The sequence below is a fragment of the Aureimonas frigidaquae genome (assembly GCF_001463905.1).
Classification (GTDB): Bacteria; Pseudomonadota; Alphaproteobacteria; order Rhizobiales; family Rhizobiaceae; genus Aureimonas; species Aureimonas frigidaquae.
The window spans coordinates 56,625-111,130 of record NZ_BBWR01000012.1 but is presented as its reverse complement, the minus strand read 5'-3'; the positions used below and the strand labels follow the sequence as shown (position 1 = coordinate 111,130).

Here is a 54,506-nt window from a genome sequence, read left to right as displayed (position 1 = left end):
CTTCGCCGATTGGAACACGCGCGAGCTGTCCTCCTACCTGATCGAGATCACGGCGGTGAACCTGGCCGAAAAGGATGCCGGGTCCGGCCAGCCGCTGGTCGACGTCATCCTGGACGAGGCCGGGCAGAAGGGCACGGGCCGCTGGTCGGTAATCGAATCGCAGAAGCTGGGTGTCGGCGCCACCACGATCGAGGCTGCCGTTTCGGCGCGCAGCGTGTCGTCGCGCAGCGCCGAACGTGCCCTGACGGAGCGGCTCTATGACGGGATCGAGCATGCCCGCGCCGAGTTCCACGGCGAACGGGACGGCCTGGCCGAGCTGGAGGCCGCCCTCGTGACGGCCAAGATCATCGCCTATGCGCAGGGCTTCGCCGTCCTGACGGCCGCGTCCGCCGAGCATGGCTGGAACCTGCCGCTCGGCGAAATCGCCCGCATCTGGCGCGCCGGCTGCATCATCCGCTCGCAGTTCCTGGACGACATCACCAAGGCTTACGAAGGCAACGAGCCGCCGGCCAACCTTCTGCATGCGCCGGAATTCGTCACCCGCGTGACGGCCGGCGAGGCCGCGCTGCGCCGGGTCGTCGCCAAGGCGGCCATGGCGGGCATCCCGGTGCCGGCCCTGTCCGCGGCCCTGTCCTATTTCGACGATTACCGCCGCGCGCGGGGTACGACCAACCTGACCCAGGCCCAGCGCGACCTGTTCGGCGCCCACACCTTCCGCCGGCTGGATCAGGACGGCGTCTTCCACCACCAGTGGCCGGCCGTCTGACGCCGGCTGCTGCAAAAGGGACGAGGGCGGGGACAGGACGGGGCGAAGCCTCCGTCCCGTCCCCGCGCCGTCAGAGTTCCGGCCTGGCCAGGACGCTCGCTGCTTCCGCACTGCTCAGGCGGTAAAACGCACCGGGCGCCAGATCGGCGGGCAGTGTCAGTCCGCCGATGCGGTCCCGGTGCAGCGCCACGACATGGTTGCCGGCCGCAGCGAACATACGGCGGACCTGGTGATAGCGCCCCTCCGTCACCGTCAGAAAGGCTTCTTTCGGGGAGATGATCTCCAGCCTGGCCGGCAGGAGCGGCTTGTCCTCCCCCTCCAGCATCAGCGTCCCGCTGGCGAACAGCGCGGCCTCCGTGCCCTCCAACGGGCGGGCGAGCGTCGCGCGGTAGCGCTTCTCCACATGGTGGCGCGGTGCGATCACCTTGTGCAGGAAGGCGCCGTCATCGGTCATCAGGATCAGGCCCGAGGTTTCCTTGTCGAGCCGGCCGATGGTCGAGAGCGCCGGATCGCGGCGGCGCCAGCGTGCCGGCAGAAGATCGTAGATCAGCGGCCCGGCTTCCTTGTGAGAACAGGTCGTGCCGAGTGGCTTGTTGACCATCAGGACCACGCCCGGAAGCGGATCCAGCGCTTCGCCGTCCACCACGAGCCCCGCCTCCAGATGCGGGGTCAGCGCCAGGCGCGCGTCGGCGCCCGTGACCGGCACACCATCGAGGAGGATGCGCCCGTTGCGAGCCAGCATCTGGATTTCCCGGCGGGAGGCATAGCCCATATTGGCCAGGAGCTTGTCCAGCCGCGACGTAGGTGCACCCTTGGTCATGCGATGGCCTCCAGAACCTTGTAGCCGCCGCTGTCCGCCACCGTGTTCACGGAGCGGAAGGCATCACTCAAGGTCGCCTCGTAGGGCAGGTGCCGGTTCGCCACCAGCCAGAAGCGCCCGCCCTTGCGCAGGGCGCGCCGCGCAGCGCGGATGAAATCCTGCCCCAGCGAACGGGACTCGATGCCTTCCGCATGGAAGGGCGGATTGCTGACGACGAAGTCCAGCCCCGACAGTTCCAGGCGGCAGGCATCGGCCCAGTCGAAGCCGGCACGCGGATCGGTCACGTTGCGCCGGGCACAGGCGACGGCGCGGCGATCGAGCTCCACCCCCCGCACCGACGCCACTGCCGGCATGGCAATAAGCGCGCGCGTCAGCACGCCGAGGCCGCTGCCGAGATCGGCGCCATCCCCGGCAAGCGCCGGCAGATGCTGGAGAAGCAGCGCGCTGCCCGGATCGATTCTATCCCAGGAGAAGACCCCGGGCTGGCTGAACAGACCGAGTTCCGCAAGGAAGCGCGGTGCGCCTTCCGCAATCGCGGCCTCCAGCGGCAAAGCCCCCGGCGGGCGCTCGAGCACGCAGATCCGGTGCCGCCGCCGGTAGCTTTCGGCCGGCGGCGCGCCCAGCGCCGTTAATTCATCCGCCAGCCGCGCGCCCCCCTTGTCCTTGGGCGCCAGCGCAAGGAGCGTGCCGCCGGGCCGCAGCACGCGCAGGCCATGCGCCAGGACGGCCCGCCGCTCGATGGAGCCGGGCGGCGCCAGAAGGGTCAGCCGGTCGAGGCTGCCGGTGGCGAGTTCGTCCAGCGCATCCGCACCGGGCACGAAGGGCGAAACCTGCCGCGCATCGGCAAGATCGAGGTCCAGTTCGGCCGACGGGGCGCCGTAGACGGCATGCGCGGACGGCGGCGGGGGAGAAAGCTCTGTCATGGTCACGGCCTTCTCATACGCCATGCGCGGCGCGGGACAAACGCCATCTTGGTCGAAACCACGGGGCCGGCACTACCATTTGCGTGCGGAACATGGTTTCACCCGATGGAGAATGGGAGGATACCTGCCGTGAGTGCCAATGCCCCGATCCGGTCCCTGACGCCGCCGGATATCCGCGCGCGCAAGGGCGGCGACAAGCTGGCTTGCCTGACCGCCTACACCACGCCCATGGCGCGGCTTGCCGACAAGCATTGCGACATCGTCCTGGTCGGCGACAGTCTGGGCATGGTGGTGCACGGCCTGCCCAACACGCTGGGCGTCACGCTGGACATGATGCTCCTGCATGGGCGGGCCGTCATGCGCGGGGCCGAGCGGGCGCTGGTGGTGGTGGATCTGCCCTTCGGCGCCTACGAAGCTGGGCCGACGCAAGCCTTCGCCGCCGCGGCGCGCCTGATGGCGGAGACCGGCTGCGGCGCCGTGAAGCTGGAGGGTGGCGCCGAAATGGCGCCCACCGTCGCCTTTCTGACGCAGCGGGGCATCCCCGTCATGGCGCATGTGGGGCTGGTGCCGCAACGCGTGCAGAGCTTCGGCGGCTACAAGGTGCAGGGACGCGGGCCGGATGGCATGCGGGTTGCCGAAGATGCCCGCGCCATGGCGCAGGCCGGCGCCTTCGCCATCGTCCTGGAAAAGGTGGTCGAACCCCTCGCGCGGGAGATTACCGCCATGCTCGATGTGCCGACCATCGGTATCGGCGCCTCGCCCGCCTGTGACGGGCAGATCCTCGTGATGGACGATATTCTCGGCATCTTCACCGACTTCCAGCCAAAATTCGTCAAGCGCTATGCCGAACTCGGCACCGCCGCAGAGGCGGCCATCGCGGCCTATGCACAGGAGGTGCGGGACGGCCGCTTCCCGGCCGCCGAGCATTGCTTTGCCGAACGCCCCGGGGAGCCGCGTACGCGATGAGCGGGCTCCGTCTCATCCGCACGCGTAGAGACCTGCGCGCAGAAATCGGCGCCTGGAAAGCCGCGGGGCTTACGGTGGGTGTCGTCCCCACCATGGGCGCGCTCCATGAGGGCCATTTGAGCCTGGTGGAACGCGCACGTGCTGAGACCGACCGCGTGATCGTGACGCTCTTCGTCAATCCGCGCCAGTTCAACAGCGCCGCCGATCTGGCGGCCTATCCGCGCACGGAGGGCGAGGATTTCGAGCGTCTCGTCCCCGCCGGCGCGCATATCCTCTATGTGCCGGACCCGGAAGAAGTCTACCCGCCGGGCTTTGCCACCACGATCTCCGTCGGCGGCGTAACGCAAGGCCTGTGCGGCGCCTTCCGCCCCGGCCATTTCGACGGTGTGGCGACAGTCGTTGCCAAGCTCCTTCTGCAGAGCCAGGCCGACAGGGCCTATTTCGGGGAGAAGGATTACCAGCAGCTCCTGACCGTCCAGCGCCTGGTGGCGGATCTCGATCTGCCCACGCGGATCGTGCCCTGCCCGACCTTGCGGGACAGCGACGGGCTCGCCATGTCGAGCCGCAACCGCCGCCTGTCGCCGCAGGAGCGCGATCTGGCGGGCGCCCTGCCAAGGGCCCTGTTCGATGCCGCCGGGCGGATCGGGGCGGGGGAGGCGACAAGTCCGGTCCTGGCGTCAGCGCGGGAGGCGCTTCTGGCGGCGGGCTTTTCCCGTGTCGAATATCTGGAACTGCGCAACGCGGCAGATCTGGCCCCCGTCGAAACGCTCGAAGGCGGGCCTGCGCGCCTTTTGGTAGCGGCCTTTATGGGGGAGGTCCGGCTGATCGACAACGTCCCGGTCACGATGGCCTGATTTGACGCTTACGTAACTGCTCTGTTCGCATCCCGCGGAACGCGCTATTCAGGAACCATCGGAAACTGGGAGGTCCCGACGCTCATGAACAAGCCGTGGCTGCAGCACTATCCGGACGGTGTGCCGGCGGACCTGCCAGAGCTTCCCGTCCAATCGCTCGTCGAACTGATGGAAGATTCCTTCCGACGCTTCGCGGACCGCCCGGCCTACCGTTTCATGGGCGCGGTTATGACGTACCGCCAGCTGGATGCCGAGTCTCAGAAATTTGCGGCATACCTCCAGTCACGCGGGCTGAAAGCCGGCGACCGTGTCGCCATCATGATGCCCAATGTGCCGCAATATCCCATCGCGGTGGCCGGCGTCCTGCGGGCGGGCATGGTGGTGGTCAACACCAACCCGCTCTACACGCCGCGGGAGTTGCAGCACCAGCTCTCCGATTCGGGCGCGCGTGCGATCGTCATCCTGGAAAACATGGCGGCGACGCTGGAAAAGTGCCGCAAGGACGTCCCGGTGGAAGAGGTCATCCTGGCCTCGGTGGGCGATACGCTTCCCCTCCTGAAGGGCACCCTCGTCAATTTCGTGCTGCGGCGGGTCAAGAAGATGGTTCCGCCTTTTGCGCTCCCGGGCGCCACGGGCTGGAAGGCTGCCCTGAAGGCCGGCGCGGCCGCACGCTTCACGCGCGTAATTCCGGCGCCGCAGGATCTGGCGGCGCTGCAATATACCGGCGGCACGACGGGCCCGTCCAAGGGCTGCATTCTCAGCCACCACAACCTCGTCTCCAACGTCATCCAGTCGGAATATTGGCACGAGCCGGGCGTGCGCGACGTTGCGCGCGAAGAGCAGACCAACACGATCTGCGCGCTGCCGCTCTATCACATCTTCGGCTTCACGGTGAACATGATGCTGTCGCTGCGCCAGGGCGGCTGCAACACGCTGATCATCAATCCGCGCGATATCCCGGCTGTCATCAAGGCCTTGAAGGAGCAGCCCTTCCACCTGTTCCCGGCGGTCAACACGCTGTTCGGCGCCATCGCCCGCCATTCGGATGCGCGCAGCGTGGACTGGTCCTCGCTGCGCATCTCGGTCGGCGGCGGCATGGCTGTCCAGAAGGCGACGGCCGCGCTGTGGCTGGAGGTGACGGGCTGCCCGGTCTGCCAGGGCTACGGCCTGTCCGAAACCTCGCCGGTCGCCTGCTGCAATGTCGTCACGGAGCGCAGCTTCGACGGCACGATCGGCTTTCCGCTCCCCTCCACCGATTGCCGCATCGTCGACGATGACGGCAACGAACTGCCCTCCGGGGAGCGGGGCGAGGTGGCGATCAAGGGGCCGCAGGTGACGGCCGGCTACTGGAACCGTCCGGACGAGACGCGGGCCTGCTTCACGGCCGATGGCTACTTCCTGACCGGCGATATCGGCATCATGGACGACAGCGGCGCCACCCGGATCGTCGACCGCAAGAAGGACATGATCAACGTCTCGGGCTTCAACGTCTATCCGAACGAGGTGGAGGACGTCGTCACCCGCATGCCCGGCATACTGGAAGCCGCGGTCATCGGCATCGACGACGAAAATTCCGGCGAGGCCGTGAAGCTCTTCGTCGTCGTCAGCGATCCAGCCGTGACGGCCGATGCCATCAAGGCCTACTGCCGCGAGAACCTGACCGGCTACAAGCGGCCCAAGGAGATCGAGTTCCGGGACGAGCTGCCCAAGACCAATGTCGGCAAGGTCCTGCGGCGCGAATTGCGCAGCTGATTCGCCAACCCGCACACCGCATCACTTGCACGGGCCCGCTGCCCGTGCATTAATCTTGCCCAACGGTGACCAGCATTGCGGGGCCTTTCCCGCAATGTGAAAGATTTTTGTCGCCTGCCGGCCGAAAAGGCTTTTCATTCTCCCGCCCGTCGCCTATATCGACCTCACCGCAGCGCAAGACGCAGCGGCGTGTCGCGGGGTGGAGCAGCCCGGTAGCTCGTCAGGCTCATAACCTGAAGGTCGTAGGTTCAAATCCTACCCCCGCAACCACTTTACGGATAAAGCCAGAAAATCGATGTATTCCCGCCTAGGCTGCCAGATGGCGGCCTTTTCTGCTTCAGGCTATCTGAATATCGGCCGTTCCGGCCGGGCGCCGGCTGCGTGCAAGCAGGGATAAGGCGACGGACGTTCATCCATCAGTTTTCGCCAGCCCGTGCGAACGACGGTGCCTTCCTACGGCTTTCTCCGCCTATAGCTCGACCAGCACCACGCCCTTGAGCTGGCCCGCACAGGCTTGCCGCAAGGCAGAGGTCGCGCTTTCAATTCCCTTGGAGGTCGCGGCCGGGAGATGGATGCGTCCCTGACGCTTCCATGTCTTTAAGTCCCGGATCCAGAGTCCGAACGCATCGGGAGCATGATCCGCGCTGAAGCCTTGCAATGTCATGCCTTTGAATATGATCTGACAGCTGTCCAATGTCACCGGAGCCTGCAAGGATGCCTTGTCCGGGTTGAGTTCGGCAGTCAGCGCGCCAAGCAGGACGCAACGGGCCCCGTCCTTGGCCAGCCCGATGGCTGCCGCAAGCTGGTCCCCGCCCACCATGTCCACGATGACGTCAATGCCTTCTGGCGCGGCTTTCGCGAGTTGCTCGGCGATGGGCCCACCGTCACGGGTGACGACGGCGTCATACCCAAGCTCGTCCTGCATCCAGCCTGCCTTTTCGCGCGTGCTTGTACTGCCAACCACGCGCGCTGCGCCGAGGAGCCGGGCAATCTGTCCCGCCATCGAACCGATCGCCCCCGCTCCGCTGGAAACGAATACCGTATCCCCGTTCTTTACCTGAATGCCACGGGTCAGCGCGGCATAGGCCGTCCAGCCGTGGCCGAGATAGGCAGCCGGGTCTGGATCGTCGCTGTCGATCAGCCTGCAGTCGTGTTCAGGGACGCTGGCATATTCGCGCCATCCGAACGGGTGCATGACGAGGCTGCCGACAGCGAGGCTGCAGGCCGATCCAGCCTGGACCACCTCACCGATTGCGCCGTCCGCCAGCGTATCGCCGGGGTTGAGGGGCGGAAAGGGGATTCCCTCGGCGGCCTTCGCATCCTCCTGCGCCATCAACCGGGTCGAGATGGAAACGCGGAACCACCGGTTGCGAACCACGACATTATATGGCCCGGGCGGAGGGACGATCGTGTCCGCAATCGCAAAGTCTTCGGGATGAATTGCACCTTTGACGTGACGGACGAGTTTGACTTCGCGGTTGTTGTTTGGACTGGCAGACATAAGGCGCGCTCCGAAGCAATGATTGCGCTCTGTTCTGGTCTGATGACAGATGTGAGCGTATGCTCATTTTATGAAACGGAGGTGGCGCATGGCTACTCGCATTCCCGCGACCCACCGCGCGATGCGCAAGGAGCCAAGGCAAAAGCGCTCTCAGAGCACGGTGGAGAGTATCGTCGAGGCAGGCGCTCGCGTTCTGGCGCGAAGGGGCTGGGCCAACTTCACCACCAACGAGGTGGCGCGTACTGCCGGCGTCAGCATCGGCTCCCTGTATCAGTATTTCCCGAACAATCTGTCGATTGCCGAAGCCATTCGCAAACGACACCTCGATGAAATTCTTCGTGTGCTTCCCGCTCTCGAAACGGAGGGGGAATCCGTGACGCTCGAACAGCGTGTCGGTCGATGGATCGATGGCGTCGTGGCGCTCCATGCGACCGACCAGAATCTGCATCGGATCCTCATCGACGAAGTGCCGCTCGCTCCGAGGGAATTCTATGACGCCTTCGAGCGTGAGTATCATCGCCGCTACGAAGACTTCATCAGGGCCAGCGCTGCCCCAAGCGAGAAGGGGGCGGACCACGCTGCCGCAGCCCGCATTCTGGCGGACGCACTGGAAGGCATCGTCCACGCCGCCTCTCGCCGGAATGATCTTCTGTCACCTGTCGTTCGGAAAGAAGCAACGAGGATGGTGACTGCTTATCTTCTGGCGCAGGAAGGAAAATGAAGGGGCAATGCGCAGGCCGACGAGCGAGTGCTCTTAAGCGCCAAACCCTTCCAGAACGATCTTGCCCCGCGCACGGCCGCTTTCAATCAGCGCATGGGCGCGCTTGAGGTTGGCCGCGTTGATCGTGCCGAAGGTTTCGGTGCGCGTGGTGCGGATTCTGCCAGCATCGATGAGACGCGCGATTTCGGCCAGCAGCCTGCCCTGTTCGGCGATGTCGGCCGTCTCGAACATGGAACGCGTGAACATGAACTCCCAATGCGTGGACACGCTCTTGCGCTTGAGGGGGTTGACGTCGAGCACCGCCGGATCGTCGATCAGCGCGAACCGTCCCTGGGGCGCGATCAGCTCGGCGATGGCCGGCAGATGCGCGTCGGTGTTGGTCGTCGAAAAGACAAAAGCCGGGGGGGCGCCGAGGGCCAGACCCGCGATTTCCCCTGCCAGCGGCTTCGAATGGTCGATGACGTGGTGTGCGCCGAGCGCGCGGCACCAGTCGGCGGTTTCCGGCCGGGAAGCCGTGGCGATGACGGTCAGATCGGTTGCGGCCCGCGCGATCTGAATGGCGATCGAGCCGACACCACCCGCACCCCCGATGATGAGGAGGGCGGGTGCTGCGCCAGGCACCGGCGTGTTGACCATCAGGCGGTCGAACAGGGCTTCCCAGGCGGTGATGGCGGTCAGGGGAAGCGCGGCGGCATCCGCAAAGTCGAGCGAGGCGGGCTTTCTGCTGACGATCCGCGCATCGACCAGATGGTATTCAGCATTGGTGCCCGGCCGACCGAGCGCGCCGGCATAATAGACTGCATCGCCGACCGCGAAGCCCTCGACGGCGTCGCCGACGGCCGACACGACGCCCGCCGCGTCCCAGCCGAGCACCTTCCAGCCATCGCCCTCCGGCGTGGCGCGCTGACGGACCTTGGTGTCCACCGGGTTCACGGAGATGGCCTTGACCGCAACGAGCAGGTCGCGGCCGCTGGCCAAAGGCGTGTCCAGCTCGATATCGACGAGGGCGTCGTCGCGATCGATTGCACCCGGTGCGCGGTAGCCGACAGCTTTCATGTGGGTCCCCTGTATTTGGACTTGCTTGTTGGGGCCCAACTTATGTGTTGTGATCATCCTCGCAAGAACGCACAAAATCCGCACATAGTGTCGAAAAGGATACCGTCATGGCGCGTGTTCGTCATCCGGGCCAGGATTGCAGCCCCGGTTGCCCGGTCGAGGCAACGCTCCAGCTGATCGACGGCAAGTGGAAGGGCGTTGTCCTGTTCCACCTTTTGAGCGGGACGATGCGCTTCAACGAATTGCGGCGGCAATTGGCGAACTGCACGCAGCGCATGCTGACGAACCAGCTGCGCGAGCTGGAGGCCGATGGGCTGGTTCATCGGAAGATCTACCCGGAAGTGCCGCCCAAGGTGGAATACAGCCTGACTCCGCGCGGGCGGACGCTCGAACCCGTCATCCTGGCTTTGAAGGCATGGGGCGAGGAACATGCCGCGAGGCCAGAAGCAAAGGCGGCTTGACGGGTTACAGCGTGCATCCCTCCGGCATCGCTCAGGCCGCTATCAACCCCACACACGTTTGATCGCGTTGAATGCCGCCACGATCGTCGGATCGCTCATGCGCGATTCCAGGCAGATGAAGCGCAGCGTCGTTGTGATTTTGACCGCATCGGCAACGAAGAGCCCGTGCGCCTGCTGCTCGTGGAGGGCGATCGATTCCCGGCAGAGGCTGAGGCCGATGCCCGTACGCACCATCGCAACCATCGAGGATTCCTGGTCGACCTCCGACACGATGTTCTGGCGCAGGCCGAGATCGGCGAAGAGACGCCCCAGCAGCCGGTTGTGCACCGATGCAAGCGGGGTCCCGATCCACGGCAGGGATGCCAGCTGCGCCCAGTCCGCGCCGCGCACGAGGCTGGCCAGTGCTGGCGGTGCAACGACGCGATAGGTCAGTTGCGCCAGTTCCCGGGCATGGAACAACCCGGTATTCGGTTGCTGCGAAAACTCGGCCACGGGATCGTAGTCCCTCGGATCGCCGAGGTAGAAGCCGGCATCCAGTTCGTTCCGCCGCAGCCCCGCGGGCACATCCCCGCTCATGCCGTGGCGAAGTGTCGTCTCGATGCCCGGGCCGATGTCGATCAGCGCCTTCAGAAAGGCGCCGAGGCGCGTGAACTCCGGGTCGATGATCGTGCCGATCCGCAGCGTGCCGCGCATGCGCGTTGCCAATCGCCCCGCCGTCTGGCCGAAATCGGTGTAGGCCGCCAGAACCTGCTCTGCCTTCGCGGCAAGCAGAGCCCCCTCCTGCGTCAACTCAAGGCCCGAGGAGGTCCTGCGAAACAGCCTGAGCCCGGTTTGCGCCGCAAGGCGCTTCAACTGCAGCGTGACCGCAGGCTGCGTGACATGAAGCTTCTCGGCAGCGCGGGTGACGTTGCCTTCCCGCGCCACCATGGCGAAGGCCCGCAGGGTCTTGAGATCGATCAAGGGCAGCATATTAGCTTCGCTTATAACGCATCGTCGGATTCATCATTGGATTTGCAGGCCGATCCTTCGCTATTCCTTTCGGAAGAAGGCTGGGAGGCGCGCATGACACGGCAGGATCCGCACCGCTACGCACATGTGCTGTTCCATCCGAACCGGGCGGCGGAACGGTGACGGCCATGGCTTCCCTCCCATCGCATGAGGCATTTGATTATATCATAGTCGGCGGCGGTTCCGCAGGCTGCCTGCTTGCCAACCGTTTGAGCGGTGACCCACGGATGCGCGTCCTACTGCTGGAGGCCGGGCGGAAGGACGACTATCCCTGGATCCACATTCCGGTTGGCTATCTCTACTGTATCGGCAATCCACGCACCGACTGGCTCTTCAACACCGAGCCGGATGCCGGGCTGAACGGGCGGACGCTGCGCTATCCGCGCGGCAAGACGCTCGGTGGCTGCTCCTCGATCAACGGCATGATCTACATGCGGGGCCAGGCGCGTGACTTCGACGGCTGGGCAAGGGATACGGGCGACGAAGCCTGGACCTGGCAGAACTGCCTGCCCGAGTTCAAAGCTCATGAGGATCATTACAGGCTCGACAATGGCGCCGACCCCAAGACCGGTGGCAACAGCCGCTTCTCGGATATGCATGGCCATGGCGGCGAATGGCGGATCGAGAAGCAGCGCTTGAAATGGGACATCCTGGAATCCTTTGCGCAGGCCGCCGTCGAGGCAGGCATTCCCCGCTCGGACGATTTCAACACCGGTGACAATGAAGGCGTCGGCTATTTCGAGGTGAACCAGCGCGGTGGCTGGCGCTGGAACACCTCGAAGGCCTTTCTGCGCCCCGCGCGGAACCGCCCGAACCTCACGGTCTGGACCGAGGCGCATGTCGAACGGCTTGTCCTGGAGCAGGATGGCTCGGGCCGTCGGCGCTGCGCCGGCGTCGTCCTCCAGCGGCAGCGGCAGCGCCGGGAGGTGCGGGCCAGGCGGGAAGTGATCCTGTCAGCCGGTGCGATCGGCTCGCCCCAGCTCCTGCAACTGTCAGGGATTGGCCCGGCCGGACTTTTGAAGCGCCATGGCATCGAGGTCGCCCACGATCTGCCGGGCGTGGGTGAAAACCTGCAGGACCATTTGCAGATCCGCGCGGTCTTCAAGGTCGGCAGTGCGAAGACCTTGAACACGCTCGCCAACACGCTCTTCGGCAAGGCGAAGATCGGGCTCGAATATGTTCTGAAACGCAGCGGCCCGATGAGCATGTCGCCCTCGCAGCTCGGCGCCTTCACCCGCTCGAACGCGCGCCAGGCCTATGCCAACCTTGAATACCATGTTCAGCCGCTGAGCCTGGAGGCGTTCGGAGAACCGTTGCACAGCGTGCCCGCCTTCACCGCGAGCGTCTGCAACCTCAATCCGACGAGCGTCGGAAGCGTGCGCATCCGCTCCGCTAAGGCAGGTGATGCCCCTTCGATCGCGCCGAACTACCTCAGCACGGACGAGGATCGTCAGATCGCTGCCGAAAGCCTGCGGCAGGTGCGCCGGATCGTATCGCAACCGGCGCTCGCAAAGTACCAGCCGCAGGAATGGAAGCCCGGCCCGCAGTTCCAGAGCGACGAGGAACTGGCCCGGCTCGCGGGCGATATCGCCAGCACCATCTTCCACCCGGTCGGGACGACGAAGATGGGCCGCGACGACGACCCGATGGCCGTGGTGGACAGCCGTCTGAGAGTGCGTGGCATTGACGGCCTGCGCGTCGTGGATGCCGGCATCATGCCGAGGATCACGAGCGGCAATACCAATGCGCCGACGCTGATGATCGCGGAGAAGGCGGCCGGGTGGATCGTGGCGGATGCGCGGCCCTGAGAGGCTGCCTGAGCTCCGGTAAGGCCCCGTTTTGACCATAAGCCTGGTCGGGCCGACTGATGCAAGGGGACCGTTCACTCGACGAGCCCGATCATCGGCCCGTAGCCGCCGTGCCAGGACCAGTCGTTGCGGTCGAGCGACGGTGCGTAGAGGCCTGCACCGCGACCGCCATCCAGGAACAGCGCGTTCGGACAGGACAGGTGGTCCCGGAACAGGCGCGCGAAGCTGTGGAAGTTGACGCTGTCCTGGCTGATGGCAAAGCGGACACGGCCAGTCTCACAGACCCCGACGCCGCTCCTGCGCGTCCGATCGCTCGAGCCGGGGATCAGCGCCGGATGCAGGGCGCCGTCGATCACCAGCATGGGGCCGGATTGCGTCGCCATGCGGGTGGCCGGTCCTCGCGCCAGGAAGGCCGGCGTGGTCAGGATCGCAGCATCGCCTTCTACGCTCACATAGAAGATGCCGTTCGGCGTTTTGTAGAAATTGGGAACCTTTCTTTGCGGCTTGTCGATCCGTGTCTGATCGGCCGGCCGCAGCTCCCTGCCATCCTCCACATAGAGGCCGAGGGGCGTGTAGTCGGGCTCGTACATGCCACCATTGATCGCGAAGACCAGGCTGTCGCCTTGGTCGGCGAGCCCTCGGGCAAGGTTGGAAAAGCTTCGGTACGGACGCCCGTCCGCCCCGCGCCAGAAGATGCGCAGTTTGTCCTGTGCCGGGTCCACGGTGCAGACGATGTAATCGGCGCCCTCGAAACGCTCGGGCACGCATATGTCGGCGCGGGCCGGTTCCGGCGGCGCTGCGGCGCCCAGCAGGAGGAGCGTTGCGAGAAGGCGGGACAGAGGTGCGCGCAAAACTCCGGCTACTCCGCGGGCAGGTGGGCGTTCAGGCGGGTCTTGCCGCCCTTGCGCGGCGGCGCGCCCTCGTCCAGCTCCAGTCCGGACAGGATCGGGCAGTCCGGGCGCTCGTCGCCGGCGCAGCAATCGACCAGCGTCTGGAGCGTGTCGGCCATCTGGCTGAGGGTCTCTATACGGGCGCGCAGATCGGCGATATGGGCGTGTGCGAGCGTTTTGACGTCGGCACTCCTGCGGCCGCGATCGCGCCAGAGGCTGAGGAGATCGGCGATTTCCGCCACCGAGAAGCCAAGGTCACGTGCCCGGCGGATGAAGCGCAGCTCGTGGATCTGCGGGGCGGCGTAGTCGCGATAGCCAGCCGCCGTTCGACCCACCGGCGCGATGAGGCCCGTTTCCTCGTAATAGCGGATCATCTTGGCGGAAACGCCGGAGGCGCGGGCGGCCTGTCCGATGTTCATCGCTCTGCCCCCTGCAAGAGTGTCGACTGTCCCTGCGGCCCTGTGAACCGGCGCAGCCGCAGCGCATTTCCCACGACGAAGACGCTGGACAGAGCCATCGCGCCGGCCGCCAAAGCTGGCGACAGGGTCACGCCGAAGGCCGGGTAGAGAAGACCCGCCGCCACGGGGATCAGCGCCGTGTTGTAGGCGAAGGCCCAGAACAGGTTCTGGCGTATGTTGCCCATCGTCGCGCGTGAGAGTGCCACCGCATCCGCAATGCCGCCAAGCTCGCCCGACATCAGGACAACATCCGCCGCATCGATGGCGATATCGGTGCCCGTGCCGATGGCGATTCCGATATCGGCTTCGGCCAAAGCCGGAGCATCGTTGATCCCGTCACCCACGAAGGCAAGGCGCCCGTGGCGTTTGATAAGGTCCCGAACGGCCGCGACCTTCTCTTCCGGCATGACCTCGGCGACGACATCGTCGATGCCGAGGCGGCGGGCGATGGCCTCGGCCGTGCGGCGATTGTCGCCCGTGATCATCACCGTCTTCAGCCCCATGCCGCGCAGGGTGGCAAGGGCGGCAGGGGCATTCGGCTTGATCGGGTCCGCCACGGCGGCGATGGCCGCGAGCCGCCCGTCAATGGCGGCGTAGAGCGGCGTGCGACCGTCCTGCGCAAGGCGGTCGGCCGCCGGCGCGAAGGGCGTCAGATCGTAGCCGAGCTGCGCCATGTAACGATCTGCGCCGACTTCGACTCGCCGGCCATCCACCGATCCGCGAACGCCAAGCCCCGTCATCGAGGCAAAATCCGCAAGCGGGGGAAGCGGCAATCCATCGCGCGCGGCCGCGTCCACGAAGGCCCGGCCCACCGGATGCTCGCTGCGCTGCTCCACGGCGGCGATGTCGGCCAGGACGGAGGCCGTATCGAAGCCGTCCGCCACGTCGAGGTCGGTCAGGACGGGCCGGCCTTGCGTCAACGTCCCCGTCTTGTCGAAGGCGATGACGGCAGATGTGCTCAAGGCCTGGAGCGCGTCGCCGCGGCGGAACAGGATGCCGAGCTCGGCCGCGCGGCCGGTGCCCACCATCACGGATGTCGGCGTTGCAAGGCCCATGGCGCAGGGGCAGGCGACGATCAGAACGCTGACCGCAGCGGCGAGCGCCGGACTGAGCGCCGGCGCCGGTGCAAGAACCAGCCAGGCGATGAAGGTGACTGCCGCCGCCAGCATGACGGCCGGCACGAAGCGCAGCGTGACCGTGTCCACCAAGGCCTGAATGGGCAGTTTGGCGCCCTGCGCCTCGGCCACCATGCGCGTGATACGCGCAAGGACCGTATCCTTGCCGATCGCCGTCGTGCGCACATCCAGTGCGCCATCGCGCATGACGGTGCCGCCCACGACGGCGGCGCCGGTCGTCTTGGCCACCGGGACGGGCTCACCGGTGATCATGGATTCGTCGACATAGGACCGGCCGGCCACCACCGTCCCGTCCACCGGCACGCGCTCGCCCGGTCGGATTTCCACGACATCGCCCAGGCGGATTTGCGCCAGCGGGACATCCTGGACGGCATCGCCCTCGCGGCGATGCGCCGTGGCGGGTTGCAGCCGGACGAGGCGCCGGATGGCGTCCGAGGCCCTGCCGCGCGCGCGTGCCTCCATAAGCCGCCCAGCCAGGATCAGGGTCACGATGACGGCCGCCGCCTCGAACCAGACATGCACGGCCGCGTCGGGAAGCAGCGCCGGCGCGAAAGTGGCGATGAGCGAGTAGCTCCAGGCTGCCAGCGTGCCGACGGCGACCAGGGCGTTCATGTCCGGCGCGCCGCGCAGGAGCGCGGGTATGCCGTGGGCAAGGAAGCGCCGGCCGGGGACGAAGATGACGATGCTTGTGAGGACGGCCTGCAAGACCCAGCTCTGCCAGGTGCCGAGGCTCGTCGCCACGAGGTGATGCACCCCAGGCACCAGATGCGACCCCATCTCCAGAAGGAAGACGGGCAGGGTGAGCCCCGCGGCCAGGACCAGATCGCGGCGCAGCTGCGCAAGCTCCTGCGCCGCGTCTTCGTCGTTTGTGGTCGGAGCATCGTCTGGCGCGGGCAGCGACGCCGAGTAGCCTGCGGCCGTCACCGCTTCGACCAGCTGGAGGGGCTGTGCGCTTCCTTCCACCGTCGCCTGGCCGGTTGCGAGATTGACGCCGACGGCGGTAACGCCTGGCACGGCCTTCAAGGCGCGCTCCACCCGCCCGACGCAGGATGCGCAATTCAGCCCTCCGATGGGAAGGGTAACGGCATGCGCGTGGCGGCTATCGATGGCATGGGGGGCATTCATGGCTTCAGACCTTAAGATTTCCCACATAGGGTCCTGCCCTATGTGGGGCTTCCCATGATGGGAAGGTCAAGGGGAAAGAAGCCAGCCTGCACGCCTGTCAGGCGATGAAGTCCTGATCGTCCCCGAGCGCCCGGTCCTCCGCCTGGCTGCGAACCGCTTCCTCCGTCTCGTCCAGGCCTTCGGCATTCTCGTCGGATCCGGCGGGATCCTGCGCAGCCGTAGCGGCGCTGGCCGGCTCGGTGCCTATATCCACGTAGAGGGCGTCGTCATCGTCGAGCGAGCCGGCGGTGCTGTCGGCGCGATCCCGCGCCAGTTCGCCGGCCGCGCTTTCCAGAAGCGCCTGATCGGCGGGGCTGAGTTCGGCTTCGTTGGCATATCCATGATCCGAACCTTGCGGATCGCGCTGTTCCTGAAATTCCCGTGCCATTGTCTGTCCCTTCAACGCTTCGTTTCGCCGCGTGGCTTGCCGGTCTTGCCTGATGCGGCCGCGACTGGCGGCGTATTCCCCGGCGTCTCGGCGTCGGCGAGGGCCTCGGCATTCTCCCAGCTCGGACCGCGGGCGCCTTCGCCGAGATCAGTCATTTCCGGAAACTCACCCTGGTTTTCAAAGGCGATGCTCGGTTCCACCGGATCGTCCGTCGTTTCCTCCAGCGGCTGCAGCGTGGACGAGAAACTGTCCTTCAAGGCAACGATTTCACGCGCCTCCTCCCAATGCCGCTCCGCCCGCCCTTCGGGCCGGCCTTCGCTTTCCCACAACTCGTACGCCTTGGCGCGAATGCGCGGCTCGTCCTCGTCCTCGATCATGGTCCGCTCGTCCTTTATCTTTAGCACCCCATGCCGGGGCGACAGCCTGTAGGGACAGACACAACGATCGAAGGAGGAATAGGGATGCGTGCCCGGATGCAGGGCAGGCGCGAAAAAGGTTGCTCAGCTGCCCTAATCAGAACAGCTCCTACCCGCACCAACCGTGCCATTGGATATTGGCCGTTCGCTGTCAGCGAAGGTCAAGCCGCGCCGGTTTGAGCTTAAGATCCGGGCGCATGACGGACCGACTAGTTCCCAAATCTTCTCAGTGATCGATTCGAGCGATACGTTCTCAAGTTCGATCGATGCGGCGTAGGCGCGCCATTGGCGCTGTTTGACAACATCATTGGCCATCTTAGGCGAAAGCCCGGGCGGCCTTTCTATCGGGATCGCTGTTTGTCGACGCGCGAACGTTGCCGTGATGGCCGCGTCCAGATCGTCTGCGCCAATATGGAGTGCGCGCGGGATGGCCCAAAGATCGTAGTAGTCTTTCATTCGACCGTTCAGGACACCGAGCGCGACCATTGCCTGGAACTTCTCGGCGATCACCGTAGCGGGTGGATAGGCGCGCACGTTGGGCGCAGGAAGGTCGAGCAGGGTCGGATAGTCGAGATGGTGGGACGCGTCGGCCATGGCGTCGCCATAGCCAATGTCGATTGTCACAGGGATGCGCGTCTTTTCAAGATAGGCCGCGGTCTTGAGGCGGGTGCCGCCATATTCCATTTCTTCGCGGATAGGTGCCGCAGCCAGGGCTTCAACGTCGAAGACGAGGCCGTCGTCACACTTGATCGCCATGATCTCCTGGAAGTCTTCGACCAAGCGTTCGGCGTCAGGATCACCTTGACCCAAGAAGTCCGCATCGCGGGTCACGCGATGATCATTCCCGACCCAGATCGTGACCAGCATACCGCCCTTCAGGACGAAACGGTCGCGATGCGTGGAGATCGACAACCGGTAGAGCAGGCGTTCCAGCGCGAACCGCACCAGCACGACATCGAACACCCGGCCGTCCCGACGAGCGATGCTGAGGAGCCGGTCCTTGACGGACTTGGCTATATTGGCCGGGGCTTTATCCATTGGAGGTGAGCGCTTCGAGGTAGGGTTGCATGATCTTCCATGCGCCGTTGGCTTTGGCGCCCTGCGCAATGGCGCCAGGGGTGGCCTTGCGTTGTTCGAGGGCAGCGCGGAGACCCTCTACAGCGACCGATCGATCTACTAGCCTGGGGTTGCGAAATAGGTCAGCAAGAGTCTTGGGGACGGAATAGATTGGGACTTCACGGCCAGCGATTGCATGGCTTTCGACACCCTGACGCAGATAACGCTCGGTGAATCGTACAATGCGCAGTGGGGGGTAGGACTGCACCGGTGCCCAGTCGCTGGTGCCTATGGCCATCCAGATGCGGCGTGGCATCTGATCGGTGAGGCCATGAAAGGCGAGCGCCGACACCAGAGCGATCACACCTTTGGGGACGCGTATTGCAGCCTCGGCGAGGCTTTGATTTTCCGCAATCTCGGATCCGCGCTTCTGGTAGACCCCACGCGAAATTCGTTCGATGTCCCCGGCTTCGACGGCGCGGGCGATCGTCTGGGGGCTGATCCCAGCGTCACGCAGTTCCTGCGCGCGCACCAGGCTACGGCTATCTAGCAGGTTTCTAAGTTGAATCCCTTGCGAATTCGAAGCGCGGGGCATGTGACAAACCCTCAAAGACGTTGCGAGTTTATCAGAGGATTTGTCACATGTCATCAAACCCGGAAGCCAGTGCGCGCCTGCCTACCAACCATGGTACCAACGATTGAAGCGGTAATGCAGCGTCTTCCGGTGGTCACAGCGCTCTGGCACTGCGCACCAGCGCGCGCCCGACCGCACCAGAATACATCGATTTGGATCAGAGGAAGCTGCGAACCATCGACAACCCGCTCAGCACGCGTTTGTCACCCATGTCTCAGGTACGATCTGTTACCCATGTTTTCGGGCTGTACAAGGAAGAAACTGGAGCGGGCGAAGGGATTCGAACCCTCGACCCCAACCTTGGCAAGGTTGTGCTCTACCCCTGAGCTACACCCGCCCGCTCCTCCGTCAGCGCGGTGTCGCGCTTCGGATGGGCGCTATATGGCCGAAGCCTTTCCGGAATGCAACAGGGAAATTTTCCGGGCTCGAAAAACGGCTATCGGCGCTCTTCGGCGGGGCGCGGGGCCCTTTCGTCCCGGGCTGGCAGGGAGTAAACCGGCCGGCACGGGCGTGCGCAGGGCGCGGCGCGAGAAGGGGCGAATCGTGGGCCAGGGGAATTCTGAAGCGCAAAGTGACGAATCAAGCCTCGACCGGGCGCGCGCCGAGCCGCTCTTCGCCTACCTGGCCGAACGCGGCATCGCCGCAACGACGACCTGGCACGCGCCGGTCTTCACCGTGGATGCCAGCGCCGATCTGATTTCGCGGCTGGCGGGCGGCCATACCAAGAATCTCTTTCTGAAGGACAAGAAGGGCCGCATCTTCCTGGTCGTCGCCGAGCAGGATACGGATGTCGACCTGAAAGGCCTGCACCGCAGGATCGGTGCGCAGGGGCGGCTGTCCTTCGGCGATGCGGCGCGCATGCAGGCGCTTCTCGGCGTCTTTCCGGGGGCGGTCACCGCCTTCGGCCTGATGAACGATCATGAGGGTGCGGTGAGCCTGATCCTGGACGAACGGCTGCTGCGTCACGACATCATCAACGCCCATCCCTTGACGAATGCCGCAACGACCAGCATCTCCCGGGTCGACCTCATGCGGTTCTTCGAGGCGACGGGCCATGCCGTGACGGTGGTGGATCTGACCGCGACAGGCGAACAGCAAACGGAAGAAGGGGCAGTCCGATGAGCAACAATCCCTATGGTGGCACCTTCGGCTACGGCGCCCAAACGACGCAGCCCGCCGCCGTGCCGGCTCCGGCTGGCGGCGGGGGCGGCGCGCTGATCAAGGATACGACCACCGCGAACTTCTCGGCCGATGTGGTGCGGGAATCACGCAATCAGCCGGTCCTGGTCGATTTCTGGGCGCCCTGGTGCGGGCCCTGCAAGCAGCTGACGCCGATCCTGGAGCGGGTCGTGACGGCGGCCGGCGGCCGGGTCAAGCTCGTCAAGATGAACATCGACGAGCATCCGGCCATTGCCGGCCAGCTTGGCGTGCAGTCCATCCCGGCCGTCTTCGCCTTCGTCAACGGCCAGCCGGTCGACGGTTTCATGGGCGCGCTTCCCGAAAGCGAAATCAAGGCCTTCATCGATCGCCTGGGCGGCGCACCCGCCGATCCGGTGGCCGATGCCCTCGCGCAGGCCGGCGAGTTGCTCGCGGCGGGCGATGCCGCCAACGCGGCGCAGCTTTTCGGCGCCGTCCTGCAGCATGAGCCGGAGAATCTGAAGGCGGCGGCGGGCCTTGCCGAATGCTACCTGGCCGCCGACGATCTGGACCATGCGCGTGCGGTCCTGGCGGAGTTCACGCCCGAACAGCAGGAGGATGCGGCCTTCGCCACCGTCCGGACCCGGCTGAAGTTGGCTGAGGAGATCGCCGGCCTCGGCGACGAGGCGGCGCTCCAGGCCCGTATCGAAGGCAATGCGGACGACCATCAGGCGCGCTTCGATCTTGCGCTGATCGCCAATGCCAAGGGCGACCGCACCACCGCGGCCGGCCACCTTCTGGAGCTCATCCGCCGCGACCGCAGCTTCGACGATGACGGCGCACGGCGTAAACTCCTGGAATTCTTCGACGTGTGGGGCGCCAAGGACCCGGCCACGCGGGAAGCGCGGCGCAGGCTTTCCTCCCTTCTCTTCTCTTGAGCGGCAGGTGGCTTGCGCCATATGAAAGGCCGGGCCGCCAGGCGGCGTGACATGCAGCAGAGGGCGAGGTCTTGGGACAGGCGGGCAATGTGAACTATGCGACGGCGGACATGGTGCCGGAGACGGTTCCCGTGTTTCCGCTGGAAGGCGCATTGCTGCTGCCCGGCGGGCAGATGCCGCTGAACATCTTCGAGCCGCGCTATCTGGCCATGATCGACGATGTCATGGCCGGCACCCGTGTGATCGGCATGATCCAGCCCCGGCTGGATGGCGGCCGCGATCCCGATGGTAACAGTGAATTGTCGGCCATCGGCTGCCTCGGGCGCATCACCAGCCTGACCGAAACCGGCGACGGGCGCTACCTCGTCACCCTGCAGGGGATCTGCCGCTTCCGGGTCGTGGACGAACGGCGCACCAGCAAGCCCTATCGCATCTGCGATGTCGCGGCCTTCGCGGCCGATCTGGACCTGACGGCCGGCGCGGACGAGGTGAACCGCGAAGGGCTGCTCCGCTCCTTCCGCGACTATCTCGACGCCAACCAGCTCGAAGCGGACTGGGAAAGCGTCACCCGCGCCTCCAACGAGACGCTCGTCAACGCCCTCTCCATGATGTCGCCCTATGGCCCGGCGGAAAAGCAGGCGCTGCTCGAAGCGCCGGATCTGCGCACGCGCGCCGAAACACTCATCGCCATCACCGAGATCGCGCTGGCGCGCGGCTCCGGAGAGGATGGCGGCGGCATCTTGCAATAGGACCGTCCATGGACGAACACGACCCCCGCCTTCGGCCCGATCCGCGCCTCATCGAACTTCTGGTCTGCCCGCTGACCAAGGCCAGCCTGCACTTCGATGCCGAGCGCAACGAACTCGTCTCCAGCGCGGCCAGGCTCGCCTACCCGATCCGGGACGGAATCCCCATCATGCTGCCCTCGGAAGCCCGCGCTCTCTAAAGCCCGCGCCCTGTGGCGGAGGGGCCAACGCCGGATCCGTCGGCTTCAGTGTGGCGTTGTCATGCCGTCAGATGCCCGAGCCGTCGCCGACCTCGGTCGGATCGCTCGTGCCGACACGCGGCGCATGCGGAACGAGGATCCGGCGGAGCACGGGCCGCATGAGGGCGTCGGCCGCGCCGAGGATGATCGCCGCATAGAGCGGCAGGCCGAGGATCAGACCCAGTAGGCCGATCAAGATGGCTGCGACCCCGCGATAGGCCAGGAGCCGCATGTCCCGTTTGGCCGTGACGGATTGGGCGAGGGGGCCCTGCACGGGCTCCAGCTCCGTCACCACGCCGAGGGCGACCGTCTCGTTGCTGATCGGGTCGATCAGGATGAAGGAGCCGAGATCGCGGCTGTCCTTGTAGAGGGCCGCGACCAGCGGCTTCTCGAAGCTCAGGCTGACCCGGCCGATCTCGTTCATGGACAAGGCGGTGGCGGGGCGCGGCTGGAAGGAATGGATGTCCACCGCCGCATCCAGCGTGGCGATGGCGGCGGGTGACTGCCCGCTGCTCAGGCGCGCCACGAGGCGCGTGCCGGCCAGGAGCGGACGCCCTGACAGGGACAGGATCTGCGCCCGGACCCACCGTTGGCCGGTCAGCGCATCGCCCTTGCGCACGAAGACGTCCCCGCGCGAAACATCGACCTCTCGCGAGAGGGTGATGGTGACGGCCTGGCCAGCGGACGCCTCGGGAACAGGCCCGTCGACGCCGTAAATCTCCTTGACCGCGGCCGTCTCGCCGCCCGGCAGGATGGTGATCTCCATCCCTTTCGTCACCGTGCCCGCGCTGATCTGGCCGCAGAAGCCGCGGAAGTCGAGATTGGGCCGGTTCACATACTGGATCGGCAGGCGCATCCCGCCCTCGTCCTGCAAGGCCTCCGGCTCGGCGGCTTCCAGCCCCTCAATCAGGGTCGGCCCGTCATACCAGGTCATGTTGGCCGACCGCCGGGTGACATTGTCGCCATCGCGCGCGGAGAGGGGAATGAAGCGCACGTCGACGAAGCCGAGTGCGGGAAGCATCTCGCGATAGGCGGCTTCGATGGCGCGGAAGGTCGCCTCGTCATAGGCGACCAGATCCATCTTGTTCACCGCCACGATGACGGAGCGGATGCCCACCATGGAGGTGATGAAGGAGTGGCGCCGCGTCTGCGGCAGGATGCCCTTACGGGCATCCACCAGGATCACGGCGAGGTCGGCCTGGCTGGCGCCGGTGGCCATGTTGCGGGTGTACTGCTCGTGCCCCGGCGTGTCCGCGATGATGAAGGCGCGCCGTGCGGTGGAAAAGTAGCGATAGGCGACATCGATGGTGATGCCCTGCTCCCGCTCGGCGGTCAGCCCGTCGACCAGCAGCGCGAAGTCCATGGCCTCGCCGGTCGTGCCGAACTTGCGCGAGTCGCGTTCCAGCGCCTCGAGCTGGTCGTCGAACACCGAGCCCGTATCGTAGAGGAGGCGGCCGATCAGGGTGGACTTGCCATCATCCACCGAGCCGCAGGTGATGAAGCGCAGGAGCGATCCGGCAGGCTGTGCACCCTGCGCTTGCGGCGCGTGCGCAGGGGCCGCGGCGTCGTTCAGCGGCAGGTCGGGGCGTCGCAACGCGCTCATCAGAAATAGCCTTCCTGCTTCTTCTCTTCCATGGAGGCGCCGCCGTCGCGGTCGATGATGCGCCCTTGCCGCTCCGATGCGCGTGAGCCGCGCATCTCGGCGATGATGTCCGGCAGGGTCGTCGCCTGCGAGGGGACGGCGCCGGTCAGCGGGTAGCAGCCCAGCGTGCGGAAGCGGACCATCCGTTCTTCCACCACCTCGCCGGGCAGGAGGCGCATGCGCTCGTCGTCGCGCATGATCAGCGCGCCGTCGCGCTCGACGACGGGCCGGGGCGCGGCGAAGTAGAGCGGCACGACGGGGATGTTTTCGAGCGCGATGTAGTCCCAGACATCCGTCTCGGTCCAGTTGGACAGCGGGAAGACGCGGAAGCTCTCGCCCTGCCGTTTGCGGGTGTTGTAGAGGCGCCAGGGTTCCGGGCGCTGGTTCTTGGCATCCCAGCGATGCTCGGCCGAGCGGAGCGAAAAGACGCGTTCCTTGGCGCGGCTCTTTTCCTCGTCGCGGCGTGCGCCACCGAAGGCGGCATCGAAGCGATGCTTGGCGAGGGCCTGTTTCAACCCCTCGGTCTTCATCACGTCCGTATGCACGCGCGATCCGCTGTCGAAGGGGTTGATGCCCGCGCGCACCCCCTCCTCATTGATGTGGACGATCAGGTCCACGCCGAGCTCACGCGCGCGCTGATCGCGGAAGGCGATCATCTCCCGGAACTTCCAGGTCGTGTCGACATGCAGGAGCGGGAAGGGCAGCCGGCCGGGCGCAAAGGCCTTGAGGGCCAGATGCAGCATCACCGCCGAATCCTTGCCGATCGAATAGAGCATGACCGGGTTTTCGGTCGTGGCGACCGTTTCACGGATGATGAAGATCGACTCGGCTTCGAGCTTCTGCAGATGCGTCAGGGGAACGGTCATCGAACTCTTTCTTTCAGGCCCGGTGCAAAGCCGGGTCGGCGCCGACCGCCCGGCTGCGGACGGCGGTTCCGTCGGGTGCGACATGCAGGCCGCATTCCTTGCGCGCCTCGTCTTCCCACCACCAGCGGCCGGCACGCTCCGGCTCGCCCGGGGCGATGGCACGCGTGCAGGGCGCGCAGCCGATCGACAGGAAGCCCGCATCGTGCAGGCTGTTGACGGGGACATTCTCCGCGGCGTTGAACCGGCGGATATCCTCCCGCGTCCAGTCGAAGAGCGGGTTGGCCTTCACCAGGCCGCGTGCCGCATCGTAAGTGACGAAGTCGAGGCTTTCCCGATTGGCGGACTGGTCCCGGCGCAGGCCCGTCACCCAGCCCGAAGCGCCGGCGAGCGCCCGCGCCAGGGGTTCGACCTTGCGCACGCCGCAGCAGGCCTTGCGCATATCCATGCCGAAATAGAACCCGTCGATCCCCTGGTCCTCGATCAGCGCTTCGAGGGCCTGCGCATCGGGATAGCGGGCCCGGATGCGCCGGCCGTAGCGCTCTTCCGTCTCGCGCCAGAGCGTGTAGGTTTCCGGAAAGAGCCGGCCGGTGTCGAGCGTCACGACGTCGATCGGCAGGCCGGCGGTGAAGATCAGATGGGTGATCATCTGATCTTCGAGTCCCAGGCTGGTGGTGAAGACGATGCGTCCGGTCAGCGTGCCTGCCAGACGTTCCAGGCGCTGGAGCGGCGACAGTGCCGGAAAGGCTGCATCGAGCCCCTCCGCCAGGATCCGGTCATGCGACATGGCGATCAGCCTTTGCTTCGGGCGGCCAGGCGTTTTTGCAGGATGCTGGAGCCGTGGTCGTAGGATTGCTGGTAGTGCAGCGTCACCACCTCCTGCGCCGTGCGCCATTGCGCCTCGGGCTGGCGTTCGGCCACGCCGTCCGGCAGCTCGATTTCGTCGAAGCCGCAGGCCAGAAGGTCACGGAACTGATCGGCGATCACCGGTCCGCGCGCCCGCAACGTGCCGGTAAAGCCCGCACGGCGCAGCCGCATGGCGAGCGACAGCCCGCGCCCGTCCGAAAAGGCCGGGAAGGTGATCGCGATCAGGCTGACCCGGTTGAGATAGGGATGGATCGCCGTCTCCGGGATGGCATTGCCCACCACAAGCCCGATCGGTGTGTTGCGGCCATCGCTGAGCGCGGTATCGATCACCTCCAGAGGCACGAGGATCGCGCCGTCCACGAGCGAGAGGGCATCCACCGAATCGACCGGGGTGAAGCTGTTTTCACGCGTGCCGTCGCGCAGGATCAGGCGCGTCATGCCGCTTCTCCAAGGCTTGCGGTCACGAAATCCTGGAAGCTCCGCTTGAACGGATCGAGCCCCGTGCGGCGGACCGTCGCGATGAACTCTTCGCCCGCAGCGCGTTCCGCCAGATAGGTAGCGACGATCGCCTCGACCGCACCCGGAACGAGTTCGCCGTCGATGCCCGGGCCGAGGCGTTCGCCGAGGGCCGCCTGTTCGGTGGCATCACCGCCAAGGGTGATCTGGTAGTTTTCCTTGCCGGACTTTTCCAGCCCCAGAATACCGATATGGCCGACGTGATGGTGGCCGCAGGCATTGATGCAGCCGGAAATCTTGATCTGCAGGGGGCCGATCTCCGCCTGTCGGGCGGGGTCGGCGAAGCGGTTGGACAGATCCTGCGCAACTGGAATGGACCGTGCCGTCGCCAGGGCGCAGTAGTCGAGCCCCGGGCAGGCGATGATATCGGTGACGAGGCCCGCATTGGGCGTTGCCAGGCCCGCCGCCTTCAGGAGGGCGTAGACCTCCGGCACGTCGTCCTGGCGCACATGCGGCAGGACGAGGTTTTGGGCATGGCTGACGCGCAGCTCGTCGAAGGAATAGCGCTCGGCAATGTCGGCGAAGGCGTCCATCTGGGCGTCGGTCATGTCGCCCGGAACGCCGCCGATCGGCTTCAGGGATACGGTCAGGACGATGTGGCCGGGCTGGCGGTGCGCAAACCCGTTCTGAAGGACGAAACGGTCCAGCTCCGGGTCGGCCGCGCGGGCCGCGGAAAGGCGCGTGGACTGCGCCGGCAGCGCCTCGTAGGCGGGCGGCGCGAAATAGGCGGCGATGCGCTCCAGTTCCTCGGGCGGGGCGTTGACGGTCGGCCCGTCCAGCGCTGCGTATTCCGCCTCGACACGCTCGCGGAACGCCTCGGTCCCGATCTCATGGACGAGGATCTTGACGCGCGCCTTGTACTTGTTGTCGCGCCTGCCTTCCGCATTGTAGACGCGCATCACGGCCTCGAGATAGGCCAGGAGCTCCGCCCGGGGCAGGAAGTCGCGGACGACCTTGCCGATCATCGGCGTGCGGCCGAGGCCCCCGCCCACGACGATCTCGTATCCCGGTTCGCCCGTTTCCGGGTGGCGCAGGATGCGGATGCCGAGATCATGCACCTTGATCGCAGCGCGGTCGTGCTCGGCGCCCGTCACGGCCACCTTGAACTTGCGCGGCAGCCAGCCGAATTCGGGATGCAGGCTCGACCACTGGCGGATCAGCTCCGCCGTCGGACGCGGGTCTTCCAGCTCGTCGGCCGCGACGCCGGCGAACTGGTCCGATGTCACGTTGCGGATGCAGTTGCCGCTCGTCTGGATGCAATGCATCTCCACGTCGGCGAGCAGGCCGAGGATTTCCGGCACGTCCTTCAGCGACGGCCAGTTGAACTGCAGGTTCTGGCGCGTCGTGAAATGCGCGTAACCCTTGTCAAAGGTGCGGGCGATATGGGCGAGCTGGCGGAGCTGGCGGCTGTTCAGCGTTCCGTAGGGCACCGCCACGCGCAGCATATAGGCGTGGAGCTGCAGGTAGAGGCCGTTCTTCAGCCGCAGCGGCTTGAACTCGTCCTCGGTGACCGAGCCATCGAGCCGGCGGGCGACCTGCCAGGAAAACTCCGCCACGCGCTGACGGACGAAGGCTTCGTCGAATTCGTCATACCGATACATCGCTCACCCCCGGACTTGAGAACGGAACTCGGCCTGCTTGCCGAGCTCGGGATGGGTTGAAGGGCCTGCCTGCCGGATCGCTTCCCGGAAATGCGTGGCGCGCGGAAAGCCGGCTTCGTCCAGGCGGACGGCCACGAGATACGGATCGACCACGAGATTGGCGGCTGCGGCGGCAAGGCCGCGCGCCTCCATGGCTTCCGCAGCGTCGGCATCCTCTCCGACGAGTGCCTTGGCCGGATCGAAGGTCCAACCCGCCTGCGTCAGAAAGACGACGGCGCCGTCCAGAAGGTCGTTTGCAGACAGGATGACGGGCAGGGCGATGCCTTTGTACTTCCCGTCCTTCTTGACGTCGGCCATGATCGGAACCTCATGAGGGAGGGGTGGGCCGTATGGCCCGGCAGTGGCGTCCCGGACTGGTCGCCGCCATGTCTGGTTCCGTTCTAAATACGGCAAGCGCGCGGCGTTCGCGCCGTCATCCGTTCCAATGAGCACGGCGTGGAAGAACGTTTTGCCTCAAAACCCCTGGTCGGGCCGCGAAATCGCTCCACGCCGCGTCCGTCAGATGGCTTCGCCGCGCAAGAGCCGCGGGCTGTCCTCGTCGGACAAGCCGGCCGCCTGGCCGATGAAGTAATCCTTCAGGCGCGGCACCCGGTCGACAAGCGACAGGCCAAGGCTGCGGACCTGCCGCAGGATCGGATTGTCGTTGGAGAAGAGGCGGTTCAGGACATCCGTCGTCATGCCCATGCGCAGCGTGTCGAAGCGGCGCCACCGCTCATAACGCTGCAGCACGTCGAGCGCACCGATATCGAGCCCCAGGCGGTCGGCCTCCACCACCGTTTCGGCCAGCGCCGCCACGTCCTTATAGCCGTAGTTCAGGCCCTGGCCGGCGATCGGGTGCAGGCCATGCGCCGCATCGCCGACCAGGGCGAAGCGCGGGGCCACGAAGGCACGCACCAGCCGCAGCCCAAGCGGATAGGCTCGCGGCTTGCCTTCCACGGTGAGCGCGCCGAGCTTCAGCCCGAAGCGCCGTTCGAGCTCCGTCTCGAAGACGAGGGGGTGGGCCGTGACGAGGCGTTCGGCCTCCCGCGTCGGCTCGGTCCAGACCAGCGAGGACCGGTTGCCCTTGAGCGGCAGGATGGCGAAGGGGCCGGAGGGCAGGAAATGCTCCTCGGCCCGGCCGTCATGGGGGCGCTCGTGCGCCACCGTCACCACGATGCCCGATTGCTTGTAATCATTGTAGACGGTGCCGATGCCGGCCATGTCACGCAGGCGCGAGCGTGCGCCATCGGCCGCCACGACGAGCCGCGCATCCACGAAACGTCCGTCCGACAGGGTGAGGCGGCGATGGCCGTTCGACGCCGACATCGCCGTGACGGCAGTCCCGAACCGCACATCGATGCCGAGCTCGGCCGCCTTGGCCCGCAGGGGCGCCGTCATGACCGGGTTGGGGACCATATAGGCGAAGGGCTCGCCCTCCGCGATCGCGCCATCGAAGGTCAGGAAGGTGGGGCGGACCGTGTCGGACAGGCGGGAATCGGTGACGATCATCTCGTTGATGGGCTGGGCCTCGCCGGCCATGTCCTGCCATACGCCGAGGCGGTCGAGCATGCGCACGGCGGCCGCGGCGACCGCCGATGCCCGGCCTTCGCCGATCCCCGCATGCTCCGGCGCCGCGTCGACGACCAGGACCGACAGATGTGGCGCAAAGCTGCGGATCGAAAGGGCCGTCGACAGGCCGACATGATTGCCGCCGGCGATGACGATGTCGAAACGCTCCGCTTCTTCCATGGCTTCGACTCAGCTCCATCCGTTTGGCACCACGACTGCGATATCTAGTGCATTTGCCGGCCGTACGGAAACGCGAAGGCGAAAAGCCACCGTTGAAAAGATCCGTTCGCCAAGAACATGGTAAGGCAGGCCGGACGGTCCGGTGCGGCCGGCAGACAGGGAAATTCGACCATGCAGGATGCCGTCGCCACGCTTCTGACGACACTCGATCTCGAACGGCTCGAGGATGACCTCTTCCGTGGGGTCAGCCCAGATGCAGGCTGGCAGCGTGTCTTCGGCGGCCAGGTCGTCGCCCAGGCGCTGGTGGCGGCGCAGCGGACGGTGCCGGACAGCCGGCCCGTCCATTCGCTGCACGGCACCTTCCTGCGCCCCGGCGATCCGGCCATTCCCATCGTCTATTCGGTCATCCGCCTGCGTGACGGCGGCTCCTTCACCACGCGCAACGTGACGGCGCTCCAGCATGGCAAGGCGATCTTCGTGCTGACGGCCTCGTTCCAGGCGCTGGAGGAAGGGTTTTCACACCAGATCCCGATGCCGGAGGTCGCCGGGCCGGACGATATCGACCATGCGGCGTGGAACCGGATCATCCTCGAAGAGGCGCCCGAGCCGGTGCGCCGCTACTGGCAGCGGCCACGGCCGGTCGAGTTCCGCCCCGTTTCGCTCGATCACTATCTCAGCGACCGCAAGCTGCCGCCGCACCAGGCGATCTGGGTTCGCCTGTCGCGCAGCGTCCCGGCCGATCCGGCACGCGATTGCGCCATCCTGGCCTATCTGTCCGACATGACGCTCCTGGACACGGCGCTCTTTGCGCATGGGCTGTCGGTCTTCGACAAGCGGGTGCAGGCCGCGAGCCTCGACCATTCCATGTGGTTCCACCGGCCGGTGCATCTGGATGACTGGCTTCTCTATGTCCAGGATTCGCCCTCCTCCTCCGGCGGGCGCGGCCTGACGCGCGGCGCGCTCTTTGCGCGCGACGGGACGCTCATCGCTTCCGTGGCGCAGGAAGGTCTCATCCGCCCAAGGAAAGAGCGCCCTGCACAATAGTTGCGCAGGCTGGACTCAAAACATGCAGAGGATGCTGCGCGCCCTGCCGCTAAATTCAGCGGCGGACGGCGCAATCACGGCGAAAATTCGGGGTTTGGCGCCTATTCGCGCAGCCGCCGGCCATTTGGCACGAGTCTTGTAACACCCTGAAGCGTCACGAACCGGCCGGGCCGGGGGGTTGAACGCAAGCGTCAGGGATCCGCCAGCGGGTTCCGGGTGAACAAGGGTCGAGGTGAACATGAAAATCGTGATGGCGATCATCAAGCCATTCAAGCTGGACGAAGTCCGCGAGGCGCTGACCGCGGTGGGCATCCAGGGCCTGACCGTGACCGAGGTCAAGGGTTACGGGCGGCAGAAGGGCCACACCGAAATCTACCGCGGGACCGAATATGCGGTCAGCTTCCTGCCCAAGCTCAAGATCGAGATCGCCGTCGCGGCCGACATGGTGCCGGCGGCTGTCGACGCCATCGCCAACGCCGCCAAGACCGGCCAGATCGGCGACGGCAAGATCTTCGTCTTCGGGATCGAACAGGCCGTCCGCATCCGGACCGGAGAAACCGACACGAACGCGCTCTGACCTTCCAGCTCTCTGGCGGCAGCCGGCCAGCGCCGGACCGCAGCATACAAGGACATTCCCGAACGATGACGCTTTCACGGATCATCCATTCCGCCGGACTCCTCGCCCTTGCCCTGCCCAGCCTTGCGCTGGCGCAGGATGCCGGGGTTGAGGCGGCCGTCGCCGCAACGCCTGACCCGTACTTCTATGTGTTCAACACGGTCCTGTTCCTTCTCGGCGGCGTCCTCGTCATGTGGATGGCGGCCGGCTTCACCATGCTCGAGGCCGGGCTCGTCCGCTCGAAGAACGTGTCGATGCAGTGCCTGAAGAACATCTCGCTCTATTCCCTGGGCGTCCTCGTCTACTGGTTGGTCGGCTATAACCTCATGTATACGGGCGTCGATGGCGGCTGGTTCGGCCAGTTCGCCCCGATGGTCTTTCCTGCCCCGTCCGCCGATACGGGCGACTATTCCCTGGCGACCGACTTCTTCTACCAGTCCATGTTCTGCGCGACGGCGGCCTCGATCGTGTCGGGCACGGTGGCCGAGCGCGTCCGCCTGTGGCCCTTCCTGCTCTTCGTCCTGATCCTGTGCGGCATCATCTATCCGATTACCGGTTCATGGGCCTGGGGCGGCGGCTGGCTGTCGCAGGTTGGCTTCTCGGACTTCGCCGGCTCCACCCTCGTCCATTCGGTCGGCGGCTGGGCAGCGCTTACGGGTGCGCTCATCATCGGCGCGCGCAAGGGCCGCTTCACGGCCGATGGTCGCTCGGTCGTCATGCCGGGCTCGTCCATTCCGCTGGCCACGCTCGGCGCCTTCATCCTGTGGTTCGGCTGGTTCGGCTTCAACGGAGCCTCGCAGCTCGCCCTCGGCACGATCGAGGATGCCGCCTCGGTCGGTCGGGTCGTGGTGAACACCAACACCGCGGCGGCGGCCGGCGTGATCGTGTCGATGATCGTCATGCAGGTGGTCTACAAGAAGGTGGACGTCACCATGGCGCTGAATGGCGCGCTGGGGGGCCTCGTCGCCATTACGGCCGAGCCGCTGACGCCGACCTTCCTTTCAGCGGCGATCATCGGCGGCATCGGCGCGGCGCTGGTCGTCGTCGCCGTCCCGCTTCTGGACAAGCTGAAGATCGACGACGTCGTCGGCGCCATCCCGGTCCATCTCGTGGCCGGGATCTGGGGCACGCTCGCCGTTCCCTTCACCAATCCGGAGGCGAGCGTCTCCGCGCAGCTCACGGGCATCGTGGCCGTGGGCGCCTTCACGGCCATCGCCTCGGCGATCGTCTGGCTGGCCATCAAGGCCGTCTTCGGCCTGCGCCCGAGCGAAGAGGAAGAGGCTCTCGGCCTCGACCGCTCCGAAGTCGGCGTGGAGGCCTATCCCGAATTCTCCGCCGCGCGCCTCTGACGCGGCGGAAGGCGGCGCCCCGGCGCCGTCATCGACAGGGGAGGGGGCGCGTCATGCGGCCCCTTCCGGCAAAGCGGCCGCAAGGGCTGCCGAGCAGCATGACTCGTCCGTGAAAGCGGCGCGGCGTTTCGGGGAGCCGGTTTTCCCCGCTGAAGGTCAACACACATGAAGATCGTCGTGGCGATCATCAAACCATTCAAGCTCGACGAGGTGCGCGAAGCGCTTACCTCGATCGGCATCGATGGCCTCACCGTTACCGAGGTGAAGGGCTACGGCCGCCAGAAGGGCCATACGGAAATCTATCGCGGCAACGAGTATGCCGTGAGCTTCCTACCAAAACTCAAGATCGAGGTCGCCGTTCCGTCGGAAGCGGTCCAGCGCACCGTCGACGCCATCGCCTCCGCAGCGCGGACAGGGCAGATCGGCGACGGAAAGGTCTTTGTCTACGGGATCGACAGTGCCCTGCGCATCCGCACGGGCGAGTCCGACGCCAACGCATTGTGAGGGGCGAGTGAATCGATGAAACTCCTGAAACATTCCATCGCCGGCGGACTTGCCGGCCTTCTGGCGACATGCTGCGCCGCTCTGGCGCAGGATACCGGGGTCGGCCCGGCGCCGGTCGAAACCGTCGCGGCCGTGGTCGACAAGGGCGACGTGGCGTGGATGCTGGTGTCCACCGTCCTCGTGCTCTTCATGATCCTGCCCGGGCTCGGCCTCTTCTATGGCGGCCTCGTGCGCGCCAAGAACATGCTGTCGGTGCTGATGCAGTGCGTGACCATCACCGCCGTGGTGATGATCATCTACGTCCTCTACGGCTACTCCATGGCCTTCGGCGGGTCGACGAGCCCCTATTGGGGAGGCTTGGCCAAGGTGTTCCTGTCGGGCGTCAATCTTGACACGACGGTCGCCACCTTCACCGATGGCGTGAACCTGCCGGAATATCTGTTCATCGCCTTCCAGATGACCTTCGCCTGCATCACCCCGGCGCTCATCGTCGGTGCCTTCGCCGAGCGCATCAAGTTCGGCGCCGTGGTGCTCTTCGTGATCCTGTGGGTGACCATCGTCTACTTCCCGATCGCGCACATGGTCTGGGATGCAAACGGCCTGATCTTTAACGGCGCCCATGCCGGTGGCGTCGCCGCGCTCGACTTCGCGGGTGGCACGGTCGTGCACATCAATGCCGGCATCGCCGGCCTGGTGGGCGCGCTCATGGTCGGCAAGCGTGCCGGGCTCGGCAAGGACATGATGGCGCCCCACTCCATGACGCTGACCATGGTCGGCGCCTCGATCCTGTGGGTCGGCTGGTTCGGCTTCAATGCCGGCTCCAACCTGGAAGCCACCAACGGCGCCGCCCTGGCCATGATCAACACCTTCACGGCCACCGCCGGTGCGACCGTGGCCTGGGTGCTCATCGAAGCCATCGTGCGCGGCAAGGCCTCCATGCTGGGCGCCGTGTCGGGCATCATCGCCGGCCTGGTCGCGGTGACGCCGGCTGCCGGCCTGATCGGACCTGTCGGGGCCATCGTGCTCGGCGCCATCGCATCCGCGGCGTGCTACTTCTTCGTTGCCGTGGTCAAGCCCGCCATGGGTTATGACGACAGCCTCGACGTCTTCGGCATCCACGGCATCGGCGGCATCATCGGCGCCATCGGCACCGGTGTCTTCGTGTCCTCCTCGCTCGGCGGCATCGGCCTTGCCGAGGGCGTGTCCATGGGCGCTCAGGTCTACTCGCAGGTGATCGCGGTCCTGATCACGATCGTCTATTGCGGCGTCGTATCGGCGATCCTCTACAAGGTCGTCGACCTGATCGTCGGCCTGCGTCCGAGCGTGGAAGCCGAGCGCGAAGGGCTCGACCTGACCTCGCACGGTGAATCGGCCTATCACAGCTGATCGGCCGCACCCGAAAGTACAATCACAAAAGGGGCGGGCGCCGCGGCGCCCGCCCCTTTTCGTTGTCGGTAATCCTGGCCCTCAGACGCGGCCGAAAGGCTTGGCTTCCTCTGTGGCGAGGTCGGCGTATTTGTCCGGGTGCCGCTCGAACTGCGCCCGCACGTAGGAACAGGCCGGGACGACCTTCTTGCCCTTCTGCCGGGCGAAATCGACCGCATAGTCCAAGAGCTTCTCGGCAATGCCCTGGCCGCGCAGGCTTTCCGGCACATAGGTATGGTCGAACACCCAGGCATCCTGCTGCAGCCCGGCCGGGGAATAGGTCAGCTCGGCGCGCTGGTCGCCTTCGCCGGTGACGAACAGGCCGCCGCGGCCATGATCCTCGTGCTTGATATCCATCGTTTCCTCTTGCGGTTTCTTCAGATGAGGAGAAATGTCGTATCGGCCCAAAGGTTCGCCAAAATGCCGCATGTCGGTGTTCAACAGGGTTAAAGGGGCTTTAACCCCGGCGCGCATAAGGTGTGTATCGACGTGCCGCCCCGACCGTTTCGGGGTGGGTGGCTCGACTCCGTCCGTCGCCTGCGACGGCTCGGGTCTCGTTGAACGAAGGCCGGCCTCCACCGGCGGGCAACAGGACAAAGCACGAATGACCATGGCAGCGATGAACGCGGATAAAGACACCGATGGGAAACGGCGCACCGGCCTCATGGTCGTAGGCGGCGTCGCGCTCCTGGGACTCTCGGTCTATCTGGCGGCGGCGCTCGGGACTTGGAATGTCGCCGACCCCTCGCTCAACCAGGCCAGCGACGCCGCGGTGACCAATCTCGCCGGCCCCTCGGGCGCCATCATCGCGGATCTGTGCATGCAGATCTTCGGCCTTGCCTCCGTGCTCCTGGTGGTGCTGCCTTTCGTGTGGGGCCTGCGGCTCGTCTCCGGTCGGCGCATCAACGGGGCGAGCCGGCGCGGCTGGTTCGCACTCGGTGGCCTGATTCTCGCCGCGACGGCGCTGGGCTGCTTCGGCGCACCGGCAGGCTGGCCGCTGCCGATCGGCCTCGGCGGGATCGCCGGAGATATCGTCCTGCAATTTCCGGCGCTCGTCACCGGAGCCTTCCCCTCGGGCCTGGCCGGCTCGATCCTCGGCATGGTCCTGGCGGCGCCGGCCGCCTGGCTGTTCCTGATCGGCCTTGGCGTCCTGGGGCGCGATCAGGCCGCCCTGCCGCACCGTGCGGTGGAAGAACGCACGCGGCATGCGCCCATCCAGGCAGAGGAGCTGGACGAGGATGCCGGCGAAGGCCGCCTGCAACTCCTGTTCGGCGCGCTGACCCATGGCATTTATGCGCTGCGCTCGGCCGTCCGGCGTCCGCGCGCGGCAGCCGTGCCACAGCCGCGCCGCGTCGAGCCCGTGGCGGAGCGCCGGGCCGAGCCGCGCATGACCGGCTTTGCCGCGCCTGAATCCGCAATGGCGCCCGGCCCCCGTTCCGGGCGTGAGATCCGCGTCGTCGACACGCGGCCGCAGCAGCCTGATTTCGACAGCTTCGACATGGACGGATTCGACGCCTATGGCGTCGAGCCCGATGTCGCCCCGCAGGCGCCGCGCGCCGCGCCCCCGCGTGCGGCCGCCGCGCCCGTGACGGCCGAGCCGCCGCGCATGCAGGCCTCCCCGGACGAGGCAGCCATGGCCTTCGCCCCGCATCCCGACGAGGGCGGAGCGCGCCGCGCCGTGGATACGAGCCGCGCCACCGTGCGCCATGGCCGCAGCGACTGGAACGGTTCCTATGCGGCCACGCGCCTCGGCAAGAAGCGCTGGGAGCGTGACGACGCCACGGACGAGGATGGCCTGCGCGAAGACCCGCATTTCGACGAGGATGCGCCCTTCGATGCCGACGCGACGGCCTATGCGGACGAGGATGGCCCATACATGCACGACCCCGCGCCCGATGACGGCCTGACGGTCGAGGAGCGCATGGTCGAGGAGGAGATGATCGCCTATGCGCAGACGCCTCCGGAGGCTTTGGAGCCGGAGCGCTTCGAGGAGCGCCCGGTGGAGAAGACGGGCGGCTGGCGCGATTACATCCCCGCCAATGTGGTCGCCTTTCCGGGGATCGGCCGCAACCGGACGCCCAGCAACGACGTGGCGGCGCGCACCGAGCCCTCGATGAACCCGGCCATGTCGCCTGCCATGCCGTCGATGGAAAAACCCGTGCGCGTGGTGCCCGCCGCGCTTCCGGCAGCGCCTGCGCGCCACGCCGCGCCGGCGCGCGTCTACCAGGGCGAGCCGGCCCATGCCTACCAGCCGGAATTTTTCGAACTGCCCTCCATCAACCTTCTGTCGCCGCCCCGCGCCCGCACGCGGGACGATTCGCTGACCCCCGAAATGCTGCAGGAAAATGCGCGTCTGCTCGAAGGCGTGCTGGACGATTTCGGCGTGAAGGGCGAGATCATCGAGGTCCGGCCGGGGCCGGTCGTCACGCTCTATGAGCTGGAGCCCGCGCCGGGCATCAAGTCCTCGCGGGTGATCGGCCTTGCCGACGATATCGCCCGCTCCATGAGCGCCATCGCCGCGCGCGTCGCCGTCATCCCCGGCAAGAACGCCATCGGCATCGAGCTGCCGAACCGCAAGCGGGAAACCGTGTATCTGCGTGAGATGCTGGCTGCCGAAAGCTTCAGCCAGAACAAGGGCAAGCTGCCCTTGACCCTCGGCAAGACCATCGGCGGCGAGCCTGTCATCGCCGATCTTGCCAAGATGCCGCATCTTCTGGTGGCGGGCACGACGGGTTCGGGCAAGTCCGTCTCCATCAACACCATGATCCTGTCGCTCCTGTACCGGCTGACGCCGAGCCAGTGCCGCATGATCATGATCGATCCCAAGATGCTGGAACTCTCCATCTATGATGGCATCCCGCATCTTCTGTCTCCCGTCGTCACCGATCCGAAGAAGGCCGTCGTGGCGCTGAAGTGGACGGTGCGCGAGATGGAGGATCGCTACCGCAAAATGTCCAAGATCGGTGTGCGCAACATCGATGGTTTCAACGCGCGCGTGGCCCAGGCCATCGACAAGGGCGAGACGATCTGCCGAACCGTGCAGACCGGCTTCGACCGTGAGACCGGCGAGCCGATCTTCGAGTCGGAAGAGTTCGATCTTCAGCCGCTGCCCTACATCGTCGTGATCATCGACGAGATGGCCGACCTGATGATGGTGGCCGGCAAGGAGATCGAAGGCACCGTCCAGCGCCTGGCGCAGATGGCGCGTGCCGCCGGCATCCATGTGATCATGGCAACGCAGCGCCCCTCGGTGGACGTGATCACCGGCACCATCAAGGCCAACTTCCCGACGCGCATTTCCTTCCAGGTCACCTCCAAGATCGACAGCCGCACCATTCTGCAGGAGCAGGGGGCCGAGCAGCTCCTCGGCATGGGCGACATGCTGTTCATGGCCGGTGGTGGCCGCATTCAGCGCGTGCACGGACCCTTCGTCGACGATTCCGAGGTCGAGGCCATCGTGTCGCACCTCAAATCCCAAGGCGTGCCGGACTACCTCGATTCCATCCTGGAGGAAGAGGACGAGGACGATGCACCGGCCGGCGGCGGCGGCGGCGCCGCGGGCGTGGACGAGGCGGCGGACCTTTACGACCAGGCCGTGGCGATCGTGCTGCGCGACGGCAAGGCATCGACCTCCTATGTCCAGCGGCGGCTGCAGATCGGCTACAACCGCGCGGCGTCCATCATCGAGCGGATGGAGCAGGAGGGTGTCGTCGGCCCGGCCAACCATGCCGGCAAGCGCGAGATCCTGGTGCCGACCGACAACGCCTGATCGGCGCCGCCCGGTACGGCGGTGTCGGCCGGGCGTTGCCGAGACGGCCCCCGCTCACCATCTTGTGCGAACAGGGACAGGACGGTCGGCCCCAAATACGCCGTCCCCGCATGGCAGTGTCGATACCTTCGGCGCCTGCGGACGGAACCGGGACGGGGGCCGAACAGCAAAGGACAGGAATGCCAATGTGGCCATTTGACAGGACCATCCCCAGCCCCTTCAACCGGACGGCCAAGGCGCTCGCGCTGGCGGCGCTGATGCTCCTGCCCGCCGTGCCGCAGGCCATGGCCCAGTCCGCCAACGCGGTGGCGCAGCGCGTCGCCGACAAGTTTTCGTCCGTCCAGTCCATGGCCGGCAGCTTCGTGCAGTTCGATGCCGCCGGAAACCAGACCGAAGGCAAGTTCTACATCGAGCGCCCGGGCAAGATCCGCTTCGACTATACGGGCGCGCCGCTGCGCGTCATCGCCGATGGGCAGCAGGTGGCCGTGAACAACCGGCGCATGAACACCTGGGATCTCTACCCCCTGTCCAAGACGCCCATGAAGCTGCTCCTGGATCGGCGGATCGACTTGTCCGCGGCCAATATCCAGAGCGTCAACGAGGGGCCGGACCTCACCACCATCGTGATGGGCGACAAGTCGGTCTTCGGCAATTCGCGCATCACCATGATGTTCGATCCGAGCACCAGCGAATTGCGGCAGTGGACCATCCGCGATGCGCAGGGCAAGGACACGACGGTCATGATCTACGATGTCAGCGAAGGGGTGAAGATCGATCCTTCCGTCTTCAACATCCCCTACAACTCCATCGCCATGGGCCAGACGCGCGGCTGATGCCGCGCATCCCGCTGCCCGTCAGCGGAAGAAGTCGCCGAGCGCCGAAGTGACGGCGTCCGGCGCTTCCTCGGCCAGGAAATGACCGGAGGGGATGGCCGTACCCTCTACGCTCGCGCACCAGGGCCGCCAGACGGACAGGACGTCGCCTGCCGTCGCCGGACTGCCATCCTCTCCCCACAGGACCAGCGTGGGCGCTTCGATGCGTCGGCCGGCTTGCCGGTCCTGCGCGTCGTGCTCCCGGTCCACGCTGGCGCCGGCCCGGTAGTCCTCGCAGGCGGCATGGATATGCTCGGGGCGCACGAAGGAGCGCCGATACTCGGCCAGCGCCTCCGAATCGAAGGGGGACAGGGTGATGCCGCGGGTCCAGCTCGCCAGGGTGGTATCCAGGTAGAAGATGGGATCGGCGCCGATCAGCCGCTCCGGCATGGGGTTTGGCTGCGCCAGGAAGAGCCAGTGGTAGGTCTTCAGCGCTTCGGCCGCATCCATCCGTTCCCAGACCTCGATCGTCGGCAGGATGTCGAGAAGCGCCAGCGCCGAGACGCAATCCGGATGGTCGAGCGCCAGGCGGTAGGCCACCCGGCCCCCGCGATCGTGACCGGCCACGCCGAAGCGCTCATGGCCCAGGCCCTGCATCACGGCGCGCATGTCGGCTGCCATGGCGCGTTTGGAATAGGCCGCGCCGCCCTTGCTTTCCGGCGCATCGGACTGGCCGTAACCACGCAGGTCCGGAACGACGACCGTGAAGCGCTCGGCAAGGCGCGTTGCCACGCGGTTCCACATGGCGCCCGTCTGGGGATAGCCGTGTATCAGGAGGAGCGGTGGACCATCGCCGCCAATGCGGGCATGGATGGCCGCCCCGTCACCCTGCAGGCTATGCGCCGTGAAACCTTCGAACATCGCCCGCTCCGCTTGCCTCAGCGAGCCAAAGATGGGGTGCGGGAGGCGGCTTGCAATCACCCATGGTGCTTGATGCGACAACGCGGCTTGGCCATAAGGGCAGGGTTCTTCCTCCCAGCGCGAAAAGATCCGTCATTGACCTTCAAGATCGTCACCTGGAACATCAATTCCGTCCGCCTCCGCATGCCGATCGTGGAGCGCCTGATTGCCGAGGAAAGCCCCGACGTCCTGTGCCTGCAGGAGACGAAATGCCCCAATGAACTGTTTCCGCATGCGCAGTTCGAAGCGCTCGGCTACGGCCATGTCGCGATCCACGGGCAGAAGGGCTACCACGGCGTGGCGACGCTTTCGCGCTACCCGTTCGATGACGTGATCCGGCAGGACTTTTGCGCCGTGGGCGATGCGCGCCATCTGTCGGTGCGGCTATCGGTGGGTGAGCGCAAGCTGCGTGTGCACAATCTCTACGTGCCTGCGGGCGGCGACGAGCCGGACCCGGAGGTGAACGTGAAGTTCCGCCACAAGCTCGATTTCATCGAGGAAATGCGCGCCATGCGCGCCTCGGGCGAACCGGACGTGTCGGCCATCCTGGTGGGGGATCTCAACATCGCACCGCTGCCGGACGATGTCTGGTCCCATAAGCAGCTGCTCAAGATCGTGTCGCACACGCCGGTCGAAACCGAGGGCATGAACCGCATCATCGAGGAGGGCGGTTGGGCCGACCTGATCCGCCAGGCCATCCCCGCTCCGGAAAAGGTCTATACCTGGTGGAGCTACCGCGCCAAGGACTGGGCCGCAGCGGACCGGGGCCGGCGGCTCGACCATATCTGGTCCTCCCCCGACATCGCCCCGCTCATGACGCAGTTGCGGATCCGCAAGGATGCGCGCGGCTGGGAGCGTCCGTCCGACCATGTTCCCGTGGTTGCGGAACTCGACCTTTAGCCGCTCACCGTGCCTGATGCGCCTTTGTGAGCTCCAGCACCAGCATCTCGGGCGCGACGGGCTTTATGCAGACGATCATGCCCGGGAAGCGGGCGCTGATATCCTCCGGCACGCCGGCCCCCGTATAGATCACGAAGGGGACGGACCGCTCCCACAAGAGCTCGATCACCGGCGTGACGGGGCCGCCATGCAGGTTGAAGTCGAGCACGGCCGCATCGATCAGGCCGTTGGCGCATCGCGTCAGCGCGTCCTGCGCGCGGGCCACCGGCCCGACCACCTGGAAGCCGGCGGCGATCAGGCAGTCCTCGATGTCCATGGCCACCAGGGGATTGTCTTCCGCCACCAGAACGCGCTTGCCGGACCAGGGCGGGTTCATCCGGCGGCCTCAGTCTGGGCATCGCCCATGGGCGAGGGCGTCGCGGCCCCGGCGGCCGCCAGCGGCGCGCGGATCACGACCTTCGCGCCATCACGCGGAAGTTCCGAGGTGACCGAGCCGCCGACCTGCATGGCCAGGAGCCGTTCCAGAAGGGTCGAGCCGAAGCCCTTGCGCGTCGGCGCGGACAGGATCGGCGGTCCGTTGCTTTCCGCCCAGACGATGCTCAGCATGTCACCATCCTCCTCCCGCTCGATGCTCCAGCGGATATCGACCTTGCCGTGGCGCACGGACAGGGCTCCGTGCTTGGCGGCGTTGGTCGCCAGCTCATGGACCGCCATGGCGAAAGATACGGCAAGATCCGAGGGCAGGTAGATCGACGGTCCGTCCATGGTTACGCGTGAACCGTCATCATAGGGTGCGAGTTCCGAGGTGAAGACCTCCCGCAGCAGCACCCCCTGCCACTGATCATTGGTCAGGAGCGCATGGCTGCGGGCGAGCGATGCGATCCGCGCCGAGATGCCGTCGCCGAAGCTGCGCATGTCCGGAGAGGTCTTGAGCGTGAAGTTGATGACCGACTGGACGGTGGACAGGCTGTTCTTGACCCGGTGGTGCAGCTCGCGCACCACCAGGGCCTGCTTCAACTCGGCCGCCTTGCGATCGGTGATGTCCTGCAGGACGCCGATCCCCCGTTCCTCCGCCGTGCCCGGCGCTCCGAACCAGTCGCAGACAAGGGCGATGTCCCGTGTCAAACCGCGCTGATGCTCGATGCGGAACTCGACCTCGTAGCGGGTGCGGGCGGCGCGCGCCGAGCGGGCGGCATCGCGCGCGCGGGGCGCATCCTCCGGGCGGATGATCGTCTTGAGCTCTTCCACCGTTCGCAGGACGGGGCCGTCCAGGCCAAGGATCTCCATGGAGCGCGGATCCAGAAGGACGGTGTCGTCCTGGAGGTTCCATTCGAAGGTCCCGATCTTGGCGACCGTCAGTGCGGCGCTCAGCCGCTTGCGTGTCTGGGCGGATTCATCCTCGGCGACACCGCGGGCCAGCCGATCCTCGCTCTCACGAAGGGCGCGGGCCACACAGGCCCCGAGCCGGCCGAGCCGCGACTTGATCACATAGTCCGTCGCGCCCTGTTTCAGCGCCTCGATGGCGATTTCCTCGCCCAGCGTCGCCGACACGAAGATGAAGGGCAGCTTGGGGGCATGGAGGCGGGCAAGCTCCAGCGCGGCCAGGCCGTCGAAGGAGGGCAGCCGGTAATCGGCCAAAATCAGATCGTAGGTGCCTTCTTTCAGGGCGGCCAGGAAATGCTCCCGGTCCCAGACGCGATCGATGGCAAAGCGGATACCGGCCAGCCGCAGATGCTCTTCGATCAGCGCGGCGTCGAGGTCGCTGTCCTCCAGGTTCAGGATTCGCGTCGGATGGCCGTCCAGAATCATGCTTCGGTGACTTTCATGGGCGTCTGGCGCGGCCGCGGCGGGTGCGGCTCGTTGAGGATCGCCCAGAAGACGCCGACGTCCTGGATCGCCTTGAAGAATTCCTTGAAGTCGACCGGCTTTACCACGAAGGCGTTGACCCCGAGCGAATAGCTGTGCACGAGATCGCTTTCCTCCTTGGAGGCGGTCAGCATGACGACGGGCACGTGGCGCAGCTCCGTGTCCGTCTTAATCATCTCCAGCACCTGCAGACCGTCGAGCTTGGGCAGCTTCAGGTCCAGGAGCACGACCGCCGGATCGCCGTCGGACCGGTTGACATGCGCACCGCGGGATTTGAGCCAGTCGATCGCCTCCGCCCCATCCCGCGCCACCACGACCTCATTGGCCAGGAGGCTGCGTTCCAGCGCGTGCAGGGTCAGTTCCAGATCGTTCGGATTGTCTTCGACAAGAAGGATCGGCTTGATGTCGGGCATCAGTTCTGCTCCAGGCGTCGGGGAAGCGAGAAGTAAAAGGTGGCACCTTGCCCGGGCGCGCCATGCGCCCAGGTCCGTCCGCCGTGGCGGTCTATGACGCGGCGGACATTGGCAAGGCCGATTCCGCTGCCCTCGTAATCTTCGATGCGATGCAGGCGCTGGAAGACGCCGAAGAGCTTGTCGACGTAATCCATGTCGAAGCCCACGCCGTCATCGCGCACGAAATAGACATCTTCGTTTTCACCGGACTCCGCGCCGATGGTGATCCGGGTCGGGTCCGTCTTGCGGCTGTATTTGATGGCATTGCCGATCAGGTTCTGCCAGACGGCGCGCAGGAAGGTCGGATCGGCCGTGGCAGCGGGAAGCGGGGCGACATCGAATGTGATCTGCCGGTCGACGAGCTCGGGCCGCAGCATGCGCATGACCTCCGCCACCAGGCGGTTCATGTCCACGGGGATGGGCACGAGCTTGGAGCGGCCCATCTGCGAAAAGCCGAGGAGATCATCCACCAGGCGTCCCGCCGAGATGGCCGCATCGATGATGGTGTCCACATAGCGCCCGGCGCGCTCGTCGCCCGCCAGGGAGGGAGATTCCTTCAGGAGTTCGCCGAAGCCGACGATATGGCGGAAGGGCGCGCGCAGATCGTGGCTGATGGAGTAGGAGAAAGCCTCGAGCTCGCGATTGCTGCGCTTCAGCTCCTCGGTCAGCCCGGCCATCTCTTCGGCCTTGCGCATGACAATGCCCACGATGGCGTTGCGCAGGCTTGCCCCGGCGGCCTTCTGCGCCGGCGTCCAGGGCGCGCTGCGCTGATGCACGGTTTCCTTCCACAATTCGAAGCTCTGGCGCGGATTGAGCCGGTCGGTCGCGGTCTTGCGCGGATCGCCGCCCCAGCGCACCGTCTGCACGAGCTCGGGGCGGAACCAGAGCACGTAGCTCGGATGGAGCTGCGACACCGAAATGGCCATCAGGCCTGAAGCCGTCTCAGCCAACGCACCGGCGCGCGGCACGTCCGCTGCCAGATGATCGGTCGCAAAGACATCATCGTGCGATTGGGTGCGGAAGAGCCAGTCCGCGATTTCCTGGATGGCGTCTTCGGACGGGGTCTCACCCACCCGTTCCATGATATCGGGTCCGATGACGGCCGCGCCCGCCGCGTCGGTCAGCGCCAGAAGATCGGCCGGCGAGCGTGTCAGCCCCACCGCGTAATGCGGCTCGTTCGACATATGCGCCAGAAGCCGGGATTCGATGGTATGGCGGGCGACACGCTGCGCCGTCTCATCGCTGCGCAGGCGCGCGCCGATCTGCATGGCGACGACCTGGCCGAGAAAGTCGCAGGCCGTGCGCACATGCGCCGGGACCCGACGGGGCGTGGCATTGTGGCAGGAGATGAGGCCCCAGAGCCGGCCATCCTCCACGATCGAAATCGACATGGAAGCCGGCGTGCCCATGTTGCGCATATATTCCACATGGACGGGCGAAACGCTGCGCAGGGCCGAGAAGCTCAGATCGGTGGCGGCGCCGGTCGATGGGTCCTGCTCGGGCACCAGGGGAACCGGCTTGTAGGCGGCGTCGGGAATGATGCGCAGCCGGTTCAGCCGGTAGAGCTCCCGCGCCTGGGCGGGAATGTCGGCCGCCGGAAAGCGCAGGTCTAGATAGGAGGGGAGGCGGTCGTTGCGATCCTCGGCGATCACGGTTCCGTTCCACTGCGGATCGAACCGATAGACCAGCACGCGGTCGAAGCCCGTCAGGTCCCGGACCACCCGCGCCGCCTGTGCGTTCAGCGCATCGAGCGTGGGGAGCGACTGGCTGTCTTCGACGAAGGCACGGATGCGCGGATAGAGCGCGTCGAGCGTTCCGGTGGCGGCCTCCGGATCGGTTTCCTCCAGTTCCACCAGCAGTCTATCACCCTGCCGATGGACCAAGGCCTCGAAGCTGTGGCCGTTGCAGTCCACCCGCCCCAGCCCCTGCGGAGAGGTCGGCGCCGCGCCTCTGCTGCTGTCATCCGCCAGGCCGTCGCCTGCGATGGCCTCGGCGATGTCGGGCAAGAGGTCTGTCAGGCGGGCTCCGAGGATATCGGCTATGGGCCGGCCCAGAAGCCCTTCCGCATTGACGCTGGCCTGGACGATCCGGGACTGTTCCTCATCGATAACCAGAAGGAAGCCGTGCGGCTGGATGCTCCCGGGAATATGGATCGGTTCGCGCGCACACGCGTCTGCAAAGGACGAACTCATCCCCGGTACATGGGCATCCTGACTGATTTCGACCATGCGCCACCGTCCTTTCGGTCACACTTAGGTGCAACGCCGATCCATGCCAAGCCAACAATCTGCCCTGCATGGAAACAACGCCCCCACGACCTTTGCCCTGCCTGCGGCAAACTGTCCCGGTGAATGGCGGAGGCGGGTTGATCGCCGGGCCTACGCCCTACCATCGGGTGCCGACAGGCAACAGGAAAGGCGAGATATGTTCACGACACGCACGGCAACGGCCATGGGACTGGCGATGATACTGGCCGGCTCGGCAGGCTCGGCAATGGCGCAGAACCAGGCTGCGGAGGCGGCCGGACCCTTCACGCTGGCTGAGCTTCCCTATGCCTTCGATGCCCTCGAACCGGTGATCGACGCACAGACGATGGAGCTGCATCACGACAAGCATCACCAGGCTTATGTCGACAATTTGAACGCGGCGGTGGAAGCCGATTCCGCGCTCGCCGATGTGACGCTGGAAGAGTTCGTGGCGTCGGCCGGAACCTATCCGCCGGCCGTGCGCAACAATGCAGGCGGGCACTGGAACCACACGTTCTTCTGGGAAACGATGATCGCCCCCGACGAATCCGGGGAGCCCTCGGCCGAACTGGCCGCCGCGATCGAGAGCGTCTACGGCTCGATGGACGATTTCCAGGCCGCGTTCAACAAGGCCGGTGCGGCTCAGTTCGGCTCCGGCTGGGTCTGGCTGATCGTCAATGACGAGAACGAGCTGGAGATCACCTCCACGCCGAACCAGGACAACCCGCTCATGGACGTGGCCGAGACGCGCGGCACGCCGCTTCTGGGCAACGATGTGTGGGAGCACGCCTATTACCTCAAGCACAACAACCGCCGGGCCGAGTATCTCGACGCCTGGTGGGGCGTGGTGAACTGGAACGCCGTGTCGGAGCGCTACGACGCCGCGTTGAACGACACGCCGTAACGGGCAAACCCGGCGAAACACCCTCCCGACAGGCGGGTGTTTCGCCGGCTCGTAAAATCCTGTAAGGCGCTTGGCCGTATTAACGGAGCGGAGCGTTTCATGTCGGCAAGCGATGGCTGGCGCGGCCAGGGGCCGCTGGCGGTGGCCCTGACCTTGGGTATGGGCATCGTCGTGGGCACCGCACTCCTGTTCCAGCATGTCGGCGGCTACATGCCCTGCGCTCTGTGCCTGGAACAGCGGACGGCCTATTACATCGGGCTTGCCGTTGGACTGGGCGCCATCGCCGCCGTGGCGCTGCGACTGCCACCGGCGCTGGTGCGTGTGCTCCTGGGCGTGATCGGCGTGTTGATGCTCTGGACCCTGGCGATCGGCGTCTACCATGCGGGTGTCGAGTGGAGCTTCTGGCCTGGCCCGGCCGATTGCGCCGTAAGCACGAACCTTGCCCCGTCCACCGATCTTCTCGGTTCGCTCGATGCGGTGCGCCCGCCCTCCTGCAGCGAAGCGGCCCTGCGCATCCTGGGCCTGTCCATGGCCGGCTGGAACGTGATCGCTGCCGGCCTGATCGCCTTTGCGGCCTTTCGAGGGGCGCTGCGCCCCGTCCGGTAACGCCTATTCCGGATCGAGTTCGGTATCCCAGTAGAGATAGTCGAGCCAACTGTCGTGCAGATGGTTCGGCGGGAACATGCGCCCGTTATTGTGCAGGTCATGCACGGTGGGCTGGTAGGGCTTCTGCGCCGGGAACATGCCGGCATCCCGCGGCATGAGGCCGCCCTTGCGCAGGTTGCAGCTCGAACAGGCCGCCACGACATTGTCCCATGTCGTCAGGCCCCCGCGCGAACGCGGGATCACGTGATCGAAGGTCAGGTCGTGGGGCGAGCCACAATACTGGCACTGGAAACGATCGCGCAGGAAGACGTTGAAGCGTGTGAAGGCGGGGTGCCGTGCCGGTTTGATGTAGGTCTTCAGGCAGACGACCGAGGGCAGTCGCATCGAGAAGGACGGCGAATGAACGGCCACGTCGTATTCGGCCAGGATGTTGACGCGGTCCAGGAAGACCGCCTTGATCGTGTCCTGCCAGGACCAAAGGGAAAGAGGGTAGTAGCTGAGCGGCCTGAAATCGGCATTCAGAACAAGTGCCGGAGTCAGGCCGGGATGCACCGCGATCGTCAAGGAGGGTCTCCTCTGCCGAAGCTCATGCCCGAAATCTTCTCAACCACTATCGTGGCCTATCGTGTCGGCTTTGTGAAGCCTTCCGCCATTGCGGCCGGCGCGGCATCACGCCGGGTGATCGTGGCGTAATAGGCCCAGAACAGCCGGGCCGCGACGGAGCGGTAGGGCGACCAGAATTCCGCTATGGCGCGCAGCGCCTTGTCCGAGGGGCGCCCCTCCAGCCCCAGCCCGTCCGCCACGGCAATCTGCAGCGCCAGGTCGCCGGCGGGGAAGACGTCCGCGTGGCCGAGCGAGAAGAGAAGATAGCTTTCCGCCGTCCAGGGGCCGATGCCCGGAATGGCGGTCAGCTCGCGCAGCGCGGCTGCCACCTCCGCCTGCGCGACGCGCTCGAAATCGAGCGTGCCGGTGATGACCGCCGCGGCGATCGCCAGAAGCGTCCGCTCCTTGGCGCGGGACAGTCCCGCCTGCCGGAATTGCGCATCGTCCAGCGCCAGGATGGCGGCAGCGTCGGTCAGGTCCACCAGGCCGGCGAGCCGCTCGAAGATGGCCGCGGCGCTCGCCCGTGACACCTGCTGCGCCACCATGACGGATATCAGCCCCGGCATCGCCTGCAGGCCCTTGCGCAGTGGCAGCACGCCCGCCTGGGCGGCGATGGGTCCGAGCCGCGCGTCCAGCGCGACCAGCGCCGCCAGCCCGTCTGCCAGATCCTCATCCTGGCGGATCATACCACCCTCCCGCTCGCGTCCTGCACATGGAGCTAGGGCAGGGCGCCCCGGATGCGATCGCGTGCAGGACGATGGGCCTGGCTAGAAGTCCATATTCGCACAGAGTTGGGTATTGTCCGGGACGCGGCCGCCGCAACTGTTTCCGAACTCTTCCTCGTCGCTGTCCACCGGCGCGGCGTAATAGAGGTCGTCGCAGGCCTGCATGTCGCCTTCCCGGCAGGCGGTGATCAGGCCGTCCAGATCGGCTGGCTGCGTGTCCGCCTCCGGCGTGACGGGCAGGATGCCACTGCCCGCCACGAGCCCGGTCAGGGCCGGAATATGCGGCAATGCCTGGACGATGCCGTAGGGGACGGCAACGGTTAGTGCGACGATGGTCAGCATGATCGCCACCGCGCGAAGCGGTCCGCGGGCGGAACGGTGGATCGACCCGTAGGGCGCCGTCAACGCATCGACGCGCGCGGACAGGGGCGGATAGTTCGACAGCCAGCGGGCGATCGTCATCCAGCCGGTATCGAGGTCCTGCTGCTGGCGGATATAGGCCTCGACATTGATGTCGCGGGTCAGCGCCCGCCCGCCGGCCAGCACCAGAAGGCCCCGGCGCGCGCCGGCCTCGTCGCCGCACAGGGCGGCGCCCCAGCGGTCGCACGTATATTCGCAGGCGCGCGAATAGGCCGTGCCGAGGAACGGCATGAAGCGCCCGGGGGCCGTCAGGATGAACCAGTTCAGATGCCCCGAGCGCAAGTGCCCGATCTCATGGCCGATGATCATGTCCCGGGCGACGGTGTCGGTGCCGCAAGCCTCCAGGAGATCGGTGTAGAGGACGACATACTGCCCCCGGAACAGTTTGGTCGCCAAGGCGTTCAAGGCGCCGTCCGCCTGCAGGAGGTAGGTGCGCGGCACCGTGCGCAGGCCGGCCTTGCGCGACAGTTCGGCAACACGGTCGTAGATCTGCGGGAACTGGTCCGGCCCGGCCAGCACCGCATTGCCGCGCAGGTGCACGATATAGACGAGTTGCGCGCAGAACAGGAAAACCGCAATCAGGATCACATAGATGAGAATCAGCCCCAGGCTGCCCGCCAGGAGCAACGCCCAGATGATGAGCGAGAAGATGAGCACGGCGATGAAGAGCGGAATCTCGCCTGGAGACCGCCGGACCTGCATCGCCTGGCCGAAGCCTGCACTTGCTTCTATCGACATGATGGCGGCGTCCCCTTTTACGCGGCGTACGGCCGCAGGCGATACGCGCAGAGTCTCCGCTTCGCAATCGTAATCTCACGCACAGGTCACGGGTCCGTGTTGTGACGCGGCCGATGGACGCTCGCCACGGCACAGATTAGACAGGGCGCATGGCCTGGGTTCGGGAGGAATCTTCAGGAATGGATCCCGGTTCTGCGCCCCGCCTGCGCTTTGCGCCGAGCCCCAACGGGGGCCTCCATCTCGGCCATGCCTATAGCGCCCTTCTCAACCGGCAGCTGGCGGCCGAGTGGGGCGGCTCGTATCTCTTGCGCATCGAGGATATCGACAGGGCGCGCTGCACCCCGGCGCTGGAGCGCGCCATGATCGCCGATCTCGATTGGCTGGGCGCCCTGCCGCCACCGCCCTATCGCCGCCAGTCCGAGCATATGGACGATTACGCCGCCTGCATCGATGCGCTGGTGGAGGCAGGCCTTGCCTATCCATCGGTCCTTACGCGCGGCGAGGTGCGGGCCCATGTGGCCCGCATGGAAACACAGACCGGCATGCCCTGGCCGCGGGACCCGGATGGCGCACCGCACTATCCCGGCACGGAGCGCGACCTGTCCGCCGGGGAGCGCCGCGCCTTGATGCAGCAGGATCGCCCCTATGCGATCCGGCTCGACATGGCGGCCGCCCTTACCCGCACAGGCCCCTTGACCTTTTTGGAAACGGATGCCGGCGGATCGGCGCAGGAGATCGTGGCCGAGCCGCAGGATTGGGGGGACGTGATCCTGGCGCGCCGCGACGTGCCGACGAGCTACCACCTGTCCGTCGTGGTGGACGATGCGCTGCAGGGGATCAGCCATGTCGTGCGGGGCGCCGACCTGATCCAGTCGACCTCTGTCCACCGAGTGCTCCAGACACTTCTGGGCCTGCCGGCGCCGACCTATCGGCACCATCCGCTGATCCTCGACGCCGAGGGGCGGAAACTGTCGAAGAGCCGCGATTCGACCGCCCTCAGTGTGCTGCGGGGCGCGGGCCTGACACCGGCCGACATTGCCCGGATGGTCGGCCTTGGCTAAAGGGCGACGAGCCAGAAGCTCAGCGTGACGGCCGACAGGGCCGTGGTGGTGACGATCACCGTGGCCGCAAGGCTTTCGCCGCTGCGGAAGTAATTGGCGAACAGCCAGGCATTGGCGCCGGAAGGGCAGGCCGCCATGGCGACGCAGAGGACCAGCCAGTCGGGCGGCAGCAGGAATGTGCCGACGACTAGGGCGGCGGCCGGCTGCAGGACGAGCGCCAGGAAGGCGATGATCAGCCCCATGCGCAGATCGCCCCGCACCTTGAACCGCGTCATGGTCAGCCCCAGCGCGAAAAGCGCCAGCGGCCCCGTCGCCGTGGCCAGCATGCGCACGATCTCTCCCAGGGGACCGCCCAATGGCAGGCCCGTCGCCCGCCAGGCAAGGCCCGCAAAGACGCCGAGGATGAGCGGACTGCGCACGAGATTGCGGCCGACCCGAAGGACGATGGCGCCGACGGCAAGCCCCTGCGCATCGCTGTCTCCGGCATCCCGGCGGTCCAGGAGCGCGGCGCGTTCGACGAGGAGGGTGGAGGCCATCATCATCAGCGGAAGATGGATCGCCAGGAGCATGGCCAGCTTGCTGAGCCCGGCCTCCCCGAAGGCGAGACTCGCCACCGGGACGCCGACGAAGACGAGGTTGGAGAAGCTTGCGCCCAGCCCTGCGATCACCGCGGCGCGCCGGTCCACCCGGCCGAAACGGCGCGCCGCGACGATGCCGAGGCCATAGGTCAGCGCGACGGCCGCAAAATAGGTCGCCCACAAGGCCAGTGGGCTGCCACCCTCGAAGCTGGCCGTGGCCAGGGTGCGGAACAGGACGGTCGGCATGCCGATCACGAAGACGAAGGCCGACAGGGCCTCCGGCGCGCTGTCGGGCAGGATGCGACTGCGCCCGGCCGCGTAGCCGAGCGCGATGAGCCCGAAAATCGGCACGATGATGAACAGGATCAACGCCACCCGGCCGTCTCCGCTACCTGAGCGCGCTTTGCACCCGCCAACCCGCCTGATACGAGATGCACCGACGCAGTGCCACCCCTTGCGGAGCCAAGGGGGCCGGACCCCAGCGGGCTGGACGCGTGGGCATTGCGCGGTCGGAGGCCCATCATGCACAGGTATGTTTCCTGGTTTCCTGCGCTGTTCGTGCTGCTCTGGTCGACCGGCTTCATCGGCGCGCGCTACGCCATGCCGCATGCCGAGCCCTTCACCTTCCTGGCCATGCGCTTCGCGCTGGCGCTTCTGATTCTCGTGCCTTGGGTCATGCTGGCGCGGTTGCCCTGGCCCCGGCCAGCCGCCGCAGGCCATGCCATGATTGCCGGGGCGCTGATCCACGGCGTCTATCTGGGGGGCGTCTTCTTTGCAGTCCGGCACGGATTGCCGGCGGGGATCGCCGCGCTCATCGTCGGGCTGCAGCCGATACTGACCGCCCTGATGGCCGCCGCCATGCTCGGGGAGCGCGTCACCGCCCGGCATTGGGTCGGGCTGGCGCTGGGGCTGGCCGGGGTCGCGCTCGTCGTCGCGCCCAAGCTCGGAGCGGGCGGTGACTATCGCGTCCTGACGCTCGGGCCGGTCGTCCTGTCGGCCATCGCCATTTCGCTCGGGACCGTCTGGCAGAAGCGCTTCGTCACCGGCGCCGATCTGCGCACGGGCACCGCGCTCCAATATGTCGGGGCGCTGGTGCCGACGGCGCTCGCCGCCCTTCTGTTCGAGACGCGGGTCGTCGACTGGACGGGCGAGCTCGTCTTCGCCCTGGTCTGGCTGACCGTCGTCCTGTCGATCGGCGCCATCTTCCTCCTGCTCTTCATGATCCGCGAAGGCGCCGTGTCGAAGGTGGCCTCGCTCATGTATCTGACGCCGGGGGTCACGGCCGTCATGGCTTTTCTCCTGTTCGGGGAAAGCCTCAGCGCGGTCCAGCTCGCCGGTCTTGTGCTGGCCGGCGCCGGCGTCCATGCGGCGATGCGCGCCGGTCGCCGTCCCGTTTAAAAGCGCCGGCAGGTGGCCTATATCCCGCCAACACCCACGCAAGGCGACGGCATGTCCTCTTTCCTTACCTATCTCGCGCTGGCCCTCATGATCGCGGTTGCGCTCGTGCTCGTGGCCGGCTTGCGCAACATGCTGGTCGGCGGGCCGGGCAACCGCTCGCAGAAGTTGATGCGCCTGCGCGTGATGCTGCAGGCGCTCGCCGTCCTGGTGATCGTCCTGTTCCTCCTCTTCGCCCGCTGACGAGGCCGCCATGGTTCGCCTGACACGCATCTACACCCGCACCGGAGACCGGGGCACGACGGCGCTCGGCAGCGGCGAGCGCCGCGTCAAGGACGATCTGCGGATCGAGGCCTACGGCACCGTGGACGAGCTCAATGCCGTGATCGGCGTGGCGCGCACGGTCGCCGATGCGCAGACCGACCGTCTCCTCGCCGCCGTCCAGAACGATCTCTTCGACCTGGGCGCCGATCTGGCGACGCCGCAGACGGACGAGCCGCTGCCCTATGAGCGGCTGGCCGTCGTCCCCGCGCAGGTGGACCGGCTGGAGCAGGAGATCGACAGCATGAATGCCGCGCTGTCGCCGCTCAATTCCTTCGTGCTGCCGGCCGGAACGCCCGCTTCCGCGCATCTGCACCATGCCCGCACCGTGGCGCGCCGCGCCGAGCGGCTGATGGTTCGCCTGGCCCGCCAGCCGGGGGAGGCGGTCTCCGACCCGGCGCTGCGCTACATCAACCGCCTGTCCGACTGGCTCTTCGTGGCCGCCCGCCACGCCAATGATGACGGGCGTGGCGATGTCCTGTGGGTGCCGGGCGCAAATCGCTGAGCGGGGTGCGGCGCACTCTTGTGATTGCAGCGCAAACGGGCGACACCACGGTTCCAGGCCGGGCTAATTTTGACGTGAAGGTCATTTGCATTTATGCCCGAAGCGGATTTTCCGCCCTTCTGGCGGGCAAGGCTGAGGGAGTGGACGCACGACCATGAAGATACTCGTCTGTGTGAAGCGCGTTGTGGATTACAACGTGAAGATCCGGGTCAAGTCCGACGGCAGCGGGGTCGAGCTCGCCAACGTCAAGATGAGCATGAACCCCTTCGACGAAATCGCCGTGGAAGAGGCCATCCGCCTGAAGGAAAAGGGTGGCGTGGACGAGATCATCGCCGTGTCCGTCGGGCCTGCACAGGCGCAGGAAACGCTGCGCACCGCGCTGGCCATGGGCGCCGACCGCGCCATTCTGGTGCGCGCCGATGACGGGCGCGTGGAGCCGCTGGCCGTCGCCAAGATCCTCAAAGCCGTCGTTGCGGCGGAAGCGCCCGATCTCGTCATCCTGGGCAAGCAGGCCATCGACGATGATTGCAACCAGACGGGCCAGATGCTCGCGGCGCTTCTGGGCTGGCCCCAGGGCACTTTCGCGTCGGCCTTGACCATCGCAGAGGGCAAGGCCGAAGTGGTGCGGGAGGTGGATGGCGGTCTGCAGACCGTGTCGCTCACCCTGCCGGCCGTGGTGACCACGGATCTGCGGCTGAACGAGCCGCGCTACGCATCGCTTCCCAACATCATGAAGGCCAAGAAGAAGCCGCTCGAGGAGCGATCGGCCGCCGAGTTCGGCGTCGATACGACCCCCCGGCTCGAGGTCCTGCGCACGGCCGAGCCCGATGCGCGCAAGGCGGGCGTGCGCGTCACAACGGTCGACGAGCTGGTCGACAAGCTGAAGAACGAAGCCGGCGTGCTCTGAGACCTTGCGAGGATCGCTTTTATGACCACCCTCCTGATTGCAGAACACCATGACGGCGCCCTGTCCGTCGAAACCGCCAAGGCGCTGACCGCCGCGGCCGCGCTCGGCAGCCCGGTCCATATCCTCGTGGCGGGCGATGGCGTCGGCGATGTCGCCGCCAGCGCGGCTGCGCTCTCCGGCGTGGAAACGGTGCTCCTGGCCGATGCCCCGGCCTATGGCCACGCACTGGCCGAGCCGCTGGCCGATCTCGTCCTGTCGCTGGCGGATCGCTACGCGGCGATCGTGGCGCCGGCGACGACGAGCGGCAAGAACGTCCTGCCGCGCGTCGCCGCGCTGCTCGACGTCATGCAGGTTTCCGATGTCATCGCGGTTGACGGGCCCGACACGTTCCAACGGCCGATCTATGCCGGCAATGCGATCGAGACGGTCCGCTCGCGTGACCGCGTGAAGGTGCTGACGGTCCGCACGACGGCCTTCGAGCAAGCCGCGGGCGGCGGTGCGGCCCCCATCGAGACGGTGTCCGCCACCCCGGCCAGCGAAACCTCCGCCTTCCTGCGGGAAGATGTCGCCGCCTCCGAGCGGCCGGAGTTGTCGGCCGCCACCATCGTCGTTTCCGGCGGGCGGGCGCTCGGCTCGCGCGAGAAGTTCGAGGAGGTCATCCTGCCGCTGGCCGACCGCCTCGGCG

Annotated in this window: 57 protein-coding genes and 2 tRNA genes (2 of these 59 cut by a window edge); 29 read left to right on the top strand and 30 right to left on the bottom strand. The window is 66.4% G+C overall.

Translation table 11 applies throughout. The features are described 5' to 3' along the window. Window positions 1-766: the 3' portion of an NADP-dependent phosphogluconate dehydrogenase gene (gene gndA, locus AUL30_RS13060; RefSeq protein ID WP_062228334.1), read on the top strand. Its footprint begins 662 nt before the window's first position; the window shows 766 of its 1,428 coding nt (coding positions 663-1,428); its start codon lies beyond the left edge, outside the window; its stop codon occupies window positions 764-766. A gap of 70 nt (window positions 767-836) precedes the next feature. Here gndA and AUL30_RS13055 read toward each other — a convergent pair whose 3' ends face one another. Next, window positions 837-1,586: a pseudouridine synthase gene (locus tag AUL30_RS13055; protein ID WP_062228333.1), complete on the bottom strand. Its 750-nt coding sequence runs from the start codon at window positions 1,584-1,586 to the stop codon at window positions 837-839. Next, window positions 1,583-2,509, bottom strand: a complete 927-nt coding sequence (locus tag AUL30_RS13050) for a class I SAM-dependent methyltransferase (protein WP_062228529.1) — start codon at window positions 2,507-2,509, stop codon at window positions 1,583-1,585. The genes AUL30_RS13055 and AUL30_RS13050 overlap by 4 nt, the downstream gene beginning before the upstream one ends. Before the next feature lie 129 nt (window positions 2,510-2,638). Between AUL30_RS13050 and panB the strand changes: the two genes are divergently transcribed. The 4 genes from panB to AUL30_RS13030 all read left to right on the top strand — a co-directional run bounded on the left by panB (window position 2,639) and on the right by AUL30_RS13030 (window position 6,351). Further along, window positions 2,639-3,475: a 3-methyl-2-oxobutanoate hydroxymethyltransferase gene (gene panB, locus AUL30_RS13045; protein WP_062228332.1), complete on the top strand. Its 837-nt coding sequence runs from the start codon at window positions 2,639-2,641 to the stop codon at window positions 3,473-3,475. After that, window positions 3,472-4,329, top strand: a complete 858-nt coding sequence (gene panC, locus AUL30_RS13040) for a pantoate--beta-alanine ligase (protein ID WP_062228331.1) — start codon at window positions 3,472-3,474, stop codon at window positions 4,327-4,329. Before panB ends, panC begins: the two co-directional genes overlap by 4 nt. 84 nt (window positions 4,330-4,413) lie before the next feature. Beyond that, complete coding sequence (locus tag AUL30_RS13035) at window positions 4,414-6,081, top strand: AMP-binding protein (RefSeq protein ID WP_062228330.1); 1,668 nt, start codon at window positions 4,414-4,416, stop codon at window positions 6,079-6,081. A 193-nt stretch (window positions 6,082-6,274) separates the two neighbouring features. Continuing rightward, a tRNA-Met gene (locus AUL30_RS13030) sits at window positions 6,275-6,351 on the top strand. 199 nt (window positions 6,352-6,550) lie between these two features. Here AUL30_RS13030 and AUL30_RS13025 read toward each other — a convergent pair. Next, window positions 6,551-7,582 carry an MDR family NADP-dependent oxidoreductase gene (locus AUL30_RS13025; protein WP_062228329.1) on the bottom strand — a complete coding sequence of 344 codons (1,032 nt, stop codon included), beginning with the start codon at window positions 7,580-7,582 and terminating at the stop codon, window positions 6,551-6,553. An 88-nt stretch (window positions 7,583-7,670) separates the two neighbouring features. Between AUL30_RS13025 and AUL30_RS13020 the strand changes: the two genes are divergently transcribed. Further along, window positions 7,671-8,303, top strand: coding sequence for a TetR/AcrR family transcriptional regulator (locus tag AUL30_RS13020; protein WP_202814501.1), 633 nt, complete (start codon window positions 7,671-7,673; stop codon window positions 8,301-8,303). Between the two features lie 33 nt (window positions 8,304-8,336). Here AUL30_RS13020 and AUL30_RS13015 read toward each other — a convergent pair whose 3' ends face one another. Next, window positions 8,337-9,359, bottom strand: a complete 1,023-nt coding sequence (locus tag AUL30_RS13015; protein WP_062228328.1) for a zinc-binding alcohol dehydrogenase family protein — start codon at window positions 9,357-9,359, stop codon at window positions 8,337-8,339. A 107-nt stretch (window positions 9,360-9,466) separates the two neighbouring features. Between AUL30_RS13015 and AUL30_RS13010 the strand changes: the two genes are divergently transcribed. Continuing rightward, the gene (locus AUL30_RS13010) at window positions 9,467-9,820 is read left to right on the top strand and encodes a winged helix-turn-helix transcriptional regulator (RefSeq protein WP_062228327.1); all 354 of its coding nucleotides are present in this window, start codon (window positions 9,467-9,469) and stop codon (window positions 9,818-9,820) included. A 42-nt stretch (window positions 9,821-9,862) separates the two neighbouring features. Here the strand turns inward: AUL30_RS13010 and AUL30_RS13005 are convergent, their stop codons facing one another. After that, on the bottom strand, window positions 9,863-10,747 hold the full coding sequence (locus AUL30_RS13005) for a LysR family transcriptional regulator (RefSeq protein WP_244490820.1): 885 nt from the start codon (window positions 10,745-10,747) through the stop codon (window positions 9,863-9,865). Here AUL30_RS13005 and AUL30_RS19960 point away from each other — a divergent pair. Both AUL30_RS19960 and AUL30_RS13000 read left to right on the top strand, forming a co-directional pair. Continuing rightward, window positions 10,700-10,951 (top strand): hypothetical protein, encoded by a 252-nt coding sequence (locus AUL30_RS19960; protein ID WP_192843070.1) that lies wholly within the window; start codon window positions 10,700-10,702, stop codon window positions 10,949-10,951. The two genes, AUL30_RS13005 and AUL30_RS19960, sit on opposite strands and share 48 nt — an antisense overlap. 5 nt (window positions 10,952-10,956) lie before the next feature. Continuing rightward, window positions 10,957-12,636 carry a GMC family oxidoreductase gene (locus AUL30_RS13000; RefSeq protein ID WP_062228325.1) on the top strand — a complete coding sequence of 560 codons (1,680 nt, stop codon included), beginning with the start codon at window positions 10,957-10,959 and terminating at the stop codon, window positions 12,634-12,636. A gap of 74 nt (window positions 12,637-12,710) precedes the next feature. Here AUL30_RS13000 and AUL30_RS12995 read toward each other — a convergent pair whose 3' ends face one another. The 8 genes from AUL30_RS12995 to AUL30_RS12960 form a co-directional block, all read right to left on the bottom strand. After that, window positions 12,711-13,487: a phosphodiester glycosidase family protein gene (locus AUL30_RS12995; protein WP_062228324.1), complete on the bottom strand. Its 777-nt coding sequence runs from the start codon at window positions 13,485-13,487 to the stop codon at window positions 12,711-12,713. 8 nt (window positions 13,488-13,495) lie between these two features. Next, complete coding sequence (cueR, locus tag AUL30_RS12990) at window positions 13,496-13,945, bottom strand: Cu(I)-responsive transcriptional regulator (RefSeq protein ID WP_062228323.1); 450 nt, start codon at window positions 13,943-13,945, stop codon at window positions 13,496-13,498. Further along, window positions 13,942-16,245, bottom strand: coding sequence for a heavy metal translocating P-type ATPase (locus AUL30_RS12985; protein WP_062228322.1), 2,304 nt, complete (start codon window positions 16,243-16,245; stop codon window positions 13,942-13,944). The genes cueR and AUL30_RS12985 overlap by 4 nt, the downstream gene beginning before the upstream one ends. A 97-nt stretch (window positions 16,246-16,342) precedes the next feature. Then, window positions 16,343-16,672 carry a hypothetical protein gene (locus AUL30_RS12980; protein WP_062228321.1) on the bottom strand — a complete coding sequence of 110 codons (330 nt, stop codon included), beginning with the start codon at window positions 16,670-16,672 and terminating at the stop codon, window positions 16,343-16,345. A gap of 11 nt (window positions 16,673-16,683) precedes the next feature. After that, on the bottom strand, window positions 16,684-17,049 hold the full coding sequence (locus AUL30_RS12975; RefSeq protein WP_062228320.1) for a DUF2934 domain-containing protein: 366 nt from the start codon (window positions 17,047-17,049) through the stop codon (window positions 16,684-16,686). A 132-nt stretch (window positions 17,050-17,181) separates the two neighbouring features. After that, window positions 17,182-18,126 carry a nucleotidyl transferase AbiEii/AbiGii toxin family protein gene (locus tag AUL30_RS12970; RefSeq protein ID WP_083507917.1) on the bottom strand — a complete coding sequence of 315 codons (945 nt, stop codon included), beginning with the start codon at window positions 18,124-18,126 and terminating at the stop codon, window positions 17,182-17,184. Next, complete coding sequence (locus AUL30_RS19440) at window positions 18,119-18,739, bottom strand: type IV toxin-antitoxin system AbiEi family antitoxin domain-containing protein (RefSeq protein ID WP_083507916.1); 621 nt, start codon at window positions 18,737-18,739, stop codon at window positions 18,119-18,121. The genes AUL30_RS12970 and AUL30_RS19440 overlap by 8 nt, the downstream gene beginning before the upstream one ends. A 301-nt stretch (window positions 18,740-19,040) precedes the next feature. Continuing rightward, window positions 19,041-19,115, bottom strand: a tRNA-Gly gene (locus AUL30_RS12960). A gap of 206 nt (window positions 19,116-19,321) precedes the next feature. Between AUL30_RS12960 and AUL30_RS12955 the strand changes: the two genes are divergently transcribed. The 4 genes from AUL30_RS12955 to AUL30_RS12940 all read left to right on the top strand — a co-directional run bounded on the left by AUL30_RS12955 (window position 19,322) and on the right by AUL30_RS12940 (window position 21,799). After that, complete coding sequence (locus tag AUL30_RS12955; protein WP_062228318.1) at window positions 19,322-19,900, top strand: prolyl-tRNA synthetase associated domain-containing protein; 579 nt, start codon at window positions 19,322-19,324, stop codon at window positions 19,898-19,900. Continuing rightward, window positions 19,897-20,853 (top strand): thioredoxin, encoded by a 957-nt coding sequence (gene trxA / locus AUL30_RS12950; protein ID WP_062228317.1) that lies wholly within the window; start codon window positions 19,897-19,899, stop codon window positions 20,851-20,853. Before AUL30_RS12955 ends, trxA begins: the two co-directional genes overlap by 4 nt. A gap of 110 nt (window positions 20,854-20,963) precedes the next feature. Continuing rightward, window positions 20,964-21,602 carry an LON peptidase substrate-binding domain-containing protein gene (locus tag AUL30_RS12945; RefSeq protein ID WP_062228527.1) on the top strand — a complete coding sequence of 213 codons (639 nt, stop codon included), beginning with the start codon at window positions 20,964-20,966 and terminating at the stop codon, window positions 21,600-21,602. Between the two features lie 8 nt (window positions 21,603-21,610). Further along, window positions 21,611-21,799 carry a Trm112 family protein gene (locus AUL30_RS12940; protein ID WP_062228316.1) on the top strand — a complete coding sequence of 63 codons (189 nt, stop codon included), beginning with the start codon at window positions 21,611-21,613 and terminating at the stop codon, window positions 21,797-21,799. A gap of 67 nt (window positions 21,800-21,866) precedes the next feature. Here AUL30_RS12940 and cysN read toward each other — a convergent pair whose 3' ends face one another. From cysN to AUL30_RS12905, 7 genes are all read right to left on the bottom strand, one after another. Beyond that, a complete protein-coding gene (gene cysN, locus AUL30_RS12935; protein WP_062228315.1) occupies window positions 21,867-23,441 on the bottom strand; it encodes a sulfate adenylyltransferase subunit CysN in 1,575 nt (524 codons plus the stop codon). Further along, the gene (gene cysD / locus AUL30_RS12930) at window positions 23,441-24,346 is read right to left on the bottom strand and encodes a sulfate adenylyltransferase subunit CysD (protein WP_062228314.1); all 906 of its coding nucleotides are present in this window, start codon (window positions 24,344-24,346) and stop codon (window positions 23,441-23,443) included. Before cysD ends, cysN begins: the two co-directional genes overlap by 1 nt. A 13-nt stretch (window positions 24,347-24,359) precedes the next feature. Further along, on the bottom strand, window positions 24,360-25,130 hold the full coding sequence (locus AUL30_RS12925) for a phosphoadenylyl-sulfate reductase (RefSeq protein WP_062228313.1): 771 nt from the start codon (window positions 25,128-25,130) through the stop codon (window positions 24,360-24,362). Window positions 25,131-25,135: 5 nt separating this feature from the next. Then, window positions 25,136-25,648 carry a DUF934 domain-containing protein gene (locus AUL30_RS12920; RefSeq protein WP_062228312.1) on the bottom strand — a complete coding sequence of 171 codons (513 nt, stop codon included), beginning with the start codon at window positions 25,646-25,648 and terminating at the stop codon, window positions 25,136-25,138. Continuing rightward, a complete protein-coding gene (locus tag AUL30_RS12915) occupies window positions 25,645-27,327 on the bottom strand; it encodes a nitrite/sulfite reductase (protein ID WP_062228311.1) in 1,683 nt (560 codons plus the stop codon). The genes AUL30_RS12920 and AUL30_RS12915 overlap by 4 nt, the downstream gene beginning before the upstream one ends. Window positions 27,328-27,330: 3 nt before the next feature. Then, the gene (locus tag AUL30_RS12910; RefSeq protein WP_062228310.1) at window positions 27,331-27,684 is read right to left on the bottom strand and encodes a DUF2849 domain-containing protein; all 354 of its coding nucleotides are present in this window, start codon (window positions 27,682-27,684) and stop codon (window positions 27,331-27,333) included. Between the two features lie 201 nt (window positions 27,685-27,885). After that, window positions 27,886-29,115 (bottom strand): ubiquinone biosynthesis hydroxylase, encoded by a 1,230-nt coding sequence (locus AUL30_RS12905; protein ID WP_062228309.1) that lies wholly within the window; start codon window positions 29,113-29,115, stop codon window positions 27,886-27,888. 171 nt (window positions 29,116-29,286) lie between these two features. Between AUL30_RS12905 and AUL30_RS12900 the strand changes: the two genes are divergently transcribed. The 5 genes from AUL30_RS12900 to AUL30_RS12880 all read left to right on the top strand — a co-directional run bounded on the left by AUL30_RS12900 (window position 29,287) and on the right by AUL30_RS12880 (window position 34,014). Continuing rightward, window positions 29,287-30,159, top strand: coding sequence for an acyl-CoA thioesterase (locus AUL30_RS12900; RefSeq protein WP_062228308.1), 873 nt, complete (start codon window positions 29,287-29,289; stop codon window positions 30,157-30,159). A gap of 238 nt (window positions 30,160-30,397) precedes the next feature. Beyond that, window positions 30,398-30,736 carry a P-II family nitrogen regulator gene (locus AUL30_RS12895; protein ID WP_062228307.1) on the top strand — a complete coding sequence of 113 codons (339 nt, stop codon included), beginning with the start codon at window positions 30,398-30,400 and terminating at the stop codon, window positions 30,734-30,736. A 65-nt stretch (window positions 30,737-30,801) separates the two neighbouring features. Next, window positions 30,802-32,124 (top strand): ammonium transporter family protein, encoded by a 1,323-nt coding sequence (locus AUL30_RS12890; protein WP_062228306.1) that lies wholly within the window; start codon window positions 30,802-30,804, stop codon window positions 32,122-32,124. Window positions 32,125-32,289: 165 nt separating this feature from the next. Then, window positions 32,290-32,628: a P-II family nitrogen regulator gene (locus AUL30_RS12885; RefSeq protein ID WP_062228305.1), complete on the top strand. Its 339-nt coding sequence runs from the start codon at window positions 32,290-32,292 to the stop codon at window positions 32,626-32,628. A gap of 15 nt (window positions 32,629-32,643) precedes the next feature. Beyond that, window positions 32,644-34,014 carry an ammonium transporter gene (locus AUL30_RS12880; protein ID WP_062228304.1) on the top strand — a complete coding sequence of 457 codons (1,371 nt, stop codon included), beginning with the start codon at window positions 32,644-32,646 and terminating at the stop codon, window positions 34,012-34,014. A gap of 81 nt (window positions 34,015-34,095) precedes the next feature. Here the strand turns inward: AUL30_RS12880 and AUL30_RS12875 are convergent, their stop codons facing one another. Further along, window positions 34,096-34,410, bottom strand: coding sequence for a GNAT family N-acetyltransferase (locus AUL30_RS12875; RefSeq protein ID WP_062228303.1), 315 nt, complete (start codon window positions 34,408-34,410; stop codon window positions 34,096-34,098). A gap of 247 nt (window positions 34,411-34,657) precedes the next feature. On the opposite strand from AUL30_RS12875, the gene AUL30_RS12870 reads away from it, so the two are divergent. After that, the gene (locus AUL30_RS12870) at window positions 34,658-37,822 is read left to right on the top strand and encodes a DNA translocase FtsK (protein WP_062228302.1); all 3,165 of its coding nucleotides are present in this window, start codon (window positions 34,658-34,660) and stop codon (window positions 37,820-37,822) included. 185 nt (window positions 37,823-38,007) lie between these two features. Continuing rightward, window positions 38,008-38,655, top strand: coding sequence for an outer-membrane lipoprotein carrier protein LolA (locus AUL30_RS12865; RefSeq protein ID WP_062228301.1), 648 nt, complete (start codon window positions 38,008-38,010; stop codon window positions 38,653-38,655). 21 nt (window positions 38,656-38,676) lie between these two features. Here AUL30_RS12865 and AUL30_RS12860 read toward each other — a convergent pair whose 3' ends face one another. Beyond that, window positions 38,677-39,555, bottom strand: coding sequence for an alpha/beta fold hydrolase (locus tag AUL30_RS12860; RefSeq protein ID WP_062228300.1), 879 nt, complete (start codon window positions 39,553-39,555; stop codon window positions 38,677-38,679). Window positions 39,556-39,690: 135 nt separating this feature from the next. Here AUL30_RS12860 and AUL30_RS12855 point away from each other — a divergent pair, with 135 nt between their 5' ends. Continuing rightward, entirely contained in the window at window positions 39,691-40,494 is an 804-nt protein-coding gene (locus AUL30_RS12855; protein ID WP_062228299.1) for an exodeoxyribonuclease III, read from the top strand. Window positions 40,495-40,498: 4 nt separating this feature from the next. On the opposite strand, the gene AUL30_RS12850 is transcribed toward AUL30_RS12855, so the two are convergent. Genes AUL30_RS12850 through AUL30_RS12835 form a run of 4 tightly spaced genes read right to left on the bottom strand, consistent with a single transcriptional unit; the run spans window position 40,499 to window position 45,040 of the window. Continuing rightward, window positions 40,499-40,870, bottom strand: coding sequence for a response regulator (locus tag AUL30_RS12850; RefSeq protein WP_062228298.1), 372 nt, complete (start codon window positions 40,868-40,870; stop codon window positions 40,499-40,501). Next, the gene (locus AUL30_RS12845; protein WP_062228297.1) at window positions 40,867-42,303 is read right to left on the bottom strand and encodes a sensor histidine kinase; all 1,437 of its coding nucleotides are present in this window, start codon (window positions 42,301-42,303) and stop codon (window positions 40,867-40,869) included. The genes AUL30_RS12850 and AUL30_RS12845 overlap by 4 nt, the downstream gene beginning before the upstream one ends. After that, window positions 42,300-42,773: a response regulator gene (locus AUL30_RS12840; protein WP_062228296.1), complete on the bottom strand. Its 474-nt coding sequence runs from the start codon at window positions 42,771-42,773 to the stop codon at window positions 42,300-42,302. Before AUL30_RS12840 ends, AUL30_RS12845 begins: the two co-directional genes overlap by 4 nt. Continuing rightward, the gene (locus AUL30_RS12835; protein WP_062228295.1) at window positions 42,773-45,040 is read right to left on the bottom strand and encodes an ATP-binding protein; all 2,268 of its coding nucleotides are present in this window, start codon (window positions 45,038-45,040) and stop codon (window positions 42,773-42,775) included. Before AUL30_RS12835 ends, AUL30_RS12840 begins: the two co-directional genes overlap by 1 nt. A gap of 196 nt (window positions 45,041-45,236) precedes the next feature. On the opposite strand from AUL30_RS12835, the gene AUL30_RS12830 reads away from it, so the two are divergent. Both AUL30_RS12830 and AUL30_RS12825 read left to right on the top strand, forming a co-directional pair. Next, complete coding sequence (locus AUL30_RS12830) at window positions 45,237-45,962, top strand: superoxide dismutase (RefSeq protein ID WP_062228294.1); 726 nt, start codon at window positions 45,237-45,239, stop codon at window positions 45,960-45,962. 99 nt (window positions 45,963-46,061) lie between these two features. Then, complete coding sequence (locus tag AUL30_RS12825) at window positions 46,062-46,568, top strand: disulfide bond formation protein B (RefSeq protein WP_062228293.1); 507 nt, start codon at window positions 46,062-46,064, stop codon at window positions 46,566-46,568. 3 nt (window positions 46,569-46,571) lie between these two features. On the opposite strand, the gene AUL30_RS12820 is transcribed toward AUL30_RS12825, so the two are convergent. The 3 genes from AUL30_RS12820 to AUL30_RS12810 form a co-directional block, all read right to left on the bottom strand. After that, window positions 46,572-47,132, bottom strand: coding sequence for an HNH endonuclease (locus AUL30_RS12820; protein WP_062228292.1), 561 nt, complete (start codon window positions 47,130-47,132; stop codon window positions 46,572-46,574). A 56-nt stretch (window positions 47,133-47,188) separates the two neighbouring features. Continuing rightward, window positions 47,189-47,857, bottom strand: a complete 669-nt coding sequence (locus AUL30_RS12815) for a DNA-3-methyladenine glycosylase family protein (RefSeq protein WP_062228291.1) — start codon at window positions 47,855-47,857, stop codon at window positions 47,189-47,191. A gap of 81 nt (window positions 47,858-47,938) precedes the next feature. Further along, window positions 47,939-49,054 carry a M48 family metallopeptidase gene (locus tag AUL30_RS12810; RefSeq protein WP_083507912.1) on the bottom strand — a complete coding sequence of 372 codons (1,116 nt, stop codon included), beginning with the start codon at window positions 49,052-49,054 and terminating at the stop codon, window positions 47,939-47,941. 179 nt (window positions 49,055-49,233) lie between these two features. Between AUL30_RS12810 and gluQRS the strand changes: the two genes are divergently transcribed. Continuing rightward, window positions 49,234-50,115, top strand: coding sequence for a tRNA glutamyl-Q(34) synthetase GluQRS (gene gluQRS / locus AUL30_RS12805; RefSeq protein WP_062228289.1), 882 nt, complete (start codon window positions 49,234-49,236; stop codon window positions 50,113-50,115). Here the strand turns inward: gluQRS and AUL30_RS12800 are convergent. Then, window positions 50,112-51,068 carry an AEC family transporter gene (locus tag AUL30_RS12800; RefSeq protein ID WP_062228288.1) on the bottom strand — a complete coding sequence of 319 codons (957 nt, stop codon included), beginning with the start codon at window positions 51,066-51,068 and terminating at the stop codon, window positions 50,112-50,114. The two genes, gluQRS and AUL30_RS12800, sit on opposite strands and share 4 nt — an antisense overlap. Before the next feature lie 147 nt (window positions 51,069-51,215). Here AUL30_RS12800 and AUL30_RS12795 point away from each other — a divergent pair, with 147 nt between their 5' ends. The 5 genes from AUL30_RS12795 to AUL30_RS12775 form a co-directional block, all read left to right on the top strand. Beyond that, a complete protein-coding gene (locus tag AUL30_RS12795) occupies window positions 51,216-52,091 on the top strand; it encodes a DMT family transporter (RefSeq protein WP_062228287.1) in 876 nt (291 codons plus the stop codon). Window positions 52,092-52,142: 51 nt separating this feature from the next. Beyond that, the gene (locus AUL30_RS12790; RefSeq protein WP_062228286.1) at window positions 52,143-52,331 is read left to right on the top strand and encodes a twin transmembrane helix small protein; all 189 of its coding nucleotides are present in this window, start codon (window positions 52,143-52,145) and stop codon (window positions 52,329-52,331) included. A gap of 10 nt (window positions 52,332-52,341) precedes the next feature. Then, the gene (locus AUL30_RS12785; protein ID WP_062228285.1) at window positions 52,342-52,914 is read left to right on the top strand and encodes a cob(I)yrinic acid a,c-diamide adenosyltransferase; all 573 of its coding nucleotides are present in this window, start codon (window positions 52,342-52,344) and stop codon (window positions 52,912-52,914) included. Between the two features lie 154 nt (window positions 52,915-53,068). Continuing rightward, on the top strand, window positions 53,069-53,821 hold the full coding sequence (locus tag AUL30_RS12780) for an electron transfer flavoprotein subunit beta/FixA family protein (protein WP_062228284.1): 753 nt from the start codon (window positions 53,069-53,071) through the stop codon (window positions 53,819-53,821). A 21-nt stretch (window positions 53,822-53,842) separates the two neighbouring features. Further along, window positions 53,843-54,506, top strand: partial view of an electron transfer flavoprotein subunit alpha/FixB family protein gene (locus AUL30_RS12775; protein ID WP_062228283.1) — the 5' portion only. 266 nt of this gene lie beyond the right edge of the window; the window shows 664 of its 930 coding nt (coding positions 1-664); it begins with the start codon at window positions 53,843-53,845; its stop codon lies off the right edge, out of view.

Bases quoted from the DNA above. Each gene is read 5' to 3' on its own strand.
- AUL30_RS12885 (WP_062228305.1), top strand. From the start codon at position 32,290: ATGAAGATCGTCGTGGCGATCATCAAACCATTCAAGCTCGACGAGGTG.
- AUL30_RS13010 (WP_062228327.1), top strand. From the start codon at position 9,467: ATGGCGCGTGTTCGTCATCCGGGCCAGGATTGCAGCCCCGGTTGCCCG.
- AUL30_RS12860 (WP_062228300.1), bottom strand. From the start codon at position 39,555: ATGTTCGAAGGTTTCACGGCGCATAGCCTGCAGGGTGACGGGGCGGCC.
- AUL30_RS12870 (WP_062228302.1), top strand. From the start codon at position 34,658: ATGACCATGGCAGCGATGAACGCGGATAAAGACACCGATGGGAAACGG.
- AUL30_RS19960 (WP_192843070.1), top strand. From the start codon at position 10,700: ATGAAGCTTCTCGGCAGCGCGGGTGACGTTGCCTTCCCGCGCCACCAT.
- AUL30_RS12845 (WP_062228297.1), bottom strand. From the start codon at position 42,303: ATGATTCTGGACGGCCATCCGACGCGAATCCTGAACCTGGAGGACAGC.
- AUL30_RS13055 (WP_062228333.1), bottom strand. From the start codon at position 1,586: ATGACCAAGGGTGCACCTACGTCGCGGCTGGACAAGCTCCTGGCCAAT.
- AUL30_RS12790 (WP_062228286.1), top strand. From the start codon at position 52,143: ATGTCCTCTTTCCTTACCTATCTCGCGCTGGCCCTCATGATCGCGGTT.
- cysD (WP_062228314.1), bottom strand. From the start codon at position 24,346: ATGACCGTTCCCCTGACGCATCTGCAGAAGCTCGAAGCCGAGTCGATC.
- AUL30_RS12905 (WP_062228309.1), bottom strand. From the start codon at position 29,115: ATGGAAGAAGCGGAGCGTTTCGACATCGTCATCGCCGGCGGCAATCAT.
- AUL30_RS12915 (WP_062228311.1), bottom strand. From the start codon at position 27,327: ATGTATCGGTATGACGAATTCGACGAAGCCTTCGTCCGTCAGCGCGTG.
- AUL30_RS19440 (WP_083507916.1), bottom strand. From the start codon at position 18,739: ATGCCCCGCGCTTCGAATTCGCAAGGGATTCAACTTAGAAACCTGCTA.
- AUL30_RS12780 (WP_062228284.1), top strand. From the start codon at position 53,069: ATGAAGATACTCGTCTGTGTGAAGCGCGTTGTGGATTACAACGTGAAG.
- AUL30_RS13015 (WP_062228328.1), bottom strand. From the start codon at position 9,359: ATGAAAGCTGTCGGCTACCGCGCACCGGGTGCAATCGATCGCGACGAC.
- AUL30_RS12835 (WP_062228295.1), bottom strand. From the start codon at position 45,040: ATGGTCGAAATCAGTCAGGATGCCCATGTACCGGGGATGAGTTCGTCC.
- AUL30_RS12795 (WP_062228287.1), top strand. From the start codon at position 51,216: ATGCACAGGTATGTTTCCTGGTTTCCTGCGCTGTTCGTGCTGCTCTGG.
- AUL30_RS13005 (WP_244490820.1), bottom strand. From the start codon at position 10,747: ATGGTGGCGCGGGAAGGCAACGTCACCCGCGCTGCCGAGAAGCTTCAT.
- AUL30_RS12890 (WP_062228306.1), top strand. From the start codon at position 30,802: ATGACGCTTTCACGGATCATCCATTCCGCCGGACTCCTCGCCCTTGCC.
- AUL30_RS12940 (WP_062228316.1), top strand. From the start codon at position 21,611: ATGGACGAACACGACCCCCGCCTTCGGCCCGATCCGCGCCTCATCGAA.
- AUL30_RS12825 (WP_062228293.1), top strand. From the start codon at position 46,062: ATGTCGGCAAGCGATGGCTGGCGCGGCCAGGGGCCGCTGGCGGTGGCC.
- AUL30_RS13020 (WP_202814501.1), top strand. From the start codon at position 7,671: ATGGCTACTCGCATTCCCGCGACCCACCGCGCGATGCGCAAGGAGCCA.
- AUL30_RS12920 (WP_062228312.1), bottom strand. From the start codon at position 25,648: ATGACGCGCCTGATCCTGCGCGACGGCACGCGTGAAAACAGCTTCACC.
- AUL30_RS12910 (WP_062228310.1), bottom strand. From the start codon at position 27,684: ATGGCCGACGTCAAGAAGGACGGGAAGTACAAAGGCATCGCCCTGCCC.
- AUL30_RS13000 (WP_062228325.1), top strand. From the start codon at position 10,957: ATGGCTTCCCTCCCATCGCATGAGGCATTTGATTATATCATAGTCGGC.
- AUL30_RS12975 (WP_062228320.1), bottom strand. From the start codon at position 17,049: ATGATCGAGGACGAGGACGAGCCGCGCATTCGCGCCAAGGCGTACGAG.
- AUL30_RS12980 (WP_062228321.1), bottom strand. From the start codon at position 16,672: ATGGCACGGGAATTTCAGGAACAGCGCGATCCGCAAGGTTCGGATCAT.
- AUL30_RS13025 (WP_062228329.1), bottom strand. From the start codon at position 7,582: ATGTCTGCCAGTCCAAACAACAACCGCGAAGTCAAACTCGTCCGTCAC.
- AUL30_RS12810 (WP_083507912.1), bottom strand. From the start codon at position 49,054: ATGTCGATAGAAGCAAGTGCAGGCTTCGGCCAGGCGATGCAGGTCCGG.
- gluQRS (WP_062228289.1), top strand. From the start codon at position 49,234: ATGGATCCCGGTTCTGCGCCCCGCCTGCGCTTTGCGCCGAGCCCCAAC.
- AUL30_RS12970 (WP_083507917.1), bottom strand. From the start codon at position 18,126: ATGGATAAAGCCCCGGCCAATATAGCCAAGTCCGTCAAGGACCGGCTC.
- AUL30_RS12830 (WP_062228294.1), top strand. From the start codon at position 45,237: ATGTTCACGACACGCACGGCAACGGCCATGGGACTGGCGATGATACTG.
- AUL30_RS12840 (WP_062228296.1), bottom strand. From the start codon at position 42,773: ATGCCCGACATCAAGCCGATCCTTCTTGTCGAAGACAATCCGAACGAT.
- trxA (WP_062228317.1), top strand. From the start codon at position 19,897: ATGAGCAACAATCCCTATGGTGGCACCTTCGGCTACGGCGCCCAAACG.
- AUL30_RS13035 (WP_062228330.1), top strand. From the start codon at position 4,414: ATGAACAAGCCGTGGCTGCAGCACTATCCGGACGGTGTGCCGGCGGAC.
- AUL30_RS12815 (WP_062228291.1), bottom strand. From the start codon at position 47,857: ATGATCCGCCAGGATGAGGATCTGGCAGACGGGCTGGCGGCGCTGGTC.
- AUL30_RS12875 (WP_062228303.1), bottom strand. From the start codon at position 34,410: ATGGATATCAAGCACGAGGATCATGGCCGCGGCGGCCTGTTCGTCACC.
- cysN (WP_062228315.1), bottom strand. From the start codon at position 23,441: ATGAGCGCGTTGCGACGCCCCGACCTGCCGCTGAACGACGCCGCGGCC.
- AUL30_RS12925 (WP_062228313.1), bottom strand. From the start codon at position 25,130: ATGTCGCATGACCGGATCCTGGCGGAGGGGCTCGATGCAGCCTTTCCG.
- AUL30_RS12985 (WP_062228322.1), bottom strand. From the start codon at position 16,245: ATGAATGCCCCCCATGCCATCGATAGCCGCCACGCGCATGCCGTTACC.
- AUL30_RS12895 (WP_062228307.1), top strand. From the start codon at position 30,398: ATGAAAATCGTGATGGCGATCATCAAGCCATTCAAGCTGGACGAAGTC.
- AUL30_RS12900 (WP_062228308.1), top strand. From the start codon at position 29,287: ATGCAGGATGCCGTCGCCACGCTTCTGACGACACTCGATCTCGAACGG.
- AUL30_RS13050 (WP_062228529.1), bottom strand. From the start codon at position 2,509: ATGACAGAGCTTTCTCCCCCGCCGCCGTCCGCGCATGCCGTCTACGGC.
- cueR (WP_062228323.1), bottom strand. From the start codon at position 13,945: ATGAACATCGGACAGGCCGCCCGCGCCTCCGGCGTTTCCGCCAAGATG.
- AUL30_RS12865 (WP_062228301.1), top strand. From the start codon at position 38,008: ATGTGGCCATTTGACAGGACCATCCCCAGCCCCTTCAACCGGACGGCC.
- AUL30_RS12850 (WP_062228298.1), bottom strand. From the start codon at position 40,870: ATGAACCCGCCCTGGTCCGGCAAGCGCGTTCTGGTGGCGGAAGACAAT.
- AUL30_RS12880 (WP_062228304.1), top strand. From the start codon at position 32,644: ATGAAACTCCTGAAACATTCCATCGCCGGCGGACTTGCCGGCCTTCTG.
- panC (WP_062228331.1), top strand. From the start codon at position 3,472: ATGAGCGGGCTCCGTCTCATCCGCACGCGTAGAGACCTGCGCGCAGAA.
- AUL30_RS12785 (WP_062228285.1), top strand. From the start codon at position 52,342: ATGGTTCGCCTGACACGCATCTACACCCGCACCGGAGACCGGGGCACG.
- AUL30_RS12945 (WP_062228527.1), top strand. From the start codon at position 20,964: ATGGTGCCGGAGACGGTTCCCGTGTTTCCGCTGGAAGGCGCATTGCTG.